Annotated in this window: 55 protein-coding genes (2 of these 55 cut by a window edge); 26 read left to right on the top strand and 29 right to left on the bottom strand. The window is 70.3% G+C overall.

Translation table 11 applies throughout. The features are described from left to right. Positions 1-806 carry the 3' portion of a DNA repair and recombination protein RadA gene (radA, locus tag P0592_RS04990; RefSeq protein WP_276273172.1) on the top strand. 241 nt of this gene lie to the left of the window's left edge, so the window shows 806 of its 1,047 coding nt (coding positions 242-1,047); the start codon falls outside the window, past its left edge; its stop codon occupies positions 804-806. A 362-nt stretch (positions 807-1,168) separates the two neighbouring features. On the opposite strand, the gene P0592_RS04995 is transcribed toward radA, so the two are convergent. Continuing rightward, positions 1,169-2,272, bottom strand: coding sequence for an aldo/keto reductase (locus tag P0592_RS04995; RefSeq protein ID WP_276273173.1), 1,104 nt, complete (start codon positions 2,270-2,272; stop codon positions 1,169-1,171). A 55-nt stretch (positions 2,273-2,327) separates the two neighbouring features. Beyond that, positions 2,328-3,335, bottom strand: coding sequence for a CPBP family intramembrane glutamic endopeptidase (locus tag P0592_RS05000; RefSeq protein ID WP_276273174.1), 1,008 nt, complete (start codon positions 3,333-3,335; stop codon positions 2,328-2,330). Between the two features lie 114 nt (positions 3,336-3,449). Here P0592_RS05000 and P0592_RS05005 point away from each other — a divergent pair, with 114 nt between their 5' ends. The 5 genes from P0592_RS05005 to P0592_RS05025 all read left to right on the top strand — a co-directional run bounded on the left by P0592_RS05005 (position 3,450) and on the right by P0592_RS05025 (position 6,671). Next, positions 3,450-4,352 (top strand): acyltransferase, encoded by a 903-nt coding sequence (locus P0592_RS05005; RefSeq protein ID WP_276273175.1) that lies wholly within the window; start codon positions 3,450-3,452, stop codon positions 4,350-4,352. A gap of 99 nt (positions 4,353-4,451) precedes the next feature. Continuing rightward, positions 4,452-4,715 (top strand): DUF7577 domain-containing protein, encoded by a 264-nt coding sequence (locus P0592_RS05010; protein ID WP_276273176.1) that lies wholly within the window; start codon positions 4,452-4,454, stop codon positions 4,713-4,715. A 30-nt stretch (positions 4,716-4,745) separates the two neighbouring features. After that, positions 4,746-5,459 (top strand): Nmad3 family putative nucleotide modification protein, encoded by a 714-nt coding sequence (locus P0592_RS05015; protein ID WP_276273177.1) that lies wholly within the window; start codon positions 4,746-4,748, stop codon positions 5,457-5,459. 118 nt (positions 5,460-5,577) lie between these two features. Further along, positions 5,578-6,264 (top strand): RAD55 family ATPase, encoded by a 687-nt coding sequence (locus tag P0592_RS05020; RefSeq protein WP_276273178.1) that lies wholly within the window; start codon positions 5,578-5,580, stop codon positions 6,262-6,264. After that, positions 6,261-6,671, top strand: coding sequence for a DUF8057 family protein (locus tag P0592_RS05025; RefSeq protein WP_276273179.1), 411 nt, complete (start codon positions 6,261-6,263; stop codon positions 6,669-6,671). Before P0592_RS05020 ends, P0592_RS05025 begins: the two co-directional genes overlap by 4 nt. Positions 6,672-6,710: 39 nt before the next feature. Here P0592_RS05025 and P0592_RS05030 read toward each other — a convergent pair whose 3' ends face one another. Both P0592_RS05030 and P0592_RS05035 read right to left on the bottom strand, forming a co-directional pair. Beyond that, entirely contained in the window at positions 6,711-7,505 is a 795-nt protein-coding gene (locus P0592_RS05030) for a CARDB domain-containing protein (protein WP_276273180.1), read from the bottom strand. Positions 7,506-7,811: 306 nt separating this feature from the next. After that, a complete protein-coding gene (locus tag P0592_RS05035; RefSeq protein WP_276273181.1) occupies positions 7,812-8,393 on the bottom strand; it encodes a peroxidase-related enzyme in 582 nt (193 codons plus the stop codon). 114 nt (positions 8,394-8,507) lie between these two features. On the opposite strand from P0592_RS05035, the gene P0592_RS05040 reads away from it, so the two are divergent. Next, positions 8,508-8,879: a NifU family protein gene (locus tag P0592_RS05040; RefSeq protein ID WP_276273182.1), complete on the top strand. Its 372-nt coding sequence runs from the start codon at positions 8,508-8,510 to the stop codon at positions 8,877-8,879. Between the two features lie 52 nt (positions 8,880-8,931). Here P0592_RS05040 and P0592_RS05045 read toward each other — a convergent pair whose 3' ends face one another. From P0592_RS05045 to P0592_RS05070, 6 genes are read right to left on the bottom strand one after another with little or no spacing between them, the layout of a single operon-like run. Further along, on the bottom strand, positions 8,932-9,735 hold the full coding sequence (locus tag P0592_RS05045; RefSeq protein ID WP_276273183.1) for an SDR family NAD(P)-dependent oxidoreductase: 804 nt from the start codon (positions 9,733-9,735) through the stop codon (positions 8,932-8,934). Position 9,736: 1 nt separating this feature from the next. Beyond that, positions 9,737-10,885, bottom strand: coding sequence for a galactonate dehydratase (dgoD, locus tag P0592_RS05050; RefSeq protein WP_276273184.1), 1,149 nt, complete (start codon positions 10,883-10,885; stop codon positions 9,737-9,739). Beyond that, entirely contained in the window at positions 10,882-12,012 is a 1,131-nt protein-coding gene (locus P0592_RS05055) for an ABC transporter ATP-binding protein (protein ID WP_276273185.1), read from the bottom strand. Before P0592_RS05055 ends, dgoD begins: the two co-directional genes overlap by 4 nt. Continuing rightward, the gene (locus tag P0592_RS05060) at positions 12,012-12,857 is read right to left on the bottom strand and encodes a carbohydrate ABC transporter permease (RefSeq protein WP_276273186.1); all 846 of its coding nucleotides are present in this window, start codon (positions 12,855-12,857) and stop codon (positions 12,012-12,014) included. The genes P0592_RS05055 and P0592_RS05060 overlap by 1 nt, the downstream gene beginning before the upstream one ends. Continuing rightward, complete coding sequence (locus P0592_RS05065; protein WP_276273187.1) at positions 12,850-13,965, bottom strand: carbohydrate ABC transporter permease; 1,116 nt, start codon at positions 13,963-13,965, stop codon at positions 12,850-12,852. Before P0592_RS05065 ends, P0592_RS05060 begins: the two co-directional genes overlap by 8 nt. Positions 13,966-13,974: 9 nt before the next feature. Beyond that, positions 13,975-15,351, bottom strand: a complete 1,377-nt coding sequence (locus P0592_RS05070) for an extracellular solute-binding protein (protein WP_276273188.1) — start codon at positions 15,349-15,351, stop codon at positions 13,975-13,977. Between the two features lie 323 nt (positions 15,352-15,674). Here P0592_RS05070 and P0592_RS05075 point away from each other — a divergent pair, with 323 nt between their 5' ends. Next, on the top strand, positions 15,675-16,427 hold the full coding sequence (locus P0592_RS05075; protein ID WP_276273189.1) for an IclR family transcriptional regulator: 753 nt from the start codon (positions 15,675-15,677) through the stop codon (positions 16,425-16,427). Positions 16,428-16,634: 207 nt separating this feature from the next. Here the strand turns inward: P0592_RS05075 and P0592_RS05080 are convergent, their stop codons facing one another. Further along, positions 16,635-18,635 carry a beta-galactosidase gene (locus P0592_RS05080; protein ID WP_276273190.1) on the bottom strand — a complete coding sequence of 667 codons (2,001 nt, stop codon included), beginning with the start codon at positions 18,633-18,635 and terminating at the stop codon, positions 16,635-16,637. Positions 18,636-18,709: 74 nt separating this feature from the next. Between P0592_RS05080 and P0592_RS05085 the strand changes: the two genes are divergently transcribed. From P0592_RS05085 to P0592_RS05095, 3 genes are read left to right on the top strand one after another with little or no spacing between them, the layout of a single operon-like run. Further along, positions 18,710-20,851, top strand: coding sequence for a glycoside hydrolase family 36 protein (locus P0592_RS05085; protein WP_276273191.1), 2,142 nt, complete (start codon positions 18,710-18,712; stop codon positions 20,849-20,851). Positions 20,852-20,896: 45 nt separating this feature from the next. Further along, complete coding sequence (locus P0592_RS05090; protein ID WP_276273192.1) at positions 20,897-22,399, top strand: sulfatase family protein; 1,503 nt, start codon at positions 20,897-20,899, stop codon at positions 22,397-22,399. A 1-nt stretch (position 22,400) separates the two neighbouring features. Continuing rightward, positions 22,401-23,426, top strand: a complete 1,026-nt coding sequence (locus P0592_RS05095) for a lysylphosphatidylglycerol synthase transmembrane domain-containing protein (RefSeq protein WP_276273193.1) — start codon at positions 22,401-22,403, stop codon at positions 23,424-23,426. Here the strand turns inward: P0592_RS05095 and P0592_RS05100 are convergent. Beyond that, positions 23,410-24,300: a ketopantoate reductase family protein gene (locus P0592_RS05100; RefSeq protein WP_276273194.1), complete on the bottom strand. Its 891-nt coding sequence runs from the start codon at positions 24,298-24,300 to the stop codon at positions 23,410-23,412. The genes P0592_RS05095 and P0592_RS05100 overlap by 17 nt on opposite strands. A 148-nt stretch (positions 24,301-24,448) precedes the next feature. Here P0592_RS05100 and P0592_RS05105 point away from each other — a divergent pair, with 148 nt between their 5' ends. Continuing rightward, positions 24,449-25,021, top strand: coding sequence for a hypothetical protein (locus P0592_RS05105; protein WP_276273195.1), 573 nt, complete (start codon positions 24,449-24,451; stop codon positions 25,019-25,021). On the opposite strand, the gene P0592_RS05110 is transcribed toward P0592_RS05105, so the two are convergent. The 3 genes from P0592_RS05110 to P0592_RS05120 are packed head-to-tail and all read right to left on the bottom strand — an operon-like array spanning position 25,003 to position 27,828. Further along, positions 25,003-25,308, bottom strand: coding sequence for a DUF7130 family rubredoxin-like protein (locus P0592_RS05110; protein WP_276273196.1), 306 nt, complete (start codon positions 25,306-25,308; stop codon positions 25,003-25,005). The two genes, P0592_RS05105 and P0592_RS05110, sit on opposite strands and share 19 nt — an antisense overlap. 34 nt (positions 25,309-25,342) lie before the next feature. Beyond that, complete coding sequence (gene metX / locus P0592_RS05115) at positions 25,343-26,548, bottom strand: homoserine O-acetyltransferase MetX (protein WP_276273197.1); 1,206 nt, start codon at positions 26,546-26,548, stop codon at positions 25,343-25,345. Further along, positions 26,545-27,828, bottom strand: a complete 1,284-nt coding sequence (locus tag P0592_RS05120) for an O-acetylhomoserine aminocarboxypropyltransferase/cysteine synthase family protein (RefSeq protein WP_276273198.1) — start codon at positions 27,826-27,828, stop codon at positions 26,545-26,547. Before P0592_RS05120 ends, metX begins: the two co-directional genes overlap by 4 nt. Positions 27,829-27,971: 143 nt before the next feature. Between P0592_RS05120 and P0592_RS05125 the strand changes: the two genes are divergently transcribed. Both P0592_RS05125 and P0592_RS05130 read left to right on the top strand, forming a co-directional pair. Continuing rightward, complete coding sequence (locus P0592_RS05125) at positions 27,972-28,418, top strand: DUF7344 domain-containing protein (protein WP_276273199.1); 447 nt, start codon at positions 27,972-27,974, stop codon at positions 28,416-28,418. Continuing rightward, positions 28,405-28,722, top strand: a complete 318-nt coding sequence (locus P0592_RS05130; RefSeq protein WP_276273200.1) for a HalOD1 output domain-containing protein — start codon at positions 28,405-28,407, stop codon at positions 28,720-28,722. The genes P0592_RS05125 and P0592_RS05130 overlap by 14 nt, the downstream gene beginning before the upstream one ends. A 1-nt stretch (position 28,723) precedes the next feature. On the opposite strand, the gene P0592_RS05135 is transcribed toward P0592_RS05130, so the two are convergent. Beyond that, entirely contained in the window at positions 28,724-30,076 is a 1,353-nt protein-coding gene (locus tag P0592_RS05135; RefSeq protein ID WP_276273201.1) for a sensor histidine kinase, read from the bottom strand. 83 nt (positions 30,077-30,159) lie between these two features. Between P0592_RS05135 and P0592_RS05140 the strand changes: the two genes are divergently transcribed. The 3 genes from P0592_RS05140 (at position 30,160) to P0592_RS05150 (ending at position 32,489) form a co-directional block, all read left to right on the top strand. Continuing rightward, on the top strand, positions 30,160-30,453 hold the full coding sequence (locus P0592_RS05140; protein WP_276273202.1) for a DUF7967 family protein: 294 nt from the start codon (positions 30,160-30,162) through the stop codon (positions 30,451-30,453). A 75-nt stretch (positions 30,454-30,528) separates the two neighbouring features. Then, the gene (locus P0592_RS05145; protein WP_276273203.1) at positions 30,529-31,458 is read left to right on the top strand and encodes an ABC transporter ATP-binding protein; all 930 of its coding nucleotides are present in this window, start codon (positions 30,529-30,531) and stop codon (positions 31,456-31,458) included. Continuing rightward, positions 31,455-32,489: an ABC transporter permease gene (locus tag P0592_RS05150; protein ID WP_276273204.1), complete on the top strand. Its 1,035-nt coding sequence runs from the start codon at positions 31,455-31,457 to the stop codon at positions 32,487-32,489. The genes P0592_RS05145 and P0592_RS05150 overlap by 4 nt, the downstream gene beginning before the upstream one ends. Before the next feature lie 9 nt (positions 32,490-32,498). On the opposite strand, the gene ligA is transcribed toward P0592_RS05150, so the two are convergent. From ligA to P0592_RS05170, 4 genes are all read right to left on the bottom strand, one after another. Continuing rightward, positions 32,499-34,601, bottom strand: coding sequence for an NAD-dependent DNA ligase LigA (gene ligA, locus P0592_RS05155; protein ID WP_276273205.1), 2,103 nt, complete (start codon positions 34,599-34,601; stop codon positions 32,499-32,501). A gap of 61 nt (positions 34,602-34,662) precedes the next feature. After that, complete coding sequence (locus tag P0592_RS05160; RefSeq protein WP_276273206.1) at positions 34,663-34,962, bottom strand: HalOD1 output domain-containing protein; 300 nt, start codon at positions 34,960-34,962, stop codon at positions 34,663-34,665. Between the two features lie 107 nt (positions 34,963-35,069). Beyond that, positions 35,070-36,173 (bottom strand): pyridoxal-phosphate-dependent aminotransferase family protein, encoded by a 1,104-nt coding sequence (locus P0592_RS05165; RefSeq protein WP_276273207.1) that lies wholly within the window; start codon positions 36,171-36,173, stop codon positions 35,070-35,072. 64 nt (positions 36,174-36,237) lie between these two features. After that, the gene (locus P0592_RS05170) at positions 36,238-36,768 is read right to left on the bottom strand and encodes a zinc ribbon domain-containing protein (protein WP_276273208.1); all 531 of its coding nucleotides are present in this window, start codon (positions 36,766-36,768) and stop codon (positions 36,238-36,240) included. 76 nt (positions 36,769-36,844) lie between these two features. On the opposite strand from P0592_RS05170, the gene P0592_RS05175 reads away from it, so the two are divergent. The 3 genes from P0592_RS05175 to P0592_RS05185 all read left to right on the top strand — a co-directional run bounded on the left by P0592_RS05175 (position 36,845) and on the right by P0592_RS05185 (position 40,802). After that, positions 36,845-37,471 (top strand): hypothetical protein, encoded by a 627-nt coding sequence (locus tag P0592_RS05175; RefSeq protein WP_276273209.1) that lies wholly within the window; start codon positions 36,845-36,847, stop codon positions 37,469-37,471. Between the two features lie 33 nt (positions 37,472-37,504). After that, positions 37,505-39,244: an excinuclease ABC subunit C gene (locus P0592_RS05180; RefSeq protein WP_276273210.1), complete on the top strand. Its 1,740-nt coding sequence runs from the start codon at positions 37,505-37,507 to the stop codon at positions 39,242-39,244. 625 nt (positions 39,245-39,869) lie between these two features. Then, positions 39,870-40,802 (top strand): M48 family metallopeptidase, encoded by a 933-nt coding sequence (locus P0592_RS05185; RefSeq protein ID WP_276273211.1) that lies wholly within the window; start codon positions 39,870-39,872, stop codon positions 40,800-40,802. On the opposite strand, the gene P0592_RS05190 is transcribed toward P0592_RS05185, so the two are convergent. Then, positions 40,794-41,702 carry a hypothetical protein gene (locus tag P0592_RS05190; protein WP_276273212.1) on the bottom strand — a complete coding sequence of 303 codons (909 nt, stop codon included), beginning with the start codon at positions 41,700-41,702 and terminating at the stop codon, positions 40,794-40,796. The two genes, P0592_RS05185 and P0592_RS05190, sit on opposite strands and share 9 nt — an antisense overlap. A gap of 172 nt (positions 41,703-41,874) precedes the next feature. Here P0592_RS05190 and P0592_RS05195 point away from each other — a divergent pair, with 172 nt between their 5' ends. Next, positions 41,875-42,531, top strand: a complete 657-nt coding sequence (locus P0592_RS05195; protein ID WP_276273213.1) for a helix-turn-helix domain-containing protein — start codon at positions 41,875-41,877, stop codon at positions 42,529-42,531. Between the two features lie 6 nt (positions 42,532-42,537). On the opposite strand, the gene P0592_RS05200 is transcribed toward P0592_RS05195, so the two are convergent. Next, complete coding sequence (locus tag P0592_RS05200; RefSeq protein WP_276273214.1) at positions 42,538-42,792, bottom strand: hypothetical protein; 255 nt, start codon at positions 42,790-42,792, stop codon at positions 42,538-42,540. A gap of 218 nt (positions 42,793-43,010) precedes the next feature. Between P0592_RS05200 and P0592_RS05205 the strand changes: the two genes are divergently transcribed. Both P0592_RS05205 and P0592_RS05210 read left to right on the top strand, forming a co-directional pair. Further along, positions 43,011-43,493 (top strand): dihydrofolate reductase, encoded by a 483-nt coding sequence (locus tag P0592_RS05205; protein WP_276273215.1) that lies wholly within the window; start codon positions 43,011-43,013, stop codon positions 43,491-43,493. A gap of 115 nt (positions 43,494-43,608) precedes the next feature. Beyond that, entirely contained in the window at positions 43,609-44,988 is a 1,380-nt protein-coding gene (locus P0592_RS05210) for an aminomethyltransferase family protein (RefSeq protein ID WP_276273216.1), read from the top strand. Positions 44,989-45,055: 67 nt separating this feature from the next. Here the strand turns inward: P0592_RS05210 and P0592_RS05215 are convergent, their stop codons facing one another. From P0592_RS05215 to P0592_RS05240, 6 genes are all read right to left on the bottom strand, one after another. Further along, positions 45,056-45,523: a hypothetical protein gene (locus P0592_RS05215; protein WP_276273217.1), complete on the bottom strand. Its 468-nt coding sequence runs from the start codon at positions 45,521-45,523 to the stop codon at positions 45,056-45,058. A gap of 90 nt (positions 45,524-45,613) precedes the next feature. Further along, positions 45,614-46,084, bottom strand: coding sequence for a hypothetical protein (locus tag P0592_RS05220; protein WP_276273218.1), 471 nt, complete (start codon positions 46,082-46,084; stop codon positions 45,614-45,616). A gap of 65 nt (positions 46,085-46,149) precedes the next feature. Then, the gene (gene glyA / locus P0592_RS05225) at positions 46,150-47,397 is read right to left on the bottom strand and encodes a serine hydroxymethyltransferase (RefSeq protein WP_276273219.1); all 1,248 of its coding nucleotides are present in this window, start codon (positions 47,395-47,397) and stop codon (positions 46,150-46,152) included. A gap of 100 nt (positions 47,398-47,497) precedes the next feature. Continuing rightward, positions 47,498-48,358 carry a methylenetetrahydrofolate reductase gene (locus P0592_RS05230; RefSeq protein WP_276273220.1) on the bottom strand — a complete coding sequence of 287 codons (861 nt, stop codon included), beginning with the start codon at positions 48,356-48,358 and terminating at the stop codon, positions 47,498-47,500. Positions 48,359-48,432: 74 nt separating this feature from the next. Further along, on the bottom strand, positions 48,433-49,455 hold the full coding sequence (locus P0592_RS05235) for a DUF8073 domain-containing protein (RefSeq protein ID WP_276273221.1): 1,023 nt from the start codon (positions 49,453-49,455) through the stop codon (positions 48,433-48,435). Positions 49,456-49,542: 87 nt separating this feature from the next. Beyond that, positions 49,543-50,490: a succinylglutamate desuccinylase/aspartoacylase family protein gene (locus tag P0592_RS05240; RefSeq protein WP_276273222.1), complete on the bottom strand. Its 948-nt coding sequence runs from the start codon at positions 50,488-50,490 to the stop codon at positions 49,543-49,545. A gap of 106 nt (positions 50,491-50,596) precedes the next feature. On the opposite strand from P0592_RS05240, the gene P0592_RS05245 reads away from it, so the two are divergent. Then, on the top strand, positions 50,597-51,325 hold the full coding sequence (locus P0592_RS05245) for a creatininase family protein (RefSeq protein ID WP_276273223.1): 729 nt from the start codon (positions 50,597-50,599) through the stop codon (positions 51,323-51,325). On the opposite strand, the gene P0592_RS05250 is transcribed toward P0592_RS05245, so the two are convergent. Further along, positions 51,326-51,745: a GlcG/HbpS family heme-binding protein gene (locus P0592_RS05250; protein ID WP_276273224.1), complete on the bottom strand. Its 420-nt coding sequence runs from the start codon at positions 51,743-51,745 to the stop codon at positions 51,326-51,328. A gap of 215 nt (positions 51,746-51,960) precedes the next feature. Between P0592_RS05250 and P0592_RS05255 the strand changes: the two genes are divergently transcribed. Further along, on the top strand, positions 51,961-54,576 hold the full coding sequence (locus P0592_RS05255; protein WP_276273225.1) for a GcvT family protein: 2,616 nt from the start codon (positions 51,961-51,963) through the stop codon (positions 54,574-54,576). Between the two features lie 180 nt (positions 54,577-54,756). Then, positions 54,757-55,624 carry the 5' portion of a GcvT family protein gene (locus P0592_RS05260; RefSeq protein ID WP_276273226.1) on the top strand. Its footprint extends 1,685 nt past the window's final position, so the window shows 868 of its 2,553 coding nt (coding positions 1-868); its start codon is at positions 54,757-54,759; its stop codon lies off the right edge, out of view.

Here is a 55,624-nt window from a genome sequence, read left to right on the forward strand (position 1 = left end):
GCAAGCTCTCCTGGAGCGTCGACGAGGTCGACGACCTGCTGGGCGGCGGCGTCGAGACCCAGTCGATCACCGAGGTGTACGGCGAGTTCGGGGCCGGCAAGTCCCAGGTGACCCACCAGCTGGCCGTCAACGTCCAGCTCCCCGCCGAACACGGTGGCCTGGAGGGCGGCGCGATCTTCATCGACTCCGAGGACACGTTCCGCCCCGAGCGGATCGAGCAGATGGTCAAGGGCCACGAGGACGACGTCCTCGAGGACACCCTCGTTCTCCACGGCGTCGCCGACGAGGACGAGGCCGACCCGACCGACGAGGCCCAGCTCGACGACCTCGTCGAGGCGGTGCTTGACAACATCCACGTCGCGAAGGCGTTCAACTCCAACCACCAGATCCTGCTGGCCGAGAAGGCCCAGGAGATCGCCAGCGAGACCCAGGACGACGAGTTCCCGGTCCGGCTGCTCGCGGTGGACTCGCTGACCGCGCACTTCCGCGCGGAGTACGTCGGCCGCGGCGAACTCGCCGAGCGCCAGCAGAAGCTCAACAAACACCTCCACGACCTGATGCGGGTCGGCGACCTCAACAACACCGCCGTCGTCGTCACCAACCAGGTCGCCTCCAACCCCGACTCCTTCTTCGGGGACCCGACCCAGCCCATCGGCGGGAACATCCTGGGCCACACCTCCACGTTCCGGATCTACCTCCGGAAGTCCAAGGGCGACAAGCGGATCGTCAAGCTCGTCGACGCGCCGAACCTCCCCGACGGCGAGGCCGTGATGCGCGTCGAAGAGGGCGGCCTGATGAACGAGTAACGCGCCGACGACGGTTCTCCGTTTCGTCCGTGTCCGTCCCCGAGCGGCGGCGCTCTCGGCCCGCCCGTGACACGTCCACGCGGCCCGAACCCCTCCGTTTCACCTCGAACCCGCCGCCGTCCCGCGTCTTGCGACCGTCTGACGGACCGGAGTGAAAGTGGTCCGTCGCCGACCGAACCGCACGACGGCGGCGTATCTCCTGTCGAAACGGAGGGGTTGCGGTGACGAACCACACGACGGGGACGGGATTCCACCCGTAACGAGCCCCCCGCCTCGTCGATTGCAGATCACGGCGCGATCGGGACGGCCCGCCCGCTCTCGGATCGGAGCGGTCGGTCGAAAACGCGGTCGTCGAGGCCGACTCAGTCGCCGGCGGACTTCATCCCGGTGCCCTCCAGGTCCTCGCCGCCGACGGACGACCGCAGGGCGTCCATCCCGTCGTCGCGGTCGACGCCGAAGTTGTCCTCGTACAGCGCCTGGACGCGCTCGTACTCGTCGTCCGAGAGGGCGGGCGTGTCCGGCGCGGCCGCCCACTCGTCGACGTCGTCGGTCGTCCGGAAGGTGGGCGTGACCGACGCGACCTCGTCGTGATAGAGGAGCCACTGGATGGCGGCCTGGGCCATCGTGCGCTCGCCGTCACGCGCTCGCGGCTGGTCACCGCTCGCGCCGTTCGCGGACCGCGGGTCCGCGCGTTCCAGGAACCGGATGCTCTCCAGCTTCTCCCAGCCGGTCTCGTACCACTCGGTCGGCCGGTGGGCGCGGTGGTCGCCCTCGCCCAACTCCGTCTCGGGCGTGACCTGCTCGTTCAGCAGGCCAGAGGAGTGGGGGACGCGGGCGATGATGGAAGTGTTCGCGTCCCGCTCGCGGATGGTGTCGACGAAGTGCCGGCCCGGCGTCTGCTCGAAGACGTTGAACACCGTCTGGAGCGCGTCGAACTCCTCGGCGACGGCGGCGTCGCCCTCCGCGAGCCACCCGATCGAGGGGCCGAGCGCCCAGCCGACGGCCTCGACTTTCCCCTCCTCGCGGAGCTCGTCCAGCGTCTCCAGGACGTCCTCGTCGACCTCGTCGACGTTGGCGTTGTGCAACATCAGCAACTCGACGTGGTCCATCCCGAGGCGGTCCAGCGAGCGGTCAAGCGCCGTGCGGATCCACTCCGGCGTCACCTTCTTCGGGAGTTCGCCGTGGCCGGCCTGGGGGTTGTTGTAGAAGTCGTAGCCGACCTTCGTCGAGACGGTCACCTCGTCCCGCACTTCCGCGAGGGCCTCGCCGACCAGTTCCTCGCTGTCGCCGTGGCCGTACACGTCGCCGGTGTCGACGTAGGTCACGCCCCGGTCGACGGCGTGTTGGACCATCTCGACGGCGTCCTCGCGGGTGCGGTCGCCCCACCAGTCGGTGCCGACGACCCACGCGCCGAAGCCGACCTGCGAGACCTCGACGCCACTCGAACCGAGCGTGTCGTAGTTCATACCGCCGCGTTGGCACGCTGCGCACTTGTACGTCTTGGTTCGCCCGGCGGCGGACTCACTCCTCGCGGCGGGTCGCCACCCGGAGGTCCGGCGTCGCGACCGACGCCAGCAGTTCGACGCGGCCGTACTCCCGGCGGACCCACCACCAGAGCGCGGCGGTCCCGACGCCGAGGAGTGCGAGCGCGAGCAGGCCCCCCTCCAGTCCGAAGTCCCCGCCCGTGACCAGCGACGGGCCGGTCGCGCGCGTGGACAGGAGTGCGACGCCGGCCCGGATGCCGCTGACGGGGAACCCCCACAGGACCAGCGTGTAGTTCCACGCGACGTGGAACCCACAGGCGATGCCGAGCCGGCCGGTCAGGGCGTAACAGCCGCCCAGCAGGACGCCGTACAGCGTGATGTTGGCGACGCTCAGCGTCGAGGACGCGGGGTTGGTCCAGTGGAGGACGCCGAACAGCGCGCCGGTGAGCGCCACGGCGACGACGGTCGAGCGCCACGCCCCCAGCCACCCGGACAGCCCCTCAGCGAGGTTCGTCAGCAGGTACCCCCGGACCAGGATCTCCTCCGCGCTGGCCTGCACGAGGAAGAACGGGACGAGCAGCGCCAGCCGGACCAGCGGGCCGGTGCCCGCGAACGCGAAGGCGTCGGTCGGACTCGCGGCGAGGACGCCGCCGACGGTGAGGTAGCCGACGCCGGCGAGCGCGACCAGTCCCACCGTCGGGAGTCCGAACCCGAGCGCCAGGCCGAAGCCGGCGTCGCGCCACCACTGGCCGTCGAGCCCCAGGCCGTAGTCGGCCAGCCGCCGGCGGTCCAGCAGGGAGCCGACCCCGAGCGCGACGCCGACGCCCAGGGCGAACAGCGCGATCCGGCGGCCGATAGCCGACACCGCCGCGAGCGGGCCGCGCTCGGCCAGCGGCGGCACCAGTCCGAGCACCGCCCCCAGGACGATGACGAGAAACGCCGTGAGGAAGAACCAGATCACGACGCGCCACGGCGCTCGCAGGCGGTGTTCCGCCGGATTGACGAGGTACCGGCGCACCTCCACGATGAAGTCCGACCTGACCATACCGGGGACTGGAGCGGCGGCGGCATAGACGTTGGCGGTGTGGTGACGCCGGTGTCACCGGCCGACGGCGGCGTAACGGAAACCCCTATCTGACAGCGCGGCCACGTACGGGGTATGACGAAGCGCCACGTGTCGCTGCCGCCCCGCGCCGAGGAGGGTCTGGAGGCGTTCCTCACCGAAGTCGACGAACGCCTCGCCGGCGACGAGGACACCTGCGAAGTGGTGACCGACGTGCTGGTCGACCTCCACGGGGACCGGGAGGCCTACGACCGCTGGCAGGACGGCGGGGACGTCTCGCCCGCCGAACGGGTTCGCCTGCAGGGGTACGATCCCTGCAACACGACGCTTGAGAGCGAGTACTACGCCGAGAAAGACGAGGAGCGGTTCGAGCGCTCGAAGCACCTCCAGTGGCTCTGGCGGCAGTTCGACGCGACCCCGATGGCCGACAACGTCGAGTTCGCCCTGCGCTTTCGCCGGATGCTCGCGGACCACCTCTTCGCCGACTGCGGCGAGAACTGTCGGTTCTTCAAGGGCATCTCCTTCACCTACGGCCACAACATCGAGGTCGGGGACAACGTCGTCGTCCACGACGACGTCCACCTCGACGACCGGGGCAAACTCACTATCGGCGACCGGGTGTCCATCTCCGACGACGCCCACGTCTACAGCCACGACCACGACGTGGTCGACCAGACACACGTGGACAACTACCACACGATCGTCGAGGACGACGTGCGCCTGACCTACGACTCGATGGTCCGGGCGGGCGTCCGCGTCGGGCGGAACAGCATCCTCGCCGCGAAGTCCATCGCAGGTTCGGACATCCCGGCCCACCACATCGCCGCCGGAACGCCCGCGAAGTCGATCGCGGTCAAGGACGGCTGGGAGTCCGTCGCCGACCCGCTGGAGGACGCCAACGTCGACCGCCGCGAGCAGCGCCGCCTCGAGTACGACCTCCCGGAGGACATCGAGCAGTTCGACGAGTTCGGGCGGGACCTCTCGCCGCCGGACCGCTGAGACGGGCCCCCTCCGCGCCCGCCGACGACACGACCTTGCAGTATCAGGTCTGAAACTGCGGGGAGAACACGGAAGTACGAGTTTCTCCCAGAAGGCGGTATGGAGACGTGGATCTGGTTGACGGCGTACGTCGTCGGGTTCGGACTGCTCCAGGTCCTGCTGTACCGCTACGTCCGGCGGCGTGACCCGTCCCCCGAGACGACGGCCGGCGGCGCGGAGCGGGCAGACGCGGGCGGGCAGACGACGACACCCGAATCGGCCGGCGACGCGGCGGGAGCCGTCACCTGCCGACACTGCGGAGCCGAGAACGAGGCCCACGCGATGGTGAACTACTGCCGGGCCTGTGCGGAGTCGCTCCGGTAGGCTCTTTCCCGTCTGGACCGATCGACGGGTATGCGCAGCGTCGCCATCAACGTCGGGGCCAACACCAACGAACCCGGCTTCCGCGGGCCGCTCTTCCCCGACGGGACCTTCGAGTACGTCCCCATCCCGGAGTCGGAACCGACCGCCGAGCCGGTGCCGACCTACGCGGACCTGGACCTGACGACGGACGTGAGCGAGGTCGCCGACACCCCGGTCCACTTCGATCCCGAGTTCCCGGAGGCCGGCGGCGAGCGCTACACCTACGGCGACGAACACGGCGTGAAGGCCGGCCCGCTCTCGGAGCTGTCGACCGGCGACTACCTGTTCTTCTACGCGACGCTGACGACGACCGGCGACCCGCCGGCGTGGGCACCGTCCGACTGGGGTGCCCACGTCGTCGGCCACTTCCGGCTGGCGCGCGAGCCCGTCACCGACGAGGCGTACCGCGACCTGCCGGAGCGCGAACGGGCCGCCTTCGACTCGAACGCCCACGTCAAGCGCGCCGACTTCGACGCGCGGGTCCTGCTGGTGGGTGACCCCGACGGCTCACGTCTCTACGAAACCGTCGTCCCGCTGTCGGAGCCCAGCGGCGGCACGGACGCCGGGTGGCTCGTCACCGACCTGTCCTCGGACTCGGGGAAGGGGCCGTGGTGGCGGCGACCGATGCGGTTCGACGCCGACGGCACGGAGACGCTGCTGTCCCTGGCCGACGCGCCGCCGGCGGCCGCGACCGGCCCGGACTGACCCCCTCGCAGCGTCGTTTCCCTCCCGCGACGTATCGGGCGTCGAGTCGAACGGGGGAGTTATCACGGGTGAAAACAGAGGGTCAAGACATATGTCCAGACGGGCGCACGCTGGTGGTATGCGAATCTCGAGCGGTGTCCCCGGCTTCGACGATCTCGTGGAGGGCGGCCTGCTCACGGACCGCCTCTACGTCGTCAGCGGGCCGCCGGGGAGCGGGAAGACGACCTTCTGCTCGCAGTTCATCACGCGGGGTGCCAAGGAGGGCGAGACCTGCCTCTACGTGACGATGCACGAGACCAAGGAGGAACTGATGCAGGACATGGCCGGCTACGAGTTCGGCTTCGACCGCGCGATGCAGTCCGACGCGGTGCAGTTCCTCAACCTCGTCACCGAGAACGGGAAGCGGACCATCACCCAGTTCGGCAGCGAGGGCGGCCTCACCAACCGCCTGGTCGCCTACATCCGGCAGAACGACATCCAGCGGGTCGTCATCGACTCGACGATGCTCCTCCAGCACTTCATGCAGGACGTCGACGCCGAGATCACCGGCTTCCTCTCCGCGCTGAAACAGACCGACGCCACCATCCTCCTCATCTCGGAGATGACCGACCCCTCCTCCTACAGCGACGAGCACTACCTCGCCCACGGGGTCGTCTTCTTCCACAACTTCCTCGACGGCGGGAGCATGACCCGCGGCGTCCAGGTCATCAAGATGCGCGGGACCGCCATCGACTGTGACATCCGCGAGATCTCCTTCGGCGACCGCGGCCTGCAGGTGGATCCGGAGACGAAGGTCGACACATGAGCTTCTACGAGCGGGAGTACGACGCCGACTGGGACACCCTCGAGAAGGACGCGGCGACCGACCGCGCCTACGCCATCGGGGTCGCCGAACGCCTCGGCGAGTACAACCGCGAGGAGCTGGAGGCCATCTACGCGGAGATGGACACCGCCTACAACCGGAGCATGGTCGAACTGGCCTACGACGAGGGCCGCAACGAGGCCAAGGACGCCGCCAGGTCCGGGAGCGGCGATCCCGAGGCCGTCTGGGCCGAACTCGTCGAGGGCGAGACCACCGTCGTCGAACCCGGGGAACCGCCGACCGGCGGTCGGGACGGCCTGCCCGAGGCGCTGGAACCGACGGAGCTGCTGGACCGCCAGTCCGTCGACAGCACCGAGGCGACCGACAGGCCGGAGTTCCTCGACCGGTAGCCGCTCGCGGGCGGCGGCGCGGACGGCGGGCGCACACGCTCACCGCCGGCGGGTACGCGCGAGCGCGGCCGCGACGAGGAGCGCCACCGCCGCCCCGGCGGCACCGAACCCCGGCCCGCTGGCACCGGCCGTCGTCCGCGCCGCCGTCCCGCCACCGACGCTCATCGACCCCGCCTCGACGCCGCCGACGGCGACGGTCCCGCTCCGGGCCGGGAACGAGAGCGTCACGTTCCGGCGCTGGCCGGGCGCGACCGTCACCGTTCGGTTCGCGACCCCGGTCCCGTCGACCGTCACCGACAGCGTCCGGGTCGCCGCGCGGTCCCCGGGGTTCGCGACCGTCGCGGTCACGCTGGCCTCGTAGCCGCGCCGGGCCCAGTCCGGCGGCTGGGTCGTCGCGACCACCTCGACGCGGCCCGGCGTCAGGGCGACGACCGCGAGCGAGGAGACGCCGTCGGCACTGGCCCGGAGCCGGTCCGCGCTCGCGTTCGTCCGCGTGTCCAGCCGCCGCCAGCCCTCGCCGGTGGCACGGTAGAGGGTCAGCGAGTCCCGCGACGCCGCCGGGAGCGCGCGCTCGTCGACGCGGACGGCGTACTCGACCCGGCCGACCGCCGTCGGCTCCGCCGCACTCGCGACCGGGAGATACCGGACCACGGTACCGCGTTCGACCGAGCCCAGTCGACCGGACTCCGTCCGTGCGGACCCGACGGTCGCGGCGACGGCGTCGCGTTCGGCCCCGAACGTGACTCCGAGGGTCGTCAGGGCCACCGGTGCGTCCGATCCGGTCGCGACTCCCGGCGTGAGCGTCGTCCCGTCGTTCACGTCGCGGAAGACCACCCGGATACCCTCGGCCGTCGGCCGCCGAGTGACCCGCGGTTGGACCGGGACCGGCGTGGACCGATCGTCGTCGACGCGCTCCTGGCTCCCCGACGATCCCCCGTCGTCCCGTTCCGGGGGGTCCGGGTCACGTCCCGATCCGTCCCCTCCCCCGCCGGATCCGCTCGATTCGGTCGGGGTCGCGGTCGGCGTCGCTGAGAGCGTCGGTGTCGCAGTGTCCGGGAATGGCGGAGATAGTTACGCGGAGGCATCGTCCCGATGAGTTCGGCTTGTGGTCGCCGACCGGGTGCTCGCCGTCCCGGCGACTCACCCCCGTCCCATCGTGTAGAACTCCTCGTTCGGTCGCATGTCCGCGAGATGGGCCAGCCTGTTCGAGAGGTTGAAGAAGGCGACGACGTTCCCCACGTCCCAGACGGCCCGGCGGCTGAACCCCACCTCCTCCAGGGCCTCGATGTCGGCCTCGGTCACCTCCGCCGGCCGCTCGGTCAGTTTCACGGCGAAGTCCAGCATCTCGCGGTGAGCGTCCCCGACCTCGGCCGTCCGGTGGTTCGTCGCCAGCTGCTCGGCCAGTTCCGGCGCGTCCGCGTAGATGCGCAGGAGCGCGCCGTGGGCGACCACGCAGTACAGGCAGTCGTTGACGCCACTGACCGCGACGACGAGCATCTCTACCTCCGCCCGTTCGAGTTCGGTCGCCTCCACCAGCGCGTCGTGGTAGGCGACGAACGCCCGGAAGTGCTCGGGCCGGTAGGCCATCGCCGGGAACACGTTCGGCGTGAACCCCGCCCGGTCGGTCTCCTCGTCGATTCGCTCGCGGACGTCCGCGGGCAGTTCCTCGCGGTCGGGGACCGGGAACCGTCGCATCGCGTCGCTCGTGTCACCGTCTCCCATGGTCGGACGGGGACCGCCGCGGGCTTGAATCTTGGTGCGGCCGGCCGCCGGAGGCACCGACCGAACACCACAGTCCAAAGGTCTTTGTCGTCCCGGCACCGAGGTTGACCCACTATGAGCACGGAGACCGACGACGGGGACGACCTGCGCGAGCGCATCACGAACTTCCTGCGCCGGAACTTCCCGCAGATCCAGATGCACGGCGGCAGCGCGGCCATCGAGGAGATCGACCGCGAGGCGGGCAGCGTCACCATCCGCCTGGGCGGTGCCTGTTCGGGCTGTGGCATCTCCCCGATGACCATCCAGGCGATCAAGACCCGTATGACCAAGGAGATCCCGGAGATCGAGACCGTCGAGGCCCGCACCGGGATGGAACAGCAGGAGGGGATGGCCGGCGGCAGCGGGATGAGCCCCTCGTTCCCCGGCGGCGACTCCCGCGGCGGCGACGTCGGCGGCGACGACGAAGGCCCCGAAGCGCCCTTCTAGGGCCGTTCTCGCGCTCTGTTTTCCCGCCGGCGAGCGGCGGTGTCGTCCGGCGTCACTCCTCCCGGCGCTGGCGGTAGTCCGGCAGGAAGTCGTCCTGCATCACGGCGGTCCGCCCGCCGTCGACCAGCAGGTCCGCACCGGTGACGAAGCCGGCCTCGTCGCTGGCGAGGAAGGCGACGGCGGCGGCGACGTCCTCTGGGGTACCGATGCGGCCGGTCGGGTGGATGCTCGCCAGTTCGCGGCGGCGCTGTGCGCTCATGTCGCCGGTGGTGCGGTCGACGGCGACCCAGCCCGGATTGACCGTGTTGACACGGACGTCGGGACCGAGATCCAGCGCCATCGCACGGCTCATCCCGTCGATCCCCGCCTTCACGGCGTTGTAGGGGAAGATCTCCGGCGTCGTCGAGCGGGCGTGGTTCGAGGAGACGTTGACGATCGCGCCCTCCTCGATGGCGTCGGCGGCGTGTCTCGCGGCCAGCCAGTACCCCCGGAAGTCCGTCTCGACGACGAACTCCCAGTCGTCGATCTCGGCCTCGTCGGCGGCGGTGTAGGTCTCGACGCCGGCGTTGTTGACCAGCACGTCCAGCCCGCCGAACCGCTCGACGGTCGCCTCGATCAGCGCCGCGATGGCGTCGGGGTCGCGCATGTCCGCCGCGACGAACTGCGCCTCGCCGCCGGCCTCGCGGATCGACTCGGCGGTCGCCTCGCCGGCGTCGGTCGAGCGCCCGGAGACGACGACGCTGGCCCCCTCGGCGGCCAGCCGGCGGGCGATCCCCGCCCCGATCCCCCGCGTGGAGCCGGTGACGATAGCGACCGCGTCCGCGAACCGCCGGCAGGTGGTGTCGGGCAGGCTCATCTCACCACTCCGCGACGCTCCCGTCGTCGTGTCGCCAGACGGGGTTGTGCCAGTCGACGTCGCCGGCCTGCTCGCGGACGTGGTCGTGGTCGACGTCGACCCCGAGGCCGGGACCGTCCGGCAGGTCGACGTAGCCGTCCCGGTACTCGAACACCGAGGGGTCCGCGAGGTAGTCGAGCACGTCGCTGGTCTCGTTGTAGTGGATGTCCAGGCTCTGTTCCTGGATGAGCGCCGCCGGCGAGCAGGCGTCGACCTGGAGACAGGAGGCCAGCGCGATCGGCCCCAGCGGACAGTGGGGGGCCATCGCCACGTCGTAGGCCTCGGCCATCGCCGCGATCTTCTTGACCTCGGTGATGCCGCCGGCGTGGGAGAGGTCGGGCTGGATGACGTCGACACAGCCCTGCTCGAAGATCTCCTTGAAGTCCCACCGGGAGAACATCCGCTCGCCGGTGGCGATGGGGGTAGTCGTGTGCTCGGCGATCTCCGGCAGCGCCTCGTTGTGCTCGGGGAGGACGGGCTCCTCGACGAACATCGGGTCGTACGGCTCCAGGGCCTTGGCGAGCCGCTTCGCCATCGACTTCGAGACGCGGCCGTGGAAGTCGACGCCGATGTCCACGTCCTGACCGACGGCCTCCCGGACCGCGGCGATGCGGTCCTCGGCTGCCCGGACGGCCGCCGGCGAGTCGACGTGGCGCAGTTCCGGCGTGGCGTTCATCTTCAGCGCCGTGAACCCCTCCTCGACCTTCTCGCGGGCGGCGTCGGCGACCCCCTCCGGTCGGTCGCCGCCGACCCACTGGTAGACCCGCATCCGCTCGCGGGCCTTGCCGCCCAGCAGCTCGTAGACCGGTGCCTCGAAGTACTTGCCCTTGATGTCCCACAGCGCCTGGTCGATGCCCGCGATGGCGCTCATCAGGACCGGGCCGCCGCGGTAGAACCCGCCGCGGTACATGGTCTGCCAGTGGTCCTCGATCGCGAGGGGGTCCTCGCCCAGCAGGTAGGTGTCGAGTAGCTCCTCGACGGCCGTCCTGACGGTGCGGGCCCGCCCCTCGACGACGGGTTCCCCCCAGCCGACCAGCCCGCTGCTGGTCTCCAGGCGCAGGAACAGCCAGCGCGGCGGTACCTCGTAGAGATCGTAGTCAGTGATGATCATGTTGAGTCGCTCGCGACGTAGTCACTCACCGCAACGTCCGTGTCCTCGGTCTTGGTCTTCAGGGCGTCGCCGGTCGCCGCGTCGAAGAGGTACAGCGACGCCTCGTCGAACCCGAGCGTGACCGTCTCGTCGGGGTCGGGCCGCACGCTCGGGTCGATGCGGGCGGTCACGTCGTGGTCGCCCATCCGCATATAGAGGAAGTTCTCGTTGCCCATCGGTTCGACGACGGTCACCGTCGCCTCGTTGCCGGACTCGGTCAGCCGGAGGTCCTCCGGGCGGATGCCGACGCGGACGCGGTCGCGGTCGCCCAGCGGCCCGGCCTCCGAGAGCCGGTAGCTGAAACCGCCCGGCCCGTGCAGCGTCTCGCCGTCGACCTCGGCGGTGAAGAGGTTGATGCTCGGGCTGCCGATGAAGTCCGCGACGAACTCGTTTTCCGGCGTCCGGTACACCTCCTCGGCGGTGCCGACCTGCTGGAGCTCGCCGTCGTTCATCACGGCGATGCGGTCGCCCATCGCCATCGCCTCCGTCTGGTCGTGAGTGACGTACACCGTGGTCACGTCCAGTTCGTGCTGGAGTTCCTGGAGTTCGGTCCGCATCTGGGCCCGGAGCTTCGCGTCCAGGTTCGAGAGCGGCTCGTCCATCAGGAACACCTCGGGGTCGCGGACGATGGCCCGTCCGAGTGCGACCCGCTGCTGTTGGCCCCCCGAGAGGTCTCGGGGTTTCTTGATCAACAGCTCGGAGATCCCCAGCATCTCGGCGGCCTCGTCGACCCGCTGGTCGATCTCCTCGCCGGACAGCTCCGAGGACAGGCGCAGGCCGAAGCCGATGTTGCGCCGCACGTTCATATGCGGGTACAGCGCGTAGTTCTGGAACACCATCGCGACGTCGCGGTCGCGTGCCCGCAGGTCGGTCACGTCCGCGTCGTCGAAGGTGATGGTGCCCGACGTTACCTCCTCGAGCCCAGCGACCGAGCGCAGCGTCGTCGTCTTGCCACAGCCCGAGGGGCCGACGAGGACGAGGAACTCCCCGTCCCGGACCGTCAGGTCGAGGTCCTCGACGGCGACGATGGTGCCCGCGTCGGGGTCGCTGAACTCCTTCCGTATCGTGTCTAGGTCGATTCGTGCCATTATTCTTTGATAGACCCCGCGAGGATCCCGCTGACGAACTGCCGTTGCAGGAAGATGAACAGCAGGAACAGCGGGATGATGCTCAGTGCCGCCGCCACCATAATCTGGTCGTAGTACACCCGCTGTGCGCCGACGATCTGGTTGATCGCGACGGGGATGGTGTACTTGCCCTGTTCGAGCACGACCAGCGGGAACAGGAACAGGTTCCACTGGAAGAGGAACAGGACGATGGCAAGCGCCGCCAGCGACGACTTCATCGTCGGCAGGGCGATGCGGTAGTACAGCTGGAACTCCGTCGCGCCGTCGATGCGGGCCGACTCCAGCAGGGCGTCGGGGATCTGCTTCATGTTCTGGCGCATCAGGAAGATCCCCAGCGGGTTCGCGGCCCACGGCAGGATGATGGCCCAGTAGCTGTTGGTCAGGCCCATCTGGGAGATCATCAGGAACAGCGGGATGACCAGCAGCTGGATCGGCAGCGTCAGCGTCGCCAGGATGGTGTAGAAGATGGGTTCCTTCGCCCGGAAGTCGTACTTCGCGAACGCGAACCCGCCCATCGAGCACAGCACCAGCGACAGCAGCGTGTACACCACGGCGATGAGCACGGAGTTGCCGATGCTGCGGATGAAGTTCACCCCCTGTCTGGACTGCAACGCCTCGAGGTTCGACAGGAAGTGGGTCCCGGGGATCAGCCGCGGGTCGGTCCCGGCCGCCAGGAACGCCTGCTCGGGCAGGGTCGAGGCGACGACGATCCAGTAGATCGGGACCATCATCAACACGACCAGCAGGAGGACGAACGCGTAGCCGAGGAACTTCCAGACGGCGTCCCGCCGGGTGTCCTCACGCATCGTCGTCACCTCCGATGCTGATCTGGACGACCGAGAGGACGGCGACGATGCCCACGAGGACGACGGTCATCGCGCTGGCGTAGCCCAGCTGGAACTGCTGGAACGCCATATTGTAGATGTACATCACCAGCGTCCGGGTGGCCCGAAGCGGCGCGCCGCCCTCCGAGACGATCAGCGGCTCGGAGAACAGCCGGAAGGTCCCGATGGTCGAGGTGACGACGACGAACAGCAACACCGGCCGCAGCTGGGGCAGCGTCACGTACCGGAACTTCTCCCAGCGGTTCGCGCCGTCGATCTCGGCGGCCTCGTACAGCTGGGTCGGGACGTTCTGGAGCCCCGCCAGCAGGATGATCATGTTGTACCCGGTCCAGCGCCAGGTGACCGCCAGCACCAGCGAGAGCCGCGGCCAGAACCCGTCGCCCAGGACGCCCGCGAGCGGCCCGAGTATCTGCGTGCCGCCGCTGAGCCAGGGGACACGGGGCAGCCCCAGCCCGGTCAGGACGTAGTTGACCAGGCCGAACTCCTGGAGCAAGAGGAGGAAGACGGTCGCGTACGCGACGAGGTTCGCCGAGACGGGCAGGGCGATGGTCGTCCGGAAGACGCCCTTGAACCGCATCCACGAGGCGTTCAGCGCCAGGGCCAGCGCCAGCGCCAGCCCGATCATCAGCGGCACCTGGACGAACAGGATGAAGGAGGTGTTCGCCAGGGCGTTGTGGAACAGGCCGTCGCCGAGCAGGCGCTGGTAGTTCGCCAGGCCGACGTACTCCAGGTTCGCGATACGCGTCAGTTGGAAGTCGATCGGCCCGACGTCGATCCACAGCAGCGTCGCCGACCCGATCCCCTGGTAGTTGTGGAACGAGAGGTACACCGTGTAGAGGATCGGGAACGCCAGGAACGTGGTGAACAGGACGAAGAACGGAGCCAGGAAGAGGTACGGCACGCTCACGGAGACGGGCGACCGGTCTGCCAGGTCCCGCGTGTAGCGGATCTGCCGCTGCCGGACCGGGCGGACGGCGTCGACGCCGGCCCGGAGGACCGGCTCGACCGCCGAGCGTGCGCGCTGGCGAACGGCGTCGACCCGCTCGCCGACCTGCGAGGTGACGGACATACGGGGTCGCTACGCGAGGTCCCGGTCGGTCCGTTCGGCCACCTGCTGTGCGGCCTGGTCGACGGCCTCTTTCGGCGTGATGGAGCCGTCGATCATCTGTCCGAGATAGGTGTTCATCGCCTTCGTGATCTCGGGCGTGTCCGTGGTGTAGACGTAGCTGGGGATCTCCGGGGCGATCTCGGCGAACATCCGGCCGGCGGCCTGGCCGCCCAGGAACTCCGACCCGGAGTCGAAGGCGTCCGACTCGTAGGCGGGCTTGTACGCCGGGAAGATGCCGAAGCCCTCGTACATCTCGATCTGCATCTCCTTGCTCGCCAGCGTGAACTGCATGTAGTCGAACGCCCGCCGGGCCTTGGCGTCGCTGACCTGGTCGGCGATGACGAGGTTCGACCCGCCCCAGTTGGTCGCGCGGTTGCCGCCCGACTCGTAGGCCGGCGGCCGCATCACGCGCCAGTTACCAGACGTGTCGCCGAGTTCGGCCTTCAGCGTCCCCTCCATCCACGCGCCGCCGTACAGCGAGGCGATCGATCCCTCGCCGAAGCGGTTGAACCACTCGCTGGACCAGGAGGCGACGCTCGAGGTGATGCCGGCGTCGTGGGCCTCCTTCATCTGGCGGGCCACCTGCAGGGACTTGTCGGAGTGGATGTTGACCGCGCCGCTGTCGGTAAAGGGCAGCCCGCCCAGCTGGCGGAACATCATCCGCCACATCCCGTCGTAGTCGTTGGGCGGGAGGTTCATCATCGCGATGTCGTCGGGGAGTTTCTCCCCCTCGGCGATGAACTGGTCCCACGTCTCGATGCTGTCCATATCGAGGCCGTGTTCCTGGACCACGTCGTTGCGGTAGAACGAGCCGACCGGCCCGATGTCCCACGGGAGCGCGTAGGTGCTGCCGTCCTTGGTGAGCGGCCCCCACTTGCCGGAGACGAAGCCGTCCTTGATGCCGGCGTCCTCGATCCAGCCGCTGATGTCCCGGAGCCCGCCGGTGTCGACCCACGCGGCGGCGTCGACGCTCTCCATCGTCGCGATGGCCGGCGCGCCCGACCCCGAGAGCAGCCGCGACTTGAACTTGTCCTTCATGTTCGAGCGGCCGAACTGCTCGACGGTGACGTCGCCGCCGTTTGCCTCCTCGTAGGGGTCGTCGGTCAGGTCCAGCGACTTCGCCGCCACGTCCCAGCTCCAGGCCCGGACGCTCCCGGCCATCTGGGTCCCGCTGGTCGTCGTGCTGCCGCCGTCACCGCCTCCCCCGTCGCCGCCGTCGCCGCCGTCGCTACCACCGCCACCGCCGCCTGACGGGTCGCCGGTGCCACAGCCTGCCAGCCCGGCCATCCCGGCCGCGCTGGCGAGTTTGAGGACGGTACGCCGATCGTAGTTGTGCTGATCCGCCATACAGGTCGTATGTGATTATCCGTTACTTAAGCTCTTTGGTAAGTGAGAGAGACACTGATAGAACCACTCCCGTATTGCGTTTTTGGACGCTATCGGAGGGCATTACTGTCCGGAAATATACGATATCGTATGATTCCTTTAGTTCACCGATAGTGAACGCCTCGGCGGGTCTCGCCGGCGGACCGCACGCGAATCGGCGGTCAGACGTTCCCGAACACCCGCCGAGGCGGGGATTCGGAATCGACGACTTCGGGCCGGCCGCGGGAACGGCGTTCACTGATAGTGTACAGTATTTAAATGGTGGCGGCGCGTACGAGCGACCGATGAGCGACTACCCCGTCGGGGCGACGGCGACGACGTTCGGCGTCGTCGAGGCACTGGTCGAACGCGGCGAGGCGGGCGTCACCGAACTCGCCGACGCGCTCGACATCTCGAAGGGAGCGGCCCACAACCACCTGACGACGCTGACGCGCCTCGGCTTCGCGGTCCGGGAGGACGGCCGCTACCGCCTCAGCGCGGGCTTTCTCGACCTGGGGACCCGCGCCCGGGAGCGACTGACCGTCTACGAGGCGGCCCGCGGGGACGTGCGTCGGCTCGCGCGCGCCAGTGGCGAGGTCGCCAGCCTCGTCGTCGCGGAGGACGGCCGCGCCGCCTACCTCCTCGTCCGCGGGGACGCGGCCGACGAGATCGGCCACCGGGAGGGCCGCCGGACGCCGCTGCACGCCAGCGCCGCCGGGAAGGCGATCCTCGCCCACCTGCCGGACGGCGAGGTGGACGCCTTCCTCGACGAGCACACCCTCACACCCGAGACGGCCCAGACCGTCACCGACGCCGGGGCGTTGCGGGACCAGCTCCAGACCGTCCGCGAGCGAGGGGTCGCCTTCGACCGGGAGGAGCAGACCCCGGGCGTGCGCAGCGTCGCGGCCCCCCTGACCGGCGAGGACGGCACCGCCGTCGGTGCCGTCAGCGTCGCCGGCCCCGTCGACCGGATGAGCGGCAAGCGGCTGGAGGAGGACGTCACCGGACTGATTGTCAGCCGGGCGAACAGTATCTCGGTCGAGATATTCTCCGACTGAGAGCCGGAAACATCTTCCCCATTCGTCAGAGCGCTCGGTGTCGTTTATTATCAGTGAATGCGTCTTACTGGCGGACCCGAGCGCCTGAGACGGCAGTCTGTCGCCCGACCTCCCGTGTTAATTGATACCAAACACCACCTCGTGTTTTCTATCGGTGAACGAAAACGTCCCCGAGTGTGAGTAAAGAAGCACCTCCCGATTCTGACACTACGCGTCGACGGGCAGCACCGTCAGCGCCTCGGGGGGCGCGTCGACGACCGCCGCGTCGTAGCCGTCGACGGAGGCGTCGCCGACGACCCACTCGGCGGCGTCGGGCGCGTCGACGGTCCGGGGCTCGTCGGTGAAGTTCGTCACCCACGTGTAGCCGTCCCGCCGTGCCACACGGACGCCCTCGGGCAGTCGGTTGGTCGTCGCGACGCCGGCGGCGTCGAGGAGGTCGGTCGCCAGGGCGTCCGCGAGGTCGCCCCCGGGCCAGCAGCCACAGGTCGTGACCGAGCCGTCGCCCCGGTCGGCGCGCGCGACGGCGGTGTGGCCGTCGGCGACGGCGGTGGTGTACTCCCCGACCGGCGCGGCGTCGTCGGTGTCGAGCCACCCGGCCCAGGTCCGGTAGCCGTAGCGCTCGTCTCCGTAGCGGAGCTCGGTGGGGGTGGACTCCGGGACCGTCTCGTGTTGTGCCACGCGGAGCCCCGCCAGGTCCGCCAGCGGCCCCGGGGCGAGCGATCCGTGGAGCTTGTTGTGCGGGTCCTTCTCGCCGGTGCGCGCCCCCAGCAGGAGGTGGCCGCCGTCGTCGACGTAGGACTCCAGGTGCGTCGCCAGCTCGTCGTCGGCCAGGTACAGCGTCGGCGCGACGGCGGCCGCGTAGCCGTCGAGGTCGGTGTCGGGGTCGACCACGTCGACCTGCACGCCGCGGGCCCGCAGCGCCGCGTAGTAGGTCCGCAGGTGCGACCAGTAGTGCCAGTCCGGGGAGTGAGGCTGGACCTCGGTCGCCCAGAGACTCTCGTAGTCGTGCAGCAGGGCCACTGGGGCTTCGACCGGCGCGAGGTCGAACAGTTCCTCGGCCGCGCGGCCGGCGTCGCGGTACCCCCTGTCGGGGCTGCCGTCCTGCTTGCGGAGGCCCGCGTGGTACTGCTCCTGGCCCTGCCGGCAGCGCCGCCACCGGAAGTACAGCACCGCGTCCGCGCCGTGGGCGACGGCGTGGTGCGCCCACAGCCGCATCGCGCCCTCGCCCGGCTGGGGGGCCTGGGGCGGCCAGTTCACGTCGCCGGGCTGCTGTTCCAGCACCCAGAACGGGGCCCGCTTGGCCCCGCGGTAGAGGTCGTGGTTCATCCCGACCTCGTCGGGGTCGCCCGCCCGGAGCTCGTCCTGACTGGCCTCGCCGGGTCGCCGGTCCTGGACGAACCCGGTCGGGTACGAGTCCCACCCCAGGAAGTCCAGGTCGTCGGACAGCGAGTAGGCGTCCAAGCTGGCGAAGTCGCCCATAAAGTTGTGCGTGACGGACCAGTCGTCGTTGGCCGCCCGGATCAGGTCCGCGTGCAGGCGGTTGTACTCGACGACGCTGTCGTTCGAGAAGCGGTAGTAGTCCAGCAGCCGCGAGGGGTGGTGTTCGGCGGGGGTCGGCCCGGGCGGGTCGACGGCGGCGAAGGAGTCGTACTGCTGGCTCCAGAACGTCGTCCCCCAGGCCTCGTTCAGCGACGCGACGTCGCCGTACTTGGCTTCGAGCCACTCGCGGAAGGCGGCGGCGCAGTCCTCGCAGTAACACCGGACCGTCTCGTGACAGCCGTACTCGTTGTCGGTCTGCCAGCCCGCGACGTGGGGGTGGTCGGCGTACCGCTCGGTGACCCTCCGGACGATGCGCTCGGTCTCCTCGCGGTAGGTCGGGGAGTTGAAGCAGGTGAACCGCCGGCTCCCCCACTCGCGGGGGGTCCCGTCGGGGTCTTCCTGCCGGATGTCCGGGTGCTCGTCGACGAGCCACTTCGGCGGGGTCGCCGTCGGCGTACACAGGACCGCTTCCATCCCGTGGTCGCCGACGAGGTCGACGGCCTCGTCCAGCCACGCGAAGTCGAACGCGCCGCGCTCGGGCTCGAGGCGGCCCCACGAGAACTCAGCCATCCGGACGTACTCCAGGCCCGCGTCGGCCATCTGGGCCACGTCGCGCTCCCAGCGCTCGCTGGGCCAGTGCTCGGGGAAGTAACAGACTCCGATGCTCATACCCCGTCGGGCGTCGCCCCGGGACATACGTCTTCCCCCAAAGAGCTATCCGGGACCCCGCTGGCAACGCGGGTATGGTCACGGTCACTGCCGGCGGAACGACGGTCCAGTTCGACCCCGGATCGGTTCGCCTCTCGATCGCAGAGACGGACGCCCCGGACGACGACGCGCTGCTTTCGGGGCGGGTCACGGCGACGCTGGGCGACCGGTCGTTCCCGGTCCCCGACGCGGGCTGGACGGTCGAGCGGGACGGCAGCGGCGCGACGATCAGCTACGACGACGACGCGGCGACCCGACTGGTCCTCACGGCGGCCGACGAAGCCGTCGGAATCCGGCTGCACCTCCGGAACGACACCGGCGACCCCGCGGCGCTGGAGCGGCTCTGTCCCCTGGACGCCGACGGCGTGGCGTTCGACGCCGACGCCCGGATCTACCGGCACGGCTACCAGTCCTGGACTCCGACCGGAGCGCTGCCGGTCGACGAGACCTTCCCCGCCGAGCCGCCGGAGAACGTCCCGATGATGACCGATCTGTCCGCCCCCGACCGGACGAGCCACGGGCTGGTCGGGCTGGCCGACGGCGACCGCGCGCTGACGCTTGGCTTCCTCGACCACGGGAGCTACGTCGCCCGCTTCGACGACGCGGTCGGCGACGACGGGATCGAGCGCCTGACCGCGGTGTGTCCGGGCGACGGCGTGACGGTCGAGTCGGGCGAGTCCGCCGCTGCGGCCACCCTCAGAGTCGACGCCAGCCGCCCGGTCGACGCGGGGGTTGCGGCGCTGGCCGACGGCGTCGCCGAGCGGATGGGGGCACGCGCCGGCGAGTGGACGCCGACGGGCTGGTGCTCCTGGTACCACTACTTCACCGACGTGACGGCCGACGACATGCGCGAGGCCGTCGCCGACGTGGCCGCGTGGGACCCGCCGATCGACGTGGTCCAGCTGGACGACGGCTACCAGGTCGCCTTCGGCGACTGGCGCACGCTGGCCGAGGGGTTCGACGAGATGCCGGCGCTGACAGACGACATCGAGGGGGCGGGGTACACCCCGGGCCTGTGGCTCGCGCCCTTCTTCGTCCAGGCGGACGCCGCCCTCGTCGACGACCACCCGGAGTGGTTCGTCACCGACGCCGACGGGGCGTTCGTGAGCGCGGGCGAGCGCCACGGCGAGATGTACGGCCTCGACTGTACCCACCCGGGGGTCGAGGCGTGGCTGACCGACACCTTCGAGACGATCGTCGACGACTGGGGGTTCGACTACCTGAAGCTGGACTTCCTCTACGCCGGGGCGCTCCCCGGCCAGCGCCACGACGACGTGACCCGCGCCGAGGCCTACCAGCGCGGGCTGAAGACGATCCGACAGGCGGTCGGCCGGGACACCTTCCTGCTGGGCTGTGGCGCACCGCAGGCACAGAGCGTCGGGCTCGTCGACGCGATGCGGGTCGGCCCCGACACCGCCCCGCACTGGCGCGACCCCGACGGGATCGCCAGCGAGCCCGCCCACGAGAACGCGCTCCGGAACGTCCTGAACCGCCAGTTCGCCCACGACCGGTGGTGGGTGAACGACCCCGACTGCCAGCTGCTGCGCCCGGGGACCGACCTCACGGACGCCGAGCGGCGCACCCTCGCTGCCGTCGTGGCGCTGACCGGCGGGTCGAACGTCCTCAGCGACCGCGTGGCCGCCATCGACGAGCCCGGACGGACCCTCTTCGAGCGGTCGCTCCCGCCCGTCGACGGCGGCACGGTCGAGGGCGTCGGCGACCGGACCTTCCCCGAGCGGGTCGAATGTGAGCGCCCCGCCGACGGCGGCCGCGCGGTGGCACTGGTCAACTGGGCCGACGAGCCACGCACCCGATCCCTCTCGCTCGCGGCCGACGAGCGGGGCTGGGACGCGTGGGACGGGGAACCCATCCCGGCGGGTGGGACCGCCGAGCGCGAGGTGCCCACCCACGGCTGTCTGCTCGCCCACGTCGCGCCCGCCCGCGCCCGACCCCACCTGCTTGGGACGGCCCACCTGGCCGGCCTCGGGGACCGCGTCGAGCGAGTCGCGTGGGACGACGACGCCGACGAACTGACCGTCGCCGTCGACGCCGAGCGGCCACAGGAGGTCGTGGTGGCGCTCCCCGACGGATGGACCCACGCCGACGCCGACGGAGCGGTCGAGACACTCCGGACGACCGTCGATGGAACCGCGACCGTCGCGTTCGACCGCGCCTGAGCGGAAATCCCACAGTTTTACCGTCGCCGCCGAGTGGGTGCCGGTATGACCGACACGGACGGGTCGAACGTGCTGTTCGTCGTCCTGGACACGGTCCGGAAGGACCGCCTGTCCGTCTACGACCCCGACCGCGAGACCACGCCCCACCTCGCCGAGTTCGCCGAGGAGGCCGCCGTCTTCGAGCAGGCCGTCGCCCCGGCCCCGTGGACGCTGCCGGTCCACGCCTCGCTGTTCACCGGTCTCTACCCCAGCGAGCACGGGGCCACACAGGAGGACCCCTACCTGGAGGGGGCCACGACCCTGGCGGAGTCGCTCTCGGCGGCGGGCTACGACACCGCCTGCTACTCCTCGAACGCCTGGATCACGAGCTACACCAACCTCACCGCCGGGTTCGACCACCACGACAACTTCTTCCAGATCATGCCCAGCGAACTCCTCTCGGGGCCGCTGGCGACCCTCTGGAAGACGATGAACGACAACGACACCCTCCGTGGCGTCGCCGACCGACTCGTCCAGGTCGGCAACAAGGTCCACGAACACCTCGCGGAGGGCGGCGGCGGGGACACCAAGACGCCCCAGGTCGTCGACGAGACCATCGACTTCGTGGACGACTCCGAGGACTTCTTCGCCTTCATCAACCTCATGGACGCCCACCTCCCGTACCACCCGCCCGAGGAGTACGCCGAGCGGTTCGCGCCGGGCGTCGACTCCACGGATGTCTGTCAGAACTCCAAGGAGTACAACTGCGGTGCCCGGGACATCGACGACGAGGAGTGGGCCGACATCCGGAGGCTGTACGACGCCGAGCTGGCCCACATCGACGACCAGCTCGACCGCCTGTTCTCCCATCTCAAGGAGACCGGCCGCTGGGAGGAGACGACGGTCGTCGTCTGTGCCGACCACGGCGAGCTGTTCGGCGAGCACGGGCTGTACGGCCACGAGTTCGGCATCTACGACCCGCTGGTGAACGTCCCGCTGATGGTCAAACACCCCGAGATCGACGCCGACCGCGACGAGGAGACGGTCGTCGAACTCGTCGACCTCTACCACACGGTGCTGGACGCCGCCGGGGCCGAGGGCCGCGGGAAGCCCCTGGAGTCGGCCCGCTCGCTGCTGTCGGCCGACTACCGCGAGTTCGCCGACGAGGTCGGCGGCCGCCCGCGGGGCGAGGTCGGCTTCGTCGAGTACCACCAGCCCGTCGTCGAGCTGCGACAGCTGGAGGGGAAGGCAAGCGCCGCCGGCATCAAGCTGGACGAGCAGTCCCGCTTCTACTCGCGGATGGGCGCGGCCCGGACCGCCGGCGAGAAGTACATCCACTGCACCCGTATCCCCGACGAGGCCTACGACGTGGCGAGCGACCCCGGCGAGACGGAGAACCTCGTCGGTACCGACGCCGAGCCCGAGGCGCTGGAGGCCGCGCTGTGGGACTTCGTGGACGCGGTCGACGCCGAGTGGCCCGACGAGGCCGACGGGGCCGACGGCGAGGTGCTGGACGAGATGGACGACGAGACCAAGGATCGACTGCAGGACCTGGGCTACATCGACTAGCGTGACAGACGACACCGGCGGGCTGGAACTCATCGACAGGAAGACCCTGGCGCAGATAGGGCTGGGTTTCGGCGTCGCCGCCGTCGTCCTCTACCTGCTGGTGGACTTCGTCGGGACGGCCGACGTGGTGTCGGGCCTTCGCTCGGCGGACCTCGGCTGGCTCGCGCTGGGCTGTCTGTCGACGGCGCTGTGTCTGACGATGTGGGGGAAGGCCTGGCAGGTGGTGCTGCGGGTGGCCGGCATCGAGGAGTCGTTCACGCGCCTCGTGGTCACCTACTACGCGGCCACCTTCGCCAACTACGTGACGCCGCTGGGCCAGGCCGGCGGCGAGCCGTTCATCGCCTACGTCCTCTCGCGGGACACCGAGGCCAGCTACGAGGACAGCCTCGCCAGCGTCGTCACCGCGGACCTGCTCAACCTCTTCCCCTTCGTCACCTTCGCCGGCGTCGGCTTCGCCGCGCTCCTCTATCAGAGCACGCTCCCGGAGGCCGTCGAGCCGCTGGCCGGCGGGCTGGTGGTGCTGTCGGTCGGCGTCCCGATCGCCGCCGTCGCGGGCTGGCGGTTCCGCAAGCGTATCGGCCGGACCGTCCTCCGGGCGTCGGCACCGATCGCCCGGCGGACCCCGCGGGTGACGCTGTCGGGCCTGCGCGAGCGCCTGCGGGAGGTCGAGAGCGCGTTCCAGCGCATCGCCCGCGACCGCCGGGAGCTGGTGAAGGCGCTGTCGTTCTCCTACGTCGGCTGGGTGTTCTTCGCCGCGCCGCTGTACGCCGTCGCACAGGCGATCAGCAACGAGATCGCGCTGCTGCTCGTGTTCTTCATCGTCCCGGCGTCGACGCTGGCCGGGCTCGTCCCCTCGCCCGGCGGTTCCGGGGCGGTCGAGGCCGCGCTCGTCGTCCTCGTGGTGGCGCTGACGGCCCTGGGGACGACCGAGGCGACTGTCGTGGCGCTCCTCTATCGGGTGGCGAGCTACTGGTTCGCGCTGGTGCTGGGCGGCGTGGCGGCGGTGTGGGTCATCCTCCGGAACTGACGCCGCGCTCCCACGCCCGCACCAGCCGCGCCAGCGTCTCGTTGACCGGCACGGGGGACTCGGCGGCGTCGGCGACGTAGCCGTTGATGGCGTCGACCTCGGTCCGCCGCCCGTCCGCGACGTCCTGGAGCATCGACGAGCGGTTGGCGGCGGTGTCGGCGACGACGGACTCGACCAGTGCGACCGCGCGCTCGTCGGCGAGGTCGACACCGCGTTCGCGGGCGACGCGGGCCGTCTCGCGGGCGGCGTCGTGAGCCACCTCGCGGGCGGGGCCGTCGGCCAGCGCGCCGTTCTCGACGCGGGCCAGCGCCGTCGTCGCGTTGACCGCCGCGTTGACCGCGAGTTTGCCCCAGAGCCGCGTCGGCATGTCCTCGGCGACCGTCGTCACGACGCCGGCCGCGTCGAGGGCCGCGCCCACCCGCTCGGCGACCTGCGAGGGGCCGCCCTCGCTCGCGCCCAGGGCCACCTCCCCGCGGCCGGTGTAGGCCACCGTCCCCGGTTCGGTCAGGCGCGCGCCGTAGGTGCAGGTGCCGGCCAGCACGGGGCAGTCGAGCGCGTCGGCCAGCGTCGCCTCGTTCCCGAGGCCGTTCTGGACCGACAGGCAGGCGTCGAGGGCGCAGTCGGCGAGCGCGGCGGCCGCGCCGGCGGTGTCGTAGCTCTTGACCGCGACGAGGGCGAGGTCCGCGGCGTCGGGGACCTCGGTGGCGGCCGCGGGCTCGACGCAGAACGACTCGACGCCGGTGACGCGCAGCCCCCGCTCCCGGACCCGACCGACGTGGGGCTCGCGCCCGACGAGCGTCACGTCGTGTTCGCGGGCGAGCAGGCCCCCGAGGAGGCTGCCGAGACTGCCCGCGCCGACGACAGCGATGTCCATACCGGCCGGAGGACCGGGGGAAGGAAAAGCGTTCCAGCGGCGCTGGCAAGGTCGCCGCCACGGCGTCGTGTTCCGGCAGCCGACGCCGGGTCCGGCCGACGGGAGCCGGGACCACCAGCCACAACACCGCCGGCGACGAAGACGGGGTATGGACGAGCCGAACTCCGAGACCGAGCGGGTGGCCGACGCGATCGAGTCCGTCGGCGTCGACCGCCTCGCCGACGCCGTCCTCGACGCCTGGGAGGCGGCGGGGCTGGAGACGGGGACGCCCGACTGGCCCGACGACGAGCCGCGGTTCCGCGTCCGACCGCCCGCGAGCGACGGCGGGGCACGCCTGGACGCCGTCGCGGCCGCGCTGGACGCGACGCCGCGTTCGCCCGACACCGCGTTCCTCTACCTCGCGGTCGGTCGCCGCTCGGACCTCGGGCGGGACCGGGCCGCGCTGGAGGACCTGGCCCGGCACCCGGACGTGACCGTCGACGACGACCACACGGCCGGCACCGTCCCGATGGACGGCGAGACGGTCGCGGCGCTGGTCGACCTCGTCGACGCCGTCGAGTACGCGCTCGTCCGGGACGGCGACGGTACCGCGGTCGTCGAGTGGCGCGACGAGACGGTCAGGGTCGCGCTGCCCGCGGCCGCCGCCGACGCGATGCGCGCGGAACTGCCCGACGCGCTCGCCGCCCGCGTCGAGCGGGAGGATCAGTCCTCGGTCCAGTAGTAGATCTCTTCCTTGGGCGCGCCACAGGAGGGGCACGTCTCGGGGATGTCCTCGTCGATCTGCCCCATCTCGCCACACTCCCAGCAGCGCCACATCAGCTCGGCCTCGCCGGCCTCGCCGGTCGACCGGTGTTCGTCGGACAGCGACTCGATGCCGCCCTCGACCGTCACGTAGAAGCCGTGCTGGTCGAACCCGCGGATCGATCCCAGCTCGTTGCCGTCCTCGTCGTACACGGGCTTGCCGAACGACAGGTCCTCGTCCTCGGCGCTGGCGAACATATCAGTCATACACAGGTATTGACGGCGCGAGGTGTGATAAAGACTAGCGCGAGAAGAGGCTGTTGTGGACGGGCGCGAAGTCGGTCGACGCCGACTCGTCGTCGGCCGCGGTGTCGGAGACGGCGCTGCCGTCCAGTCCCACCTCGAGGAAGTCCGACAGCGGCGGCCCGACGCTGTCGGGCTCCACGAGGAAGGCGTCGTGGCCGTAGTCGGAGTCGACGACGTGGTGGGCCACGTCGGTGCCGGTCTCCCGCAGGGCGTCGGCCAGCGCCTCGGACTGCTGGGTGGTGAAGTGCCAGTCGCCGGTGAAAGACATCACCAGCGCCTCGCCGTCGAAGGCCGCCAGTGCGTCGGCGTCGTCCTCGAACCCCGAAGAGAGGTCGTAGTTGTCCATCGCCCGGGTGAGGTAGAGGTAGCTGTTGGCGTCGAACCGCTCGACGAACTTCGAGGCGTTGTAGTCGAGGTACGACTCCACGTCGCGGTAGGGGAAGAAGCGCCCGGCGGCGTCGGTGGGGAACGCTCGCTCGGCCTCGCGTGTCGCGGCCCGGCGGCCGAAGCGGCGCTCCATACTCGCCTTCGAGAAGTACATGACGTGGCCGATCTGCCGGGCGAGCGCGAGCCCCTCGTCCGGATGGTCTCCGTCGTAGTAGCGCCCGCCCTGCCAGTTCTCGTCGGTCGTGATCGCGCGGCGGGCGATACCGTCCAGCGCGAGACACTGCGGGTCCAGCCGGGCGGCGGCGGCGATGGGGATGAGCTTCTCGACGTGGTCGGGGTGGCGTTTCCCCCACTCCAGGACGTTCATCCCGCCGACGCTGCCGCCGACGACGGCGTAGAGGTGCGGGACGCCGAGTTCGTCGAGCAGGCGACGCTGGGCCTCCGTCCAGTCGGCGACGGTCACCGGCGGGAAGTCGGGGCCGTAGGGCTCGCCGGTCTCGGGGTTCGTGCTGGCGGGACCGGAGGAACCGTAACAGGAGCCGGGGACGTTGACACAGACGACGAAGTACTCCTTGGTGTCGATGGCCTTCCCCGGGCCGACGATGTCGTCCCACCAGGCGTAGGCCTGGTCGCCCTCCTCGAAGCGGCCGCGGGCGGCGACGTGGGCGCTGCCGGTCAGGGCGTGACAGACGAGGACGGCGTTGTCCCCCTCGAACTCGCCGTAGGTCTCGTAGGCCAGCTCCAGGTCCTCGATCGTCTCGCCGCACTGGAACTCGAACTCGCCGACCGAGAGGGTCGCTGATTCCACGCTCATGTGATGCGGTCGATGGCGGCGTCGACGTCGGCGACGACGTCCTCGGGGTCCTCGATGCCGACGCTCATCCGGATCAGGTCCGGGCTGACGCCGCTGGCCCGCTGTTCTTCCTCGGAGAGCTGTGCGTGGGTGGTGCTGGCCGGGTGGATGACCAGCGTCTTCGCGTCGCCGATGTTCGCGAGGAACTGCGCGAGGTCGGTCTCCTCGCAGAACCGCCGGCCGGCCTCGAAGCCACCCTCGAGGCCGAACGTCAGGACGCCGCCGAAGCCGCCGTCGAGATACTGTTCGGCGAGGTCGTGGGTCTCGTGGTCGGGGAGGCCGGGGTAGGAGACCCACGCCACGTCCGGGTGGTCCCGGAGGTGTTCGGCCACCGTCAGGGCGTTCTCGCAGTGCCGTTCCATCCGCAAGGAGAGGGTCTCGGTCCCCTGGAGCGTCGCCCACGCGTCGAAGGGCTTCTGCCCGTCGCCCAGCGAGCGCAGCCCGCGCTGGCGGGCCGCCACCGAGAAGGCGCGGTCGCCGAACCGCTCGGCGAAGTTCGCGTCGAAGGCGGGGTTCTGCCCGCCCATCTCGGGGTACTTCTCCGGGTAGTCGCCCCACGGGAACGAGCCGCCGTCGGCCAGCACGCCGCCGACGGTCGTCCCGGAGCCGTGGATCCACTTCGTCGTCGACTCCCAGACGACGTCCGCGCCGTGCTCCAGCGGGCGACAGAGCGCCGGCGTCCCGAACGTGTTGTCGACGAACAGCGGCACGCCGTGGTCGTGGGCCACGTCGGCGATCTCCTCGAACGGCGGGACCACCAGCGAGGGGTTGCCGATGGTCTCGACGTGGACGTAGGCGGTGTCGTCGTCGATGGCCTCGGCGTAGGCGTCGGGGTCGAGCGTGTCGACGAACCGCGCGTCGATGCCCCGCCGGCTGGCGGTGTTGGCGAGGTAGGAGTGGGTGCCGCCGTAGATCGACGACGAGGAGACGACGTTGTCGCCGGCCGCGGCGAGCACGAGCGTCGCGGCGTCGAGCGCCGCCATCCCGGAGCCGGTGGCGACGGCGTCGACGGCCCCCTCCAGGGAGGCCAGGCGCTTCTCTAAGGTCCGCACCGTCGGGTTGTCGAACCGCGAGTAGACGTTGCCGTCGTCCTCCAGCGCGTACCGCTGGGCGGCCGTGTCGGCGTCCTCGAAGACGTACGAGGAGGTCTGGTAGATGGGCGGCGCGCGTGCCCCCGTCTCCGGGTCCGGCTCCGCCTGGCCGGCGTGGACACAGCGCGTCCCGAATCCGTAGTCGGTCATGTGCAGTACGCATATATCTCTACGCATCTATAACCACGAGTTACGGCAATACTCTCCCCGTGTGGGGTGGTGACAACGAACTGGTGACGACCTACGGCGGTGACCACGAGAAAGTACATATATCGACACGGAGTACTGACGCTATGAACGAGCGGAGTGAGCCCAGAGACGGGGCGGAGAACGCCCCGGCCGGCGGGCCGCCAGCGGGGACGGTTCCGGCGGCGATACTGGGGCCGGACCACGTGTTCGAGACGCTCGCACACCCGCGACGGCGGTACCTCTGTTACACGCTGCTGACGGACGCGGAGTGGTCCCTGACCGACCTGGCGACGAAGGTCGCGGCCTACGAGAACGGCGTCGCCGAGGACGCGGTGACCGACGACCAGCGGGAGTCGGTGTACGTCTCGCTGCACCACGCCCACGTCCCGAAGCTGGTCGAGGAGGGCGTCGTCGTGTTCGACCGGGATGCGGAGACGATCACCCCCGGACCGGCTGCCGAGCAGGTACTCGCGGCGCTCGAAGGGGTCGGCGAGAGCGTCGATGCGGCACGGGAGACACACGCACTGGAGGCGTCGGATGACGCGGAGTGAGCGACACACGCGTGCCGGCGACGACGGAACCCTCGTCGCACAGCGCCACCACGACCCGACGGACGCCGAACTCACCGTCGACATCGTGTCGGCCGTCGCCGACGCCGAGGGGGTCGCGCCGAGGGAACTCGAGGACCCGCTGTACGAGGCCGTCGACGCCGCCGCCCTCGCCGAGACGTTCTTCAGCGGCGGCGTCGCCGACCTCCCGACGGAGGGGGTCGGAACGGTGGAGTTCCGCTACGTCGGCTACCTCGTGACCGTCGGCAGCGACGGCTGGATCAGGGTCTACGACCCGTCGAGCTGAGTCACTCGGCGAGGTCGACGTTCGTCACGTCGAACCGCGCGCCGCCCGCACGGGACGACGCGGAGAGGGTCCAGCCCTGGTCGCCGGCCACCTTCCCCGCGACGTACAGGCCCAAACCCGTGTTGCCCTCGACCGTGGTGTACCCGGCGTCGAACACCCGCTCCGGCGACCCCGCCGACAGCCCCGGGCCGTCGTCGGCGACGAAGAAGCCGTCGTCGGTGGTGCCGACGGTGACCGTCACCGCGGGCCCCGCGTGTTCGAGCGCGTTCCGGAAGAGGATCTGGAGGAGGAGGCTCGCCGACTCCGGGTCGGCGACCACTCGCGCGTCCGCCGCCACCTCCAGCGTCGCGTCGTCGCCCGCCAGCGTGTCCCACACCTCGCGGCTCAGCCGGGAGAGCCAGACGGGTTCCGGATCGCTGGCGACCGGTTCCCGCTCCGAGAGCTGGACCACCGTGTCGACGAGCGACTCGATCCGGGAGAGGGAGTCCGCGAGCGCCGACAGGTCGGCCCCCGCCTCGGCCGCCCGGTCGAGGTGGCCGTAGGTCGCCTGCAGTTCGTTGCGGAGTTCGTGAGCCGCCACGAGCGCGACCTTCACCAGTCGCTCGTGTTGCCGGCGCAGCGCGTGTTCGCTCTGCTTGCGGGCGGTGATGTCCTGGGTGAGACCGATCAGCCCCCGGATCTCGCCGTCGGCACCGGTCCAGGGCACCTTGCAGGTCCGGACGTACTCGGCGTCGAGGTCGAGGAACTCGACGACGTCGATGACGTCTCGCTCCCCCTCGACGAGCGACAGTTCGTCGCGGTAGGCCGCGGTCCCGTGTTCGTCCGCCAGGTCATCGACCTCGGGGTCGGTGAGGCCGAGGCGGTCGGTCGGCTCGTTGAACCCGCGCCCCAGCATCACGTGGCGGGCCGCCTCGTCTTTCGCGTACAGGTGGTGGGGCATCTCGTCGAACAGCGAGAGCAGCAGCGTCTCCATCGGTGAGGGATCGCGGCCGGCGACCGCCGGTGCCGCCCCGTCGAGACAGTCCCGGACGGCGTCGGCGACGGCCGGGTCGTCCAGCGCGGTGGCGTCGACGACCACCACGTCGAGGTCGGCTGGCGGGTCGGCCCGGCCGACGACCACTATCGGGAGCGCCGGGAACAGCGCGGTGACGCCGCGGGCGATGTCCACGCCGCGCTGGTCCCCGACCGTCGCGGGGAGGACGAGACAGTCGACCCGGTTGCGGGTCAGTTCGTCGAACAGCCGTGGCAGGTCCGGCAGGAGCGAGAGCGACCTGTCCGAGAGGTGCTCGGACGGGACTGCACCGCTCGTGCCGTCGGTGACGAACAGGACCGAGCCGTCTCCATCCCCTCGCATTCGCCTACAATAGGCACGCGGAGGGTCCTGACTGTTTCGCCGCCCCGGTGGATACAAACGGCCGCGCCGACAACCTCGCGGCGATGACCGACCCCGAAGACGATCGGGCGGCCGAGGAGCCGGTGCGGTGCTGGCTCGTCGAGCGGTCCAGCTACGGCGACGAGCGGATGGTGACGCTCGTCTACGCCACCACCGACGGCGAGCGCCACCTGCGGAAACAGCTCTCGACGAACCTCCTGATGAAAAAGCGCGTCACCGCCGCCGTCGACGCCGAGCCGGAGCGGCTGGAGCCGGTCCACGACGACGAGGAGCGGGACCGGTACGCGACCGAGGCCCGGCGGATGGCCGACCGGCACGGGCCGGACGAGGAGGTCTGAGGGCCTCTCCCGCCCGGTTCGTTACGCGGCCGGTAACACGAAAGACTATACCGGAAGCCGTCACAAACCGCCCGTATGACCGCCATCGAACTGGACGGCGTCCGCAAGGAGTTCGGGGACGTCGTCGCCCTACAGGGCGTCGACCTCACCGTCGAGGAGGGGGAGGTCTTCGGCTTCCTCGGGCCCAACGGGGCCGGGAAGTCGACGACCATCAACATCCTGCTCGACTTCGTGCGCCCGACGGCGGGGTCCGCCCAGGTCCTCGGGCACGACGCACAGGAAGAGTCGAAAGCCATCCGCGAACGCATCGGCGTCCTCCCCGAAGGCTACGACGTCTACGAGCGCCTGACCGGCCGCGAGCACGTCGAGTTCGCAATCGAGTCCAAGGAGGCCGACGACGACCCGATGGAGCTGCTGGAGCGGGTCGGCGTCGCCGACGCCGCCGACCGCCGCGCCGGCGGCTACTCCAAGGGGATGAAACAGCGGCTGGCGCTGGCGATGGCGCTGGTCGACGACCCGGACCTGCTCGTCCTCGACGAGCCGACCACCGGGCTCGACCCCAACGGTGCGCGGAAGATGCGCGAACTCGTCCGCCAGGAGAGCGAGCGGGGCGCGACGATCTTCTTCTCCTCGCACATCCTCAGCCAGGTCGAGTCCGTCTGTGACACCGTCGGCATCCTCCAGGACGGGGCGTTCATCGCCAAGGACTCCGTGGAGGGGCTGCGCTCGGCCGCACAGAGCGACATCAAGCTGGTCGTCACCGTCGCCGACGCCGACGGGCTGGCAGACGCCGTCGACGCCGTCGCGTCCCTCCCGGCGGTCTCCGGCGTCACGCGGGAGGGGACCCGCGTCGAGGTCAGCTGTCAGGGCGACGCGAAGATGACGGTGCTGAACACCCTCGAGGACCACGGCGTCGCCGTCGAGGACTTCGACACCCAGGAGGCCTCCCTGGAGGACCTGTTCACCGCCTACACCGACGAGCGCGAGCGGGAGGTCGAGGCATGAGCACCGCCGAGGAGAACCTGCTGGCGACCGCCGACCGCCGGCTGCGGGAGACCTTCCAGTCCTACACCGTCGCCAAGAAGGAGTTCAAGGACGCCATCCGCTCGAAGGGGCTGTGGCTGCTGGGGCTCATCTTCACCGTCGCGTTCATCGCGCCGGTGGCGCTGGCGCTGTACTTCGACTTCGGCCAGCAGGCCCAGGTCATCCAGGAGCGGGGGATGCAGTTCCTCCTCTCGAGCGTCTACCTCAACATGGTGACCTTCCTCCTCCCGATCGTCGCCATCTTCGTCGGCTTCGCCGCCATCTCGAAAGAGCGAACGTCGGGGTCGCTGAAGCTCCTGCTGTCGCTGCCCCACTCGCGGCGGGACGTCATCGTCGGGAAGGTGCTGGGCCGCTGTGCGGTGCTGGGCGTCCCGCTGGCGGCGGGCCTGGCGCTGACGGCGATCTTCCTCACCGCGTCGAGCCTGACGTTCAAGCCGGAGCTGTTCGGCCTGTTCTCGCTCTTTACCATCGTCTTCGCGCTGGTGTTCGTCGCCATCACCGTCTCCATCTCCGGGGCCTTCTCGAAGAGCCTCTGGTCGGCGGCCGCGAACTTCATCGTCTACTTCTACTTCACGTTCCTCTGGAACGCCGGGGCAAACGGCGTCGGTCAGGTGCTCTCGAACGAGCTGGGGCTGACCGGCGCGATCCGGTGGCACGCCGTCCTCCTGTTGAAGCTCGTCAACCCCAACCAGGCGTACAAGACCCTCGTGAACTCGATGCTGAACACCGGCGACTACCCCCAGCAGGCCGCGCGGCTGGGGATGTTCGGCCGCGGCGCGGACACACAGACCATCTGTGCCGACGTGCTCAACGGCGTCTGGGGCACCCGGACCGTCGAGGTCTTCGGGCAGAGCCAGGAGATCCAGGCCTGCGTCGAGAGCAACGGCATCCCGTTCTTCTACTCCGACCCCGCCGTCGTCGTCTTCATGCTGGCGTGGATCGCCGTCGCCGCCGCCGTCAGCTACTACACCTTCAGCCTCGCGGACCTGTAGGCGACGGCGTCAGTCCTCGGTCTCGACGCCGTGCTCCCGGAGCTTCGACTCGAACCCCTCCCGGCCGTCCAGCTCCGGGACGCCCTCGGCCTCGGCGTCGTCGCGCTTGGTCTGTCCCGGATTCTCGCCGACGACCAGGTAGTCGGTGTTGCCCGAGACGCTGCTCGTCGCCGAGCCGCCGTTGCGCTCCACCAGTTCCTGTGCCTCGCTTCGGGTGTAGCCGTCCAGCGAGCCGGTGAACACGAAGGTCAGGCCGGCCAGCGCGTCGCCACCGGTCGCCTCGGCGGCCTGCGGGTCGACGTGGTCGAGCAGCCGGTCCAGCACCGCGCGGTTGCCCTCGCCCCCGAAGAAGTCGACGACCGTCTCCGCGACTTTCGGGCCGACGTCGGGGACCGACTCGAAGGCGTCGGTGTCGCCGCGCTCGCCGGCCTCGCGGATGGCGTCGAAGGTGCCGAACTCCTCGGCGAGGTTGCGGGCCGTGACGGTTCCCACCTCGGGGATGCCAAGCGCCACGAGGAAGTCCGCGAGCGGTGGTTCGCGCGCGTCGTCGAGTTCCGCGACGAGGTTCTCGGCGCTGGTCTCGCCCCACCCCTCGAGGTCGGTGAGGTCGTCGACGGTGAGCTCGTAGAGGTCGGCGGCGTCCTCGACCAGGCCGGCCGCCAGCAGCTGCTCGACGTTCTTCTCGCCCAGCCCCTCGATGTCCAGCGCGTCCCGGCTGGCGTAGTGCTGGATGGAGCGCTCGCGCTGGGCGGGACAGGAGAGTTCGCCCGTGCAGAAGGCCATCGGGCCGTCCCGCTCGACCGGGCTGTCACAGACCGGGCAGGTCTCGGGGAACCGGAAGTGACCGTCGCTGCCCTTCTCGACCACCTCGGCCACGTCCGGGATGACGTCGCCGGCGCGCTTGACGCGCACGCGGTCGCCCACGTCGACGTTCAACTCCTCGATGAGCGAGGGGTTGTGCAGCGAGGCCCGCGAGACCGTGACGCCGCCGACCTCGACCGGGTCCAGCAGCGCGACGGGGGTGAGCCGGCCGGTCCGGCCCACCTGGACCACGATGTCCCGCACCGTCGTCTCCTCCTTGCGGGCCGGGAACTTGTAGGCGAAGGCCCACCGCGGGGCGCGGCTGGTCGATCCCAGCAGGTCGCAGGCGTCGGTGTCGTCGACCTTCAGGACGACGCCGTCGATCTCGTAGTCGAGGTCGTCGCGGGCGTCGAGTTGCCGGTCGCGGTAGTCGATGGCGGCCTCGACGTCGTCGACCACCGCGGTCCGCTCGGACACCCGCAGGCCCCACTCGGGGAGCCGCTCGTGCAGCGCGGCGTGACTCTCGAACGCGACGGAGGAATCGAGGACGCCGAAGAAGAAGATCGAGAGGGGGCGCTGGGCGGTGACGCTCGGGTCCAGCTGGCGCAGCGTCCCGGCGGCGGCGTTCCGTGGGTTGGCGAACGGCTCCTCGCCCTGTTCGACCCGCTCGCGGTTGAACTGCGTGAACGCCTCGCGGGGGATGTACACCTCGCCCCGCACCGCGAGGAAGTCGGGGTGGTCACCGCGCAGGCGCTGGGGGACGCTGGCGATGGTGCGGACGTTGGCGGTGACGTCCTCGCCGACCTCGCCGTCGCCCCGGGTGGCGGCCCGCTGGAACTCCCCGTCCTCGTAGACCACCTCGACCGAGAGCCCGTCGAACTTCGGCTCGCAGAAGTACGCCAGGTCCCCGTCGTAGTCGGCGTCGGCCAGCCGACTCCGCACCCGCTCGTCGAACTCCCGGACGGCCTCGGGGTCGCCGCCCTGGTCGATGGAGCCCATCGGCGCGACGTGTTCGACCTCCGCGAGTTCGTCCAGCGGTTCCCCGCCGACCCGCTGGGTCGGGCTGCCCTCGGTGTCGAGGTCGAAGGCGTCTTCGAGGGCCTCCAGCCGCGCGAACAGCGCGTCGTACGTCCGGTCGCCGATCACCGGGTCGTTCTCGACGTAGTAGCGGTGGTCGTGGTAGCGGACGGCCGCGCGCAACTGCTCGGCCTGCTCGCGGGCGGTCTCGGCGTCCAGTTCCGCGACCGGCGCGAACTCCGTCTCGGGGTCCGTGACGTAGGGGTTGTCGGGTGCGTCCTCGAGGGTCGCCATTGGCGTCCTCTGGGGCGGCCCGGCACTAATACTGCCCGCTGTGTCCCGTCGGTGCTCGCCCTCAGTCGGCCGCGACTCGAACCACGACCGTCCCGTCGCCGCGCAGGGTTATCTCGAGGTCGTCGTGGGTGAACGAGAGGTGGCGGTCGTCGGTCCCCCCGCCCTCGAACAGGCCGTCGACCACGTCAGGGTCGATCGACTCGTACAGCGGCGGACTCGCCGCGACGTCGCCGCCGTTCGCGGTGGCGATCATCCCGGCGATCGCCTCGCTCGGGGCCGTCCGATCCCAGTCGAACTGGTTCCGTATCGGGCCGACGACCGCCGGTCCGTCCGTGGTGTCGACAGTGGAGTGTTCGCTCATCCGTGTGCTACCATACGACTGTCGCACTCCCTGACAGATAAGCGTAGTTCGGCAGTTTCAGATGTTGAGAACGGGAAACCGTGAGCGAGCGGGGCGGTCGCGACAGTTCAGAGGTCGGCGACGTCCTCGATGGCGTCGGTGAGTTCCCGGATGCTCTCGACGGTGTGTTCCCCCATGTGGCCGATGCGGAACGACTCCTCGCCGATGTCGCCGTAGCCGCTGGAAAAGACCATATCGTACTCCTCGGAAACCCGCTCGACCGTCTCGGCGACGTCGATCCCCCGCGTGTTCTCGATGCAGGTGACGGTCTGGGACTCGTAGCCCGCCTCGGGGTAGAGGTCGAAGTGCTCGCGGGCCCACTCGCGGGTGTACTCGGCCATCTCGCGGTGACGCCGGTCCCGAGCCCGGTGGCCCTCGTCCAGCATGTGCTTCATCTGCTTGCGGTAGGCCAGCATCAGCGGGATCGCGGGCGTCGAGTGGGTCTGTCCCTTCCGGTCGTAGTAGTCCAGCGCGCGCTGGAACCCGCCGTACCACGAGGCGGAGTCTTTCGCCAGTTCCCGCTCGTAGGCGTCCTCGCTGACCGTACAGACCGCCAGCCCCGGCGGCATCGCGAAGGCCTTCTGCGTGGAGGTGAAGATGCAGTCGATGTTGTGCCCCTCGATGTCGACGAAGTCCCCGCCCAGACAGGAGATGGCGTCGACGACGAAGTAGGTGTCCGGGTACTCCCCCAGCACGTCGCCGATCTCCTCGATGGGGTTGCGGACGCCCGTAGAGGTCTCGTTCATCACCGCGCCGACGGCGTCGTAGTCGCCGGCCTCCAGCTCCGCGCGGACGTCCTCGGGCTTGACGGCCTCGCCCCAGTCGTACTCGATGCGGGTGACGTCCTTGCCCAGGCGCTCGGCGACGTTGGCCTGGCGCTCGCTGAACGCGCCGCTGGTCGGGACGAGGATCTCCTCGTCGACGAGGTTCAGCGTCGTCGCCTCCCAGAACTCGGTGCCGGAGGCCGAGAGGACGACGACGTCCTGCTCGGTGTCGAGGAACTCCTTGGTGTCCTCGACGATGGTGGTGTAGAGGTCGGTCATCCGGTCCATCCGGTGGCCGAACATCGGCTGGGCCATCTCCTCGACGACGTCCTCGCGGACTTCGGTCGGGCCGGGGAGATACAGCGTCTTGTCGGGGTAATCGTCGGTGTATTCGCGTTTCTCTGTCACGAGAGGTCCCTCGGTGGTCGACCCTCGTCGCGGGGGGAGAAGGCAGTTTTGATCCGCCGGCGGGCTACGCGACGCGAGCCGCCAGTCGCCGGCCCACGACCACGACGACCCCGGCGTAGATCGCCGGCTCGACGAGCGCGAGCAGCGAGACGGCACCGAAGAACAGTCCCCCGGCCACGGCGAGGAGGAACGGGAGGACCGCCAGCGCCGTCGCGCCGTCTCGGATCGCCTCGCCCACCGTCGGCTGGTCGGCGGCGTACAGGCCGACGGCGGCGACCCCGCCGAAGAACAGCAGCGAGAGGGCGATCCCCGGGCCGGTCGGGGCGACCAGCGGGACGGTCACGAGCGCGAGCAGCGCCAGCCCGACGCCGGCGAGCCTCGGCCCGTCGGCCCGCGCGTCGAGGATCCCGAGGACGCCGTCGACGTCGCCGCGTTCGATGGCCCGCTCCAGCGCCGCGTCGTCCCGGTCGCGGCCGACCGTGCGGCCGCTCTCGGCGTCGATCGGGGCGTCGAAGTCCCGCCCGCAGTGCATACACCACGTCGCCGTGGCGCTGACTTTCTCCGTGCAGTGCGGACAGCGGGGGTCCTCGACCATACCGGCCGTCAGGGCGCTGTCACGAAAGCCGTTTCGGGGGGTAGATTCAAATCGGGGGAGTCGCATACAGGGGGGTATGGACTGGGTGAACCGGGCCGGGGACCTGCTGTACGACGGCGAGGGCGTCCAGGAGCAGGTCCGGGTCGGCGACGGCGGCGTCGTCGTGACCAGCCACCGCGTGCTGGCGTTCACCCCCGACCGCGAGGGGCCGAACTACCGCGCCGTCGAGCGGCCCAACGTCGAGGGCGTCGGCCTGACCACCGACGGCGAGACCGACCACCTCGAACGGGGCGTGAAGGCGCTGGTCGCGGGGCTGGCGCTCGTCGCCGCCGGCTACACCGTCGACCTCGACGGCCTGGTGTCGGGCGTCTCGCTGTCGGACACCGCCGCGACGGGTGCCGCCGGCCTGGGCCGGATGCTGGGGACGTTACAGACGCTGCTCGGACTGCTGGCCCGGCTCGACGACCTGTTGTTGCTGTTCGGAGCGCTGGCACTGCTGTTCGCCGTCGTCGTACTGGGCGTCTACCTCTGGAGCCGCGAGCGGGTGCTGGTCGTCGAGGTCGCCGGCGACGACGACGTCCACCTTCCGGCCCCCGAGTCCGGGGGCGACGCCGTCCGGGACCGCCTGTGGGCGGCCATCGTCCCCGGCGACGCGCCCGCCGACGCCGGTCGGTCCCCGCCAGCCGACGACCCGCTGGCGTGACGTTCAACTCCGCCCGGCACCAACGGGGACGCGATGGACACCGCCGCGGTCCGCGAGCGAGCCGCCGACCTCCCCCGGGAGCCCGGCGTCTACCAGTTCGAGGACGGCGACGGCCGGGTGCTGTACGTCGGGAAGGCCGTCGACCTGCGTGACCGGGTGCCCGCCTACGCCGACCCGCGCAGCGAGCGCATCGCCCGGATGGTCGAGCGGGCCGACGTGCTCGACTTCGCCGTCACCGACACCGAGACCCAGGCGCTGCTGCTGGAGGCGAACCTCATCAAGCGCCACCGGCCGCCGTACAACGTCCGGTTGAAAGACGACAAGAGCTACCCGCTGGTCCAGTTGACCGACCACGCCGTCCCGCGCATCGAGGTGACCCGCGACCCCGACGAGGGGGCGACGGTCTACGGCCCCTTCACCGACAAGGGCCGCGTCGAGACGGTCGTCAAGGCCCTGCGGGAGACCTACGGACTGCGGGGGTGTTCGGACCACAAGTACCGCACCCGCGACCGGCCCTGCCTGGACTACGAGATGGGCATCTGTACCGCCCCCTGCACCGGCGAGATACCCGAGGCCGACTACGCCGCCGACGTCGAGAGCGTCCGGCGGTTCTTCGAGGGCGAGGTGGGCGTCCTCGCGGACCCCCTGCGCCGCGAGATGGAGGCCGCCGCGGGGGACCAGGAGTTCGAGCGCGCGGCGAACTGCCGCGACAAACTGGCCGCCGTCGAGGCGCTCCACGGCGAGGGCGACGCCGCCGTCAGCGACAGTTCCGGCGGCGCGACGACGACCGACGTGCTGGGTGCTGCCGTCGAGGGCAATAGCGCCGTCGTCGCCCGCCTGCACGCCGAGGGCGGCAAGCTCGTCGAGCGCGAGCGCCACACGCTTGACGCCCCCGACGGCGAGGGGACGGCCGGGGTCTACCGGGCCTTTCTCACGCAGTACTACGCCGAACGCGAGTTCCCCGACGAGATCCTCTGTGCCGAGGACCCCGCGGACGCGGACATCGAGGCGTGGCTCGAACGGGAGGGGGTCGCCCTCCGGGTTCCCGGTGCCGGCCGCGAGGCGACGCTGGTCGACCTGGCGCTGAAGAACGCCCGCCGGCGCGACGCCGGCGACGACGAGGTCGGGGCGTTGGCCGACGCGCTGGGGATCGACCGCCCCGAGCGCATCGAGGGGTTCGACGTGAGCCACGCACAGGGCAGGAGCGCCGTCGGGTCCGACGTCGTCGCCGTCGACGGCACCCCCGAGAAGAGCGACTACCGCCGGAAGAAGCTCACCGACCGCAACGACGACTACGCGAACATGCGCGAGCTCGTCCGCTGGCGGGCCGAACGCGCCGTCGCGGGCCGCGACGACCGCCCCGACCCGGACCTGCTGCTGATCGACGGCGGCGACGGCCAGCTGGGCGCGGCCCGCGACGCGCTGGCCGAGACCGGCTGGGACGTGCCCTGCGTCGCGCTGGCGAAAGACGAGGAGCTGGTGATCACGCCCTCGGGCGTCCACGACTGGCCCGAGGACGCCCCGCAGCTCCACCTGCTCCAGCGGGTCCGCGACGAGGCCCACCGCTTCGCCGTCCAGTACCACCAGACGCTCCGGGACGATGTCTCGACCGCGCTGGACGACCTGCCCGGCGTCGGGCCCCAGACCCGGAAGCGGCTGCTGCGGCGCTTCGGGAGCGTCGAGAACGTCCGGGCGGCCTCCCGGGCGGAACTGGAGCGCGTCGACGGCGTCGGCGAGCGGACGGCCGAGACCATCGAGACGCGGCTGGGCTGATTCCGTATCGCGGCGAGTGGTTTATCGGCACCGACGGGCGGAACTGCGGTCGGCAGGCGCGAGACGTCCGGCTCGTCGGTCTGCGGTCCGGTACCCGCCGGTCACGCCGGGCTCGTCGGAGACCGGCCCGACCGCGGCCGCGCGCCGGCGTGGCGGTGCCACGAACTGCTCGCGGCGGACGACCCGACAGTCGAGGCCCGCCGCGTCGAGGGCGCATCGGCGCGACCACTCCGCCGTCGACCCGCCCGGTCGGCAGTGTCGTGGCGACCGTCGACCGAGCGGGCCCCGACTCACGCACCGCCCGAGCCGTCGGCGGCGGTCACAGTGGTGTCGGCGATCCGTCGAGCGCGATGCGACGAGGGCTCGCTCGTCGTCGGGCTCCAGGTCGAGCGACGCGACCGCTGCCGAGGTTGACGACCGCGCGCGGCGGGGCCGTCGTGTCGCGTCCGGGCAGTCCGACACCACGGGCGGTCTCGACCGTGTTCACCGCGAGTCGCCCACAGGTAGCTCGTCCCGTGACGGGGCGGCATAAACCGATATCCGCGATACGGAATCGGCTCTCGGGCCGCGAGGGACCGACCGGCGACACCGAAGGGTTTCCGCCCCGTCGGCCCAATCTCCGGGTATGGGACTCGGACGGCGGCTGACGCTGGCGACGCTGGGTGTCGTCTCGCTGGCCGTCTACCTCGCGGCCGCGGTGGTCGGCTACCAGTTGTTGCAGTCGCTCTGGGCCGCCCGCCCGTCGCCGGTGGTCCTCGGGGCGGCGCTCGTCGGGTCGGCCCTCGTCGTCGGGCTGGTGAGCTACTGGTCCGGGACGGGCCGGCTCAAGCGCTCGCTGGACGCCGTCGAACTGCCCCGCTCGCGTGCGCCCGAGGCCTACCGGCGGTTCGACCGGCTGACCGAGCGGATGCGCGCCGGGCGGCCGACGCTGCTCGTCGCGCGGCTCCCGGTCCCGAACGCCTTCGCCGTCGGCGGCCACGGCGCGGCCGTCGTCGTCGACCACCGGCTGCTGGGGCTGCTGTCCGGCGACGAGTTCGAGGCGCTGCTGGCCCACGAACTCGCCCACTTCGAGGGGCGGGACGCGCTCGTCCAGACGCTGGCCTACAGCCTCACCCGCACCGTCGTCGACGTGGTCGCGCTGCTGGTCTTTCCCGTGGTCGTCCTGGCCGGCGGCCTGGCGCGAGCGGTCGCGCTCCTGCGCGGCGACCCGGCCGCCTGGTCCCGGTCGTGGCTGGCGCACACTCAGCGGGCGGCGCTGGGACTGGTCGCGCTGCTGGGCGTCAGCGTCACCCTGCTCGTGCTGGCGTACTCCCGCCGCCGGGAGTGGGCGGCCGACGACCGCGCCGTCGAGGTGACCGGACGGCCGCTGGCGCTGGCCCGTGCGCTCCGGAAGATCGAGCGGGCGTCGACGCCGGATCGGGGGCCGCTGACGCCGCTGTACGTCCACGGCGACGACGACGGGCCGCTGTCGCGGCTGCTCTCGACCCACCCGCCGATGGACGAGCGCGTCGAGCGGCTGCTGGCGCGGGCGGACCGCCGGCCCGAACGGCTACAGTAGGTCCGCGAGCGTCGCCCGGAGCTCCTCGCTGCCGGGGCTCTCGGGCACGCGGGCGAGCAGGTCCCGGCGGAGGCCCGCGAGGGCGTCGTCGAGGCCGACCGCCGGCAGCCGGTGGCCGTGGGCCAGCGCCACCCGTGGCGAGACATCGAACAGCAGGTCCCGCCGGCCGACGGCGGCGTGGGTGGTGGCCAGGGCCTCGACGGCGCTGTCGACGTACTGCTCCCTGTCGCTCTCCGATCCAGTTCCGTCGAGGGCAGCCGACAGCACCGCCGCGAGTTCGTCGGTCCGGTCGCCCAGCGCCGGCGGGGCCGGGAGCGTCGTCGTCCCCGCCGGCTGCTCCGGGGTCATACTGTCCCGGGGGGCATACGAGAGCGCGGCCCCCGAGACCGGCGTCGTCGCGTCCGGCAGCGGCGAGTCCAGGCGCTTCGACGGGTCGGTGTCGGTGAACACGACGACGACGTTCGTCGGGTCGCCCGCGACCGCGTCCGCGTCGGGTCCCGCCGGCCGCTCGTACCCCCGTCGGAGCGCCTCCCGCAGCGCCGCCGGGATCGGGCCGGCGTCGCCGCGGAGTTCGAGGTGGACGACGACCGGGCCGTCGGCGCTGCGGTCGACGGCGGCCCACAGCGTCTCGACGGCGTCGGCCGCCAGCGCCGACAGCCCGTAGCAGGGGCAGTCCCGGCGGGCGGCCAGCAGTCGCGCGAGCGCCAGTCCGCGCCAGCCGGTCAGGTCCGCGACGTAGAGCCAGGGGACCGGGTGAACCGGGCCGACCGTCGGGTCGCCGTCGTCGAGCGCCGCCGGGACGCGGTCGAGGTACGACGCGACCGTCGACAGTTCCGGAGCGAAGTACTCGCCGACGGCGTCGGGCAGGTCGGTCGGCAGCCGGGTGCGGGCGCTGGACATACGCCAGCGTTCACACGAGGGACGGATAACGTGGGCGGTCCGCGCGGAACCACCGACCGTCGGCCCGCGGATACGGCCGTCGTCCGGCGATGGGTAAACACTATTGTACAGTGGGGGCCTACCGTAGGTACGACACCACAGGGCGGCGGTCGACCCGCCGTCACTCCCCGCTATGTCCGTCACAGCGAAGATACACATCGAACACGAACGCCTCGCCCTCGTTCCGACCCTGCGGACGCTGAGCGACGTCGAGATCAGGGTGATCACGCAGGGGACGACCGCGCCGGGTGCGACCAACTTCCCCTTTCTCATCGAGTACCACGACCGCACCGAACTGGAGTCGCGGCTCGACGACGACCCGACGGTCGAGGGGTACGAGCTGGTCGACTGGACCGACGGAACGGGGATCTACTACATCGCACACACGCCGGAGACGCTCCTCATCAGCACCGTCGTCACCGACGTCAACGGCTTCCTCGTCCACACGGAGACGAAGGGCAACGGCTGGCTCGCGCGGCTCCTCCTCCCGAACCGGAAGGCGCTCAACGCCATCTGGGAGTTCGCGACGGAAAACGACATGTCCCTCGAGATCATCGAGATCTACGGGAGCGACGACGCCGGGACCGAGACGTCCTACGGACTGACCGACGAGCAGACCGCCGCGCTGAAGACCGCCTACGAGGAGGGGTACTTCGGCGAACCGCGCGAGATCTCGCTGGACGAGGTGGCCGCGGAGATGGACCTCTCCTCGACGGCGATGAGCGGCCGCCTCCGCCGCGGGATGCGCAACCTCGTCGCGGCGACCATCGCGGACGTCGACGACGAGTGAGACCGGTCACTCCTGCCGGTAGACCGGCCGGAGCGCGGTCGCGTCCTTGTCGTAGCCCAACCAGACGCTCAGCCCCGCAGCGAGGACGACGAGGTAGACGGGAAACAGACAGACCAGGGCGTAGCCGGCGAACAGCAGGTCGATGACGCCGGCCCAGTACAGCCCCCCGATCGTGCCGAGACCGAGGATCGCACCCGCCTTCAGTCCGAGGCTGAAGGCGTGGGCGGCGGCGGGCCCGGGAGAGACGACTTGGCGACCCATAGTTACGGTAAGTAACGAATGGCGATAAGTGGATCGAATCGGGTTCCAGCGCCCGTGTCGGCCAATTTTGATCGTTACATACGCGAGCGATTATTTGTCCCTTCGTGATACGTGTCGGACGAGCGGGCGGGGAAGCGGTCTCGGCGACCGGCCGGCACCCGCTCGGAGACGGTGGCGGCTGGAAAGACTAAGCCCCTCGGGCCGTAGGGACGAACTGGATGCGACTCTCACTCGTCGCCGCGGTCGCCGCCAACGGCGTCATCGGTGCCGGCGGAGAGATGCCGTGGCACCACCCCGAGGACCTCGCGCACTTCCGGGAGACGACCGTCGGCCACCCCGTGGTGATGGGGCGACGCACCTTCGAGGCCATCGCCGCCGACGTCGGTGGGCCACTGCCCGACCGGCACAACGTCGTGCTGACCGGTCGGCCCGACCGGCTCCCCGACGACGTGACCGCCGTCACGTCCCTGTCGGCCGCACGGGCGGCGGTCCGGGACCACGAGGCCGACACCGCGTACGTCGTCGGCGGCGGGTCGGTCTACCGGCAGTTCCTCCCCGAGGCAGACGAACTCGTGTTGACAGAACTGGACGCCTCTCACGACGGCGACACGACGTTCCCGGACGTCGACTGGGACCGGTGGCGCGTGGCCGAACGCGAGCGCTACGACGCCTTCGAGGTCGTCAGGTACGTCCGGACGTGAACGGTCCCCCAGTCGCGGTGCCACCGGGTGTCGGGGACGCCTGCCGTACCCGATAAAAATGGTGGGGACTATCCGGGCTATCTTTTATTAACGAATGTGGATATGGTTCACAGGCATGACCGGGAACGAGGACCACCCAAACCACCCGAGTATCGATCAGTCCGACCGGACAGTCCCACGGAACCTGCGTCAGACCGGCGACCCCGACATCGAGATGCTCGTCTCGACTCGCGTTCGCAAGTCACCCTTCTTCCACAAGTCGTTCAACGAGGAGGGTGCCTGGCGGGCCACCGTCTACAACCGCCTCTACCACCCGCGCGGCCTCATCGAGCCCGAAGACGGCGGCGTGATGAAGGAGTACGACGCGCTGACCAACGACGTGACGCTCTGGGACGTGGCCGTCGAGCGCCAGATCCGCGTGAAGGGACCCGACGCGGAGGCGCTGACGAACTACGTCGTCACCCGCGACGTGACGGGGATGGACGCGATGGACGGGAAGTACGTCATCCTCTGTAACGAGGACGGCGGCGTCCTCAACGACCCCGTCCTCCTGCGCCCCGAGGAAGACGAGTTCTGGTTCTCCATCTCCGACTCGACGCTGATGCAGTGGCTGCAGGGCGTCAACGTCGACAACGACTTCGACGTCGAGATCGACGAGATCGACGTCGCCCCGATGCAGATCCAGGGGCCGAAGGCGCTGGACGTGATGGTCGACGTCGTCGGCGACGAGGTCAAGGAGATCCCCTACTACGGCCTGATGGAGGCGGAGATCGACGGCGTCGACGTCCTCATCAGTCAGACCGGCTTCTCCGGCGAGGAGGGCTTCGAGATCTACGTCAAGGAGGCCTCGAAGTACGCCGAGCGCGTCTGGGACCCCGTGATGGCGAGCGTCAAGGACCACGGCGGCCGGCAGATCGCGCCGGGGCACCACCGCCGCATCGCCGCCGGCATCATGTCCTGGGGGCAGGACCTCGACCACGAGACCTCCCCGTTCCAGGTCAACCTCGGCTACCAGGTGCCCGACGACAAGGAGGCCGACTACATCGGCAAGGAGGAGCTCGAACGCCAGCAGGAGCTCATCGAGAACGGCGAGTACCCGTTCGAGCACAAGCTCATCGGCCTGAAGATGGCCGGCGAGCCGATCCGGGACTACGCACCCGACTTCTGGATCATCTCCGACCCCGAGACGGGCGAAGAGTGTGGCTACCTCACGTCGCCGTGGTGGAACCCGGACCTGGAGACCAACATCGGGATGGGCTTCGTCCCGGCCGACAAGCTCCAGGAGGTCACGGACACGCCGCTCAACGACGAGATCTACGACGAGGAGCTGGACCTGGAGTTCGAGGTCCACCTCCCCGACGAGTACGCCGAAGAGCCCGGTGAGCCGGTGTTCGCGACGGTCGCGAAGGTGCCGTTCAAGGAGTCGGTCAACCCCAGCGCCCGCGAGCAGGCGAAGCTCAACGCCCGCAAGGAAGCCGAGAGCAGCGACGACTGATCGTCCGTCGCGGCTCGCTCATACCACCTTCTGCCGTTCTTCGACGAGCGCGACCGGCCAGCGCCGCTCAGCCACGCCGACCGGCACGGATGGCGGCCGCGAGCGCGCCGAGGTTGCCCGCGGCGAGGACGGTCCCCGCGACCGCGGCACTGGCCCGCCACCCGAGGTCGAGCGCGCGGAAGCCGACCAGCGTGGCGACCGCGACCGCGACGAACCCCCCGACGAGGACGAAGCCCCCGAGCACGTCCGCCTTCGTCTCGGTCGAGAGCCGGTGTGCGGTCAGTTCCCGTGTCGGACCCGCGTCGTCCGCGGCGGCGGCCGACCGGACACGCTCCCGGACGGCGTCCCAGAGGTACATCGAGAGGCCGTTGACCGAGACCCCGTACGCGATCACGAGCGCGACCGTCCCCACGCCCCGTCGCCCGACCGACCAGAGGCCGCCGGCGAGACAGAGAAACAGCGTGCTGACGACGGCGTGGCCCGACGCGCCCTCAAGGTACGTGACGGCCTCGACCCTGGTCACCTCGTCGCGCATCTCGCGTCGACGTTCGCGGACGCGGCCGATAATAGTTGGTCGTCCGGCGGGACGACACACCGCCGCCGGCGACGGGCGACGAGCCCCCGCTCAGGAGTCGAAGATCTTCCGCTGGAGCGTCCTGGCGACGTCCTGTTCGGTCTCCGACTCCCACTCCGTCTCGACCGACAGCTCGAGGTCCGAGCAGACCGACTCGACGTCCTCGAGCACGGTGGCGAACCGGCCGGCCTGCCCGACCGCCTCCTCGCCCTCGAGCAGTCGCCGCGGCGAGATCTCCTCCAGTTTGAACGGCCCCTCCCCGCCGCCGCCGACCTGCACGACGACGGTCGCGGTCTCCTCGTCGACGGGCTCGACGAGCAGCGAGACGACGACCCACGAGTTCTCGTGGGCGGAGCCGCGCTCGTAGGCGACGTGGGTGAACCCGTCGCCCCGGTAGCGGTGGATGTTGCGCACGCCACGCTTGTTGAACGAGCGTCTCGTCTCCTCGGCTTTCGCCTCGACGAACGCCGAGGCGAACCGGTCGGCGTCCGGACCGCGGAGGGTCAGGTTGGCGGCCTCCATACGTCTCACCACGGTCAACGCGATGAAAAAAGTGGAGCAACGGGACGGCGCGGATCGTCGGTCGCTCAGTCGTAGAGGGTGTACTCGTCGGTCAGCTCGTCGACGCGGTCGCTGACCTCGGCGACGACACTCTCCTCGCCCGGCGCGTCGACGACCTCGTAGATCAGGTCCGCCACCTCCCGGCAGGCCTCCTCGTCGAAGCCCCGCGTCGTCAGCCCGGGCGTCCCCGCTCGGATCCCCGACGGGTTGAACGCCGACCGCGTCTCCCCCGGTACCGTGTTCGCGTTCAGCACGATCCCCGCCTCCTCTAATGCCTCCTCGACTTCCTTGCCGGTGGTGTCGGGATGGGAGGGCCGCAGGTCGATCAGCACCAGGTGGTTGTCCGTCCCGCCCGAGACCAGGTCCAGGCCGTGCTCTTGCAGGCGCTCGCCCAGCGCCTTCGCGTTTGCCACCGTCTGCTCGGCGTACTCGTCGAAGGCTGGGGTCAGCGCCTCGCCGAATCCCACCGCCTTGCCCGCCACGTTGTGCATCAGCGGTCCGCCCTGGGCCCCGGGGAAGACGGCAGCGTCGACATCGTCGGCGTACTCCTCGTCGCACATGATGATCCCGCCCCGACCCGCCCGGATCGTCTTGTGCGTCGAGCCGGTCACGAAGTCCGCCACCCCGACCGGCGACTCGTGGACGCCCGCGGCGACCAGGCCCGTGATGTGGGCGATGTCCGCGAGGTGGTAGGCGTCGGCGGCGTCGGCCGCCTCTTGAATCCGCTCGAAGTCCACCTCCCGCGGATAGGCGGAGTACCCGGAGACGATGATGTCGGGTTCGAACTCCTCGGCGTGGTCGTGCAGCCCCTCGTAATCGATGTAGCCGGTCTCGGGGTCGACCTCGTACTGCTCGACGTCGTAGACCTGGCCGGCGAAGTTCGCGGGGTGGCCGTGTGAGAGGTGGCCGCCGTGGGTCAGGTCCAGCGAGAGGATCTTGTCGCCCGGCTCCAGCATCGCCAGGTAGACGCCCATGTTCGCCTGCGAGCCCGAGTGCGGCTGGACGTTGACGTGTTCGGCACCCCACAACTCCTTGGCGCGTTCGATGGCGAGGTTTTCGACCGCGTCGGCGTACTCACAGCCGCCGTAGTAGCGCTCGCCGGGATACCCCTCGGCGTACTTGTTGGTCAGTTCGGAGCGCTGGGCCTCCATCACCGCTTCGGAGACGTGGTTCTCGCTGGCGATCATCGCCAGGGTGTCGTTCTGGCGGGCCCGCTCGCCCTCGAGGGCGTCGGCGACGGCCGGATCGACCTCGCGAACCGTGTCGTAGGTCATACCGGCTAGACGGGAGCGGAGACGGAATAATTTGGGCGTCGACAGAACAGTTCGGGACGGTGACGTGTTGTGGCTGCCGGGGTCCGCTGCGGTCGCCCGCTCAGGAGGGGAGTCGGCCGCGCCGCCAGTCCTCGGTGTCGGGCGTCTGGTTGAACGTGTAGATGTGGATGCCACGGATGCCGTAGGCCTCGTCGCCGACGTGGGGCCCGAACCCGTCGACGAGGTCGTCGGGCTCGTAGGTCCCCCGCGAGCCGACGAGTTGCTTGACGAACCCGAGGATGCCGGTCGTCTTCTTCAGGAACTTCACGGAGTCGCCGACGCCGACCTTCTGCGAGATCTTCATCAGCCGCTGGTACTTCATCACGCCGGGGATGCCGATCTCGACCGGGAGGTCGATCCCGCGGTCCCGGACCTCCTCGATCCACTCGAGCACCGTCTCCGGGTCGTAGCAGAGCTGCGTGACGATGTAGGTGGCGTACGGTTCCTTCTTCTCCATCGCCTCGGCCAGCGTCTCGTCGCTGAGGAACTCGTGGCCCTCCGGGTAGCCGGTGATGCCGACCTCCTCGAACTCGTAGTCCATCTGCTCAAGCGTCGACAGCAGGTCGTAGGCGGACTCGAACTCGCCGGCGGGCTCCTCGCGGTCGCCGCCGGGGACGAAGATGTCGGTGACGCCGGCCTCGGTGAGCCGCTCGGCGATCTCCGCGAGGTGCTCGCGGTCTTCGACGTAGCGCGCGGCGACGTGGGGAACGACCTCGAACCCCTCCTCGACGGCGAGCTCGGTCTTCTCGACGGTCCGGTCGATCCCCAGCTGCGGGGAGGTCGTGATCGCGATGGTCGCGCCCGCGGGCAGGTGTTCGATCTCCTCGTCGAAGCTGTCGAACGGCATCAGTTCGAACCGCGCGTTCCTGAGCAGCGTCTCGACGCCCTCCTGGGACCCGGAGACCCGTGATTGCAGAGACATTTCTTGGGAGAAGGTGGCGGTGGAGCCACTTTTGTTTGTGGGTGGGGCTTGTCACCCGTTTATGTGTGTCCGTGTCAGGCGTTCCCGGCGGCGCACTGCCGGATGCGCTGGACGACGTCGGTCTTCGAGGCGTCCCGTTGCGGGCCGTCGATGCGGTGCAACACGAGGTCGAGGACGTTGAGCTGTCTGAGGAGGTCGCGGGTCTGCCCGTGGTCGAGGTCCAGCGACCGCTGGACCTCGTAGACGGCCGTCGCGTCGACGACGGCGTCGACGATGTCCTCGACGGTGACGCCCTCGGGCAGGCCGATGCCGTCCGTGACGAGCGGCTCGTCCGCGGCGGGCTCGGGCGCGGCCGGCGACGGCTCCGTGTCGGCCGCCGGGCCGGAGTCGTCGGTCACGGCCTCGGCGTCGTCGCCGGGGTCGGACTCGGCGGCGGTGTCGTAGGACGCGGGGTCGTGGACGTCGGCCTCGATCATGTAGCGTCGGACCGTCTCCGCCGCGACGTCCATCTCGATGTGCTCGCTCATCTCGGTGAACGTGTCACAGGACTCGTAGAGCGTCCGGAGGTAGTCGATGTCGTCGTAGGCCGGTACGTCCTCGGACCGGGCCGCGGCGAGACGCGCCGCCAGCGAGTCCTCGTCTCCGTCCCCGTCCGCCTCCGCCGCCTCCCCGGTCTCGTCGTCCGTCGCGTCGCGTCGTGGCTCCGCCTCGGCGTCCGCGTCGTCGGTCGTCTCGGACCCCGTCGGCTCGACACTGAAGCCGACTGTCAGGACGAGTTCGCCGTCGTCGACGCGGACCGCGCGCTCGTCGACGTCGACGACCGCCGCGTCGGTCGGCGGGTCGGGCAGCAGCTCCGACGTCGAGAACGTGACCGTCAGCCCGCCGCGCTCGGAGATGGAGGCCTGCTCGGGCGTGAGCGAGGAGTCGAGCGTCCCGCTCGACGCCGCACACAGCGAGACCGGGACCGTCATCGTGACGTCGAGCGCCCCGGCCCGGTCCGGGTCGGTGGTGACCTCCAGCTCGCGGACCGACCGCCCCCGGGTTTCGAACTGTTCGACGACGTGCGAGAGGACATCGAACGAGTTTCGGAGTCTCATGTTATTGTTTGTCTATGACATATTGAGTACCATAGCGGTGTGTGAGGAATACACAACCCATTCAAGAGGTCGGAGCCCCGGTGCCGGTCAGACCGGGCGGGCGACGCTGGCGAGGCGTTCCCCCGCGACCACGACGGACTCGCGGGTCAGCGAGTAGGCGACGCCGCCGTCGGTCGCGGTGACGGTCTGACGGCGCTCGAACGACGACGGGCAGTAGACCGCGCCCAGCTCCTCGCCCGCCGCGACGCGGTCGCCGACAGCGACGTCGGGACGCGGTTCGAACAGCCCCGACGCCGTCGCCACGGTCGCGTCCGGGTCGTCCCGGAGACGCGTCCGGTCCGGCGCGGGCGTCGGCCGGCCGTCGAGGACGCCGACCTCGCGGAGGACGTTCCGGACGCCCTCGACGCCGGTCTCGACCGCCGAGTGGGCGACCCGCCGGCTGTTGGCCAGCTCCGCGGTGATCGCCGGGATGCCCGCGCGGGCCGCCGCGGCCCGGAACGTCCCGCTGTCGTCGTCCCCGTCCGGCGCGTCGGTCAGGAGGTACTCGGTGCCGAAGGCCTCGCCGAGCCGCCGGGCGGTCGAGTCGTCGGTGCGGAACCGGACGTGTTCGAGCATATCCGCCGTGCCGGTGTGGAGGTCGACGGCGGCGTCGGCCCCAGTCACGAGGTCCCAGAGAGCGGCTGCCAGTCGCTCCTGGAGGCTGCCCTCGTCGTCGCCGGGCCACACGCGGTTGAAGTTCGGGTTCATCACGTCGTACTCCGCCGGGGTCATGTACGAGCGGTGGTCGAACGCCAGCGAGTTCACCACGGGTACGACGACGACGGTGCCCGCGAGCTCGGCGTCGACCAGCCGGTCGTGGAGCCGCCGGAGCGCCGCCGGCCCGTTCAGCTCGATCCCGTGCTGGGCGGCCTGGACGTACACCGTCGGGCCGGTTCCGCCGTCGTACCGGTGGACCGTGACGGTGACGCTGGCACCCGAGGGGAGGCGGCCGAGCGTGCGGTCGGTCGCCGTGTGCGTGGCCGGTTCGTACTCCATACTCGGTCCCCGCTCCCCGCCGGCAAAAAGCCGGTGCGTGGTTCCCCGATCCCCCGCGGCGGGAGCCACGGCGGGATTTATCCGGGTCGGCGGCGACCCACCCGGTATGCGCGTCTCGTCGTCGACGTGGACGGAACTGGACGAGGTCGACACAGACCTCGCCCTGCTCCCGGTCGGGAGCACGGAACAGCACGGTCCCCACGCACCGCTGGGGACGGACACGCTGAACGCCGAGGCGGTCGCCGACGCGGCCGCCGAGCGCCACGACGACCCCGTGGTGGTTGCCCCCGCGGTCCCGGTCGCCGTCGCCGAGGAACACCGCCGCTTCACGGGGACCCTGTGGACCGACGAGTCGACGTTCCGGGACTACGTCAGGGACGTCGTCGGCAGCCTCGCGAGCCACGGCTGGGACCGGGTGGTCCTCGTCAACGGCCACGGCGGGAACGTCCCCGCACTAAGGGAGGTGGCGGGCACGATCGTCCGGCACGACGACGCCTACGCCGTCCCGTTCACCTGGTTCGACGAGGTCGACGCCGAGGTGTCGATGGGCCACGGCGGCCCGCTGGAGACGTCGCTCCTGCAACACGCCAACCCCGACACGGTCCGCGAGGACCGCCTCGACGAGGCGGCCGCGGGCGGCAGCGACCGCTGGGGCGACTGGCAGGGCCGGGTGAACCTCGCGTTCGACTCCCACGAGTTCACCGAGAACGGCGTCGTCGGCGACCCCCGCGAGGGGAGCGCCGACCTCGGCGAGGAGCTGCTCGACCAGGCGGCGGCCGCCCTCGTTGACCTGCTCGACGCGGTCGCCGAGCGCGACCCCGGGCCGCGGGCGTAGCTACTCGGTCAGTTCCTGCCAGCGGGCCACGCCGGCCTCCGCGACCTCGCGGTCCTGTTCGACCGCGCCGCCGGAGACCCCGATGGTCCCGACGATCTCGCCGTCGCGCTCGAGCGGGTAGCCCCCGCCGAAGATGACGATGCGCCCCTCGTCGGTCGTCTGGAGGCCGTACAGCGAGTTCCCCGGCTCCGAGGGCTCGGCGAGTTCGTGGGTCGGCGTCTCCAGCGCGGCGGCGGTGTAGGCCTTGTTCCGCGAGATGCTGACCGACGCCAGCCACGCACCGTCCATCCGGTGCTGGGCGACGAGGTTCCCCTCGCTGTTGGCGACGGCGATCACCATCGGGTTGTCTATCTCCTCTGCCTTCGACTCTGCGGCCTCGACGAGTTCGACTGCGGTGTCGAGTTCGATGGACTGAACCATACGGTGGCCGAGTCGAGCGGTCGGATGAAATGTCTTTGTACCAGTACGTGTCGGATACTCTCCGACGGGGGTGAGCGCCCGCCGACCGAGGGGATTTCACAGCGCTATCGCTGTTAATTTCGTCCCTCTATCTGACAGCCAGCGGAACAGTTGTGAACGGGCGTGGGGGCAGGCGATAACTATATTTGCGCGCCACGGGCAGTTCGAGTCAGATTATGGAGACAACCGACAGCGTGCCGAGCGAGGCCGGGACGGTCATCGTCGGCGCAGGCATCGTCGGCTGCAACCTCGCCTACCAGCTGACACAGCTGGGCCGCGAGGACGTGGTGGTCGTCGACCAGGGACCGATGCCGACGACCGGGGGGTCTTCGACCCACGCGCCGGGCATCATGTTCCAGACGGCAGAGCCGAAAGAGCTCAGCCAGTTCGCCGACTACAGCCGGAAGCTCTACTCCCAGCTCGAGGGTGCCGACGGCCAGCAGGCGTACAACGAGGTCGGCGGCATCGAGGTCGCCCGCAGCGAGGAGCGGATGGCGTTCCTCCAGCGGCGGGTCGAACACGCGGAGGCGTGGGGCATCGAGGACCCCCAGATCCTCTCGCCCGAGGAGGTCACCGACCACCTCCCGCTGGTCGACGAGAGCCAGATCCTGGGCGGCTACTACTCGCCGACCGACGGCCAGGTCTCCGGGGTCGTCGCCTGCGACGCGCTGGCCCGGGAGGCGATGGACCGCGGCGCGCAGTTCGTCCCGCACACGCGCACGGAGGACATCGAGACCGAGGGCGACTCCGTGCAGGCCGTCGTCACCGAGAACGGCACCATCGACTGCGACGAGGTAGTCGTGGCGACGAACATCTGGGCCCGCCAGCTGGGCGAGAAGGTGGACGTCCACCTCCCCGTGACCCCGGTCGAACACCAGTACACGATGACCGAGTCACTCGAAGAGCTGGAAGAGAGCGCGGTCGACATCACCGACCACCCGCTCTTCGAGAACTACGAGAACGTCTCCGGCGAGAAGGCCAAGCGGCTGCTGGTCGGTCCGGACCGCCCGATCCTCCGGGACCAGGACAACGCGATGTACTACCGGACCCACGGGGACTCCTACGGGATCGGTTCGTACAACCACGAGCCGATCGTCCCCGACCCGCAGGAGCTCGGCGGCAACGACCCCGACGGCGAGCAGGGGTCGGTCCACGAGTTCACCGAGCAGCACATGGAGAACGCGACTCACCCGGACCGGCCCCACAAGGCCCCGCGGCGGGCCAGCGACGAGCTCCTCCCCGCGACGGAGGGCGCGGAGCTGGAACACAAGTACAACGGGATGTTCGCCGAGTCGCCCAACGGCCTGCCCGTGATGGGTCCCGTGCGTGACCTGGAGGGGCTGTGGACGGCGGCGGCCATCTGGGTCACCCACGCCGGCGGCGCGATGAAGGCGATGGCCGAGTGGATGGAGAACGGCGTCCCGCGGCTCGAGGACGGCCCCATCGACGTCTCCCACTGCAACGTCAACCGCTTCGACGAGCACGAGGGCTCCTGGGACTTCGCCCGTGACATCGGGGCCGAGGAGTACCGGATCGTCTACAACATCATGCACCCGAAGTGGGTGTGGGAGGACGAGCAGCGGGACATCCGGCGGACGCCGATGTACCACACCCACCAGGAGTGGGACGCGGAACTGTGGGCCGAGGCCGGCTGGGAGGAGCCCCAGTGGTTCGAGGCCAACGCCGACCTCGTCGAGGAGTACGAAGATCAGATCCCCGACCGCGACGGCTGGGAGGGGGTCTACTGGTCGCCCATCGAGGGCGCGGAGGCGCTGCACGTCCGGAACAAGGTCGGCCTCCACGACATGACCTCCTTCAACAAGATGGAGGTCGTCGGCGCGGAGGCCGGCGCGTTCGTCCAGCGGCTCTGTACGAACGACATAGACTTAGACGTCGGCGACGTGCGCTACACGTTGATGTGCAACGAGGGCGGCGGCGTCCGGGCCGACATCACCGTCACGCGGACCGACGAGGACCGCTACCTCCTGCTGACGACCGGCCGCGAGGTCGGGAACAACCACGTCGCGTGGGTCCGCCACCAGTCCCCGGAGGGCGTCGTCGTCAACGACGTGACCTCCAGCCTGGCGGCAATGGTCTGTACCGGCCCCGACGCCCGGAACGTCCTCTCGAAGGTGACCGACGTGGACCTCTCGGACGACGCCTTCCCGTTCTTCACGAGCCAGCAGTTCTTCGTGAAGAACGTGCCCGTGACGGCGTTGCGGGTCTCCTACGCCGGCGAACTCGGCTGGGAGCTGTACACGCCCTCCGAGTACGGCGAGCGCCTCTGGGAGCACATCCTCGAAGCGGGCGAGGAGTACGACATCCGCCCGTACGGCAACGGCGCGCTGGACTCGCTGCGGATCGAGAAGGGGTTCCGGCTGTGGGGCGTCGACCTCCACACCGAGCACACCCCCTTCGAGGCGGGCCTCGGCTGGGCGGTCGACATGGACACCGACTTCGTCGGGAAGGAGGCCCTGCAGGCCGCTCAGGAGGAGCCGGCGGCCGCCGACGGGGGCACCACGCCGGCCGAGAGCGTCTACACCGACCGACAGGTCGCCTGCCTGACGCTTGACGACACCGACGAGACGATCCTGAACCACCGACCCGTCTACGAACCGGGCGCGGACGAGCCGCTGGGCTACGTCCACAGCGCGGAGTACGGTTACTCGGTCGGGGCCTGCGTGGCCTACACCTACCTCCCCTCGGAGTACGCCGAGCCCGGCACCGACGTCGAGGTGCTGTTCGAGGGCGACCGCTACGCGGCGACGGTCCGCGAGGAACCGCTGCTCTGAGGCACGCGCCCGTCGTATAGCGTTCCTGTCACTCTGAGGTTCCCGCTCGCGGGCGGTCGCGCGCACCGCGCGGTCGTCCCCCAATCCGTCACGAGAGTGCCTGAGACGCCCGTCCAGCCGGTCGACCGGCCGCCCCACCGGTGTATTTAAGATCGTGACAGAAGCACTCCGAACCGAGAAATGAGTACGAGTGACCCACCAGCACGGACGGAGACGGTCGTCATCGGGGCCGGAGCCGTCGGGTGCAGCGTCGCCTACCACCTGACGGAACTCGGGGCCGAGGACGTGACCGTCGTCGACCAGGGACCGTTGCCGGTCACCGGGGGATCGTCGGTACACGCGCCGGGGATCATGTTCCAGACGTCGCCGTCGAAGATCCAGACCAAGACCGCCCACTACACGAGCCGCCTCCTCTCCGACGCCGGGGTCTACGACGAGGTCGGCGGCATCGAACTCGCCCGCAGCGAGGAACGGATGGACTTCCTCCGGCGGCGGGTCGAGTGGGCGACCGCCTACGGGCTGCCCGAGCCCGAACTCCTCTCGCCCGAGGAGGTCACCGACCACCTCCCGATGGTGAACGAGGACGAGATCCTGGGCGGCTACTACTCCCCGACCGACGGCCGCGTCGACGGCATCGGCGCGCTGCAGTGGTACATAGAACAGTCCGCGGCGGACTTCTACGGCGACACGCAGGTCGAGGACATCGAGGTCGAGGACGGCGAGGTCCGGGCCGTCGTCACCGACCGCGGCCGCATCGAGTGCGACCGCTGCGTGATGGCGACGAACAACTGGGGGTACCAGACCGGCCAGCTGGCGGGCCTGGACCTGCCCATCGCGCCCGTCGAGCACCAGTACGTCGTCACCGAACCGATGGAGGAACTCGCGGAGGAGGGCACCTCCGTCGGCGACAACACCACCGGGCTGGACGTGCCCGGCGACCGCGACATCGCGGAGTACATGAGCGAGGGACCGACCCGGCCGGTCGGCCGCGACCAGGACCACTCGCTGTACTTCCGCAACCACGGCGACGCGCTGGGGATGGGGTCGT

Origin of the sequence: Haloarcula litorea (assembly GCF_029338195.1) — an archaeon.
In the GTDB taxonomy this organism is placed as follows: domain Archaea; phylum Halobacteriota; class Halobacteria; order Halobacteriales; family Haloarculaceae; genus Haloarcula; species Haloarcula litorea.

Coding starts and splice junctions, on each gene's coding strand:
- P0592_RS05090 (WP_276273192.1), top strand. CDS start 20,897: ATGACCGACACGGACGGGTCGAACGTGCTGTTCGTCGTCCTGGACACG.
- P0592_RS05200 (WP_276273214.1), bottom strand. CDS start 42,792: ATGGGTCGCCAAGTCGTCTCTCCCGGGCCCGCCGCCGCCCACGCCTTC.
- P0592_RS05000 (WP_276273174.1), bottom strand. CDS start 3,335: ATGGTCAGGTCGGACTTCATCGTGGAGGTGCGCCGGTACCTCGTCAAT.
- P0592_RS05075 (WP_276273189.1), top strand. CDS start 15,675: ATGAGCGACTACCCCGTCGGGGCGACGGCGACGACGTTCGGCGTCGTC.
- P0592_RS05150 (WP_276273204.1), top strand. CDS start 31,455: ATGAGCACCGCCGAGGAGAACCTGCTGGCGACCGCCGACCGCCGGCTG.
- P0592_RS05245 (WP_276273223.1), top strand. CDS start 50,597: ATGCGCGTCTCGTCGTCGACGTGGACGGAACTGGACGAGGTCGACACA.
- P0592_RS05255 (WP_276273225.1), top strand. CDS start 51,961: ATGGAGACAACCGACAGCGTGCCGAGCGAGGCCGGGACGGTCATCGTC.
- P0592_RS05125 (WP_276273199.1), top strand. CDS start 27,972: ATGAACGAGCGGAGTGAGCCCAGAGACGGGGCGGAGAACGCCCCGGCC.
- P0592_RS05175 (WP_276273209.1), top strand. CDS start 36,845: ATGGACTGGGTGAACCGGGCCGGGGACCTGCTGTACGACGGCGAGGGC.
- P0592_RS05160 (WP_276273206.1), bottom strand. CDS start 34,962: ATGAGCGAACACTCCACTGTCGACACCACGGACGGACCGGCGGTCGTC.
- P0592_RS05140 (WP_276273202.1), top strand. CDS start 30,160: ATGACCGACCCCGAAGACGATCGGGCGGCCGAGGAGCCGGTGCGGTGC.
- P0592_RS05235 (WP_276273221.1), bottom strand. CDS start 49,455: ATGAGACTCCGAAACTCGTTCGATGTCCTCTCGCACGTCGTCGAACAG.
- P0592_RS05080 (WP_276273190.1), bottom strand. CDS start 18,635: ATGAGCATCGGAGTCTGTTACTTCCCCGAGCACTGGCCCAGCGAGCGC.
- metX (WP_276273197.1), bottom strand. CDS start 26,548: ATGAGCGTGGAATCAGCGACCCTCTCGGTCGGCGAGTTCGAGTTCCAG.
- P0592_RS04995 (WP_276273173.1), bottom strand. CDS start 2,272: ATGAACTACGACACGCTCGGTTCGAGTGGCGTCGAGGTCTCGCAGGTC.
- dgoD (WP_276273184.1), bottom strand. CDS start 10,885: ATGATCATCACTGACTACGATCTCTACGAGGTACCGCCGCGCTGGCTG.
- P0592_RS05025 (WP_276273179.1), top strand. CDS start 6,261: ATGAGCTTCTACGAGCGGGAGTACGACGCCGACTGGGACACCCTCGAG.
- P0592_RS05195 (WP_276273213.1), top strand. CDS start 41,875: ATGTCCGTCACAGCGAAGATACACATCGAACACGAACGCCTCGCCCTC.
- P0592_RS05100 (WP_276273194.1), bottom strand. CDS start 24,300: ATGGACATCGCTGTCGTCGGCGCGGGCAGTCTCGGCAGCCTCCTCGGG.
- P0592_RS05145 (WP_276273203.1), top strand. CDS start 30,529: ATGACCGCCATCGAACTGGACGGCGTCCGCAAGGAGTTCGGGGACGTC.
- P0592_RS05005 (WP_276273175.1), top strand. CDS start 3,450: ATGACGAAGCGCCACGTGTCGCTGCCGCCCCGCGCCGAGGAGGGTCTG.
- P0592_RS05205 (WP_276273215.1), top strand. CDS start 43,011: ATGCGACTCTCACTCGTCGCCGCGGTCGCCGCCAACGGCGTCATCGGT.
- P0592_RS05055 (WP_276273185.1), bottom strand. CDS start 12,012: ATGGCACGAATCGACCTAGACACGATACGGAAGGAGTTCAGCGACCCC.
- P0592_RS05130 (WP_276273200.1), top strand. CDS start 28,405: ATGACGCGGAGTGAGCGACACACGCGTGCCGGCGACGACGGAACCCTC.
- P0592_RS05070 (WP_276273188.1), bottom strand. CDS start 15,351: ATGGCGGATCAGCACAACTACGATCGGCGTACCGTCCTCAAACTCGCC.
- P0592_RS05215 (WP_276273217.1), bottom strand. CDS start 45,523: ATGCGCGACGAGGTGACCAGGGTCGAGGCCGTCACGTACCTTGAGGGC.
- P0592_RS05035 (WP_276273181.1), bottom strand. CDS start 8,393: ATGGGAGACGGTGACACGAGCGACGCGATGCGACGGTTCCCGGTCCCC.
- P0592_RS05185 (WP_276273211.1), top strand. CDS start 39,870: ATGGGACTCGGACGGCGGCTGACGCTGGCGACGCTGGGTGTCGTCTCG.
- P0592_RS05210 (WP_276273216.1), top strand. CDS start 43,609: ATGACCGGGAACGAGGACCACCCAAACCACCCGAGTATCGATCAGTCC.
- P0592_RS05230 (WP_276273220.1), bottom strand. CDS start 48,358: ATGTCTCTGCAATCACGGGTCTCCGGGTCCCAGGAGGGCGTCGAGACG.
- P0592_RS05110 (WP_276273196.1), bottom strand. CDS start 25,308: ATGACTGATATGTTCGCCAGCGCCGAGGACGAGGACCTGTCGTTCGGC.
- P0592_RS05105 (WP_276273195.1), top strand. CDS start 24,449: ATGGACGAGCCGAACTCCGAGACCGAGCGGGTGGCCGACGCGATCGAG.
- P0592_RS05020 (WP_276273178.1), top strand. CDS start 5,578: ATGCGAATCTCGAGCGGTGTCCCCGGCTTCGACGATCTCGTGGAGGGC.
- P0592_RS05060 (WP_276273186.1), bottom strand. CDS start 12,857: ATGCGTGAGGACACCCGGCGGGACGCCGTCTGGAAGTTCCTCGGCTAC.
- ligA (WP_276273205.1), bottom strand. CDS start 34,601: ATGGCGACCCTCGAGGACGCACCCGACAACCCCTACGTCACGGACCCC.
- P0592_RS05180 (WP_276273210.1), top strand. CDS start 37,505: ATGGACACCGCCGCGGTCCGCGAGCGAGCCGCCGACCTCCCCCGGGAG.
- glyA (WP_276273219.1), bottom strand. CDS start 47,397: ATGACCTACGACACGGTTCGCGAGGTCGATCCGGCCGTCGCCGACGCC.
- P0592_RS05135 (WP_276273201.1), bottom strand. CDS start 30,076: ATGCGAGGGGATGGAGACGGCTCGGTCCTGTTCGTCACCGACGGCACG.
- P0592_RS05190 (WP_276273212.1), bottom strand. CDS start 41,702: ATGTCCAGCGCCCGCACCCGGCTGCCGACCGACCTGCCCGACGCCGTC.
- P0592_RS05170 (WP_276273208.1), bottom strand. CDS start 36,768: ATGGTCGAGGACCCCCGCTGTCCGCACTGCACGGAGAAAGTCAGCGCC.
- P0592_RS05015 (WP_276273177.1), top strand. CDS start 4,746: ATGCGCAGCGTCGCCATCAACGTCGGGGCCAACACCAACGAACCCGGC.
- P0592_RS05240 (WP_276273222.1), bottom strand. CDS start 50,490: ATGGAGTACGAACCGGCCACGCACACGGCGACCGACCGCACGCTCGGC.
- P0592_RS05250 (WP_276273224.1), bottom strand. CDS start 51,745: ATGGTTCAGTCCATCGAACTCGACACCGCAGTCGAACTCGTCGAGGCC.
- P0592_RS05065 (WP_276273187.1), bottom strand. CDS start 13,965: ATGTCCGTCACCTCGCAGGTCGGCGAGCGGGTCGACGCCGTTCGCCAG.
- P0592_RS05045 (WP_276273183.1), bottom strand. CDS start 9,735: ATGAGCCTGCCCGACACCACCTGCCGGCGGTTCGCGGACGCGGTCGCT.
- P0592_RS05040 (WP_276273182.1), top strand. CDS start 8,508: ATGAGCACGGAGACCGACGACGGGGACGACCTGCGCGAGCGCATCACG.
- P0592_RS05220 (WP_276273218.1), bottom strand. CDS start 46,084: ATGGAGGCCGCCAACCTGACCCTCCGCGGTCCGGACGCCGACCGGTTC.
- P0592_RS05120 (WP_276273198.1), bottom strand. CDS start 27,828: ATGACCGACTACGGATTCGGGACGCGCTGTGTCCACGCCGGCCAGGCG.
- P0592_RS05010 (WP_276273176.1), top strand. CDS start 4,452: ATGGAGACGTGGATCTGGTTGACGGCGTACGTCGTCGGGTTCGGACTG.
- P0592_RS05085 (WP_276273191.1), top strand. CDS start 18,710: ATGGTCACGGTCACTGCCGGCGGAACGACGGTCCAGTTCGACCCCGGA.